Origin of the sequence: Actinomadura opuntiae (assembly GCF_030283205.1) — a bacterium.
Classification (GTDB): Bacteria; Actinomycetota; Actinomycetes; order Streptosporangiales; family Streptosporangiaceae; genus Spirillospora.
Map to the genome: position 1 here is coordinate 1 of NZ_JASNWF010000037.1, position 56871 is coordinate 56871.

Below are 56871 nucleotides of genomic sequence, written 5' to 3' on the forward strand. Positions count from 1 at the left end.
CACCCCGCCGGCCGGCCCGCGCGGCGCCCCCGCGCCCGCCGCGGCCGGCCCGGCCCAGACGGCCGGCCCCGCGCCGCGCGGCCGGCCGTCCGCACGAAAGGACACAGGATCATGAGCGTTGACGCGCTGAAGAGCGCCCTGCCGGGCTACGCCAAGGACACCAAGCTCAACCTCGGCTCGCTGACCTCCACCTCGCAGCTGTCCGAGCAGCAGCTGTGGGGGACGGTGCTGGCCTGCGCCCTCGCCACCCGGAGCGCGACCGTCATCCGCGAGCTGGCCGAGGAGGCCGGCGACTACCTGACCGCCGAGGCCTTCGAGGCGGCCAAGGGCGCCGCGTCGATCATGGCGATGAACAACGTGTACTACCGCGCCACGCACCTGATCGGTGACGAGACCTACGCGACGCTGCCCGCCAAGCTGCGGATGTCGATCATCGGCAAGCCGGGCGTGGACAAGGTCGACTTCGAGCTGTGGTGCCTCGCCGTGTCGGCGATCAACGGCTGCGGCCGGTGCCTGGAGTCGCACGAGAAGGTCGTCCGCGAGGCCGGCCTGTCGCGCGAGCTCGTCCAGGAGGCCCTGCGGATCGCCGCCGTCGTGAACGCGGCCGCCGCGACCCTGGACGCCGAGGCCGCCCTGGCGCCCGCGACCGTCTGACATCTCCGCGCGACGCGTGAGGCCCGGGTGCTGGAAAGCACCCGGGCCTCACGCTTCGCGCGGCGGGATCACTCCCACTCGATGGTGCCCGGCGGCTTGGACGTGATGTCGACGGCGACCCGGTTGACCTCGCGGACCTCGTTGGTGATCCGGGTCGAGATCTTCTGCAGCAGCTCGTACGGGAGCTTCGCCCAGTCGGCCGTCATGGCGTCCTCGCTGGTCACCGGGCGCAGCACGATCGGGTGGCCGTAGGTGCGGCTGTCGCCCTGGACCCCGACCGACCGGACGTCGGCCAGCAGCACCACCGGGAACTGCCAGATGTCGCGGTCGAGGCCGGCGCGGGTCAGCTCCTCGCGGGCGATCGCGTCGGCGTCGCGCAGGATGTCCAGGCGGTCGCGGGTGACCGCGCCGATGATCCGGATGCCGAGGCCCGGGCCCGGGAACGGCTGCCGCCAGACGATCTCCGACGGCAGGCCGAGCTGCTCGCCGAGCGCGCGGACCTCGTCCTTGAACAGCGTCCGCAGCGGCTCGACCAGCTTGAACTGCAGGTCCTCGGGGAGCCCGCCGACGTTGTGGTGCGACTTGATGTTGGCCGCGCCGGTGCCGCCGCCCGACTCCACGACGTCGGGGTAGAGCGTGCCCTGCACGAGGAACTCGACCGGCTCCGCGGCGTTCTCGCCGACGATCTCGCGGGCCGCCTCCTCGAACACCCGGATGAACTCGCGGCCGATGATCTTCCGCTTCTCCTCCGGGTCGCTGACGCCGTCGAGGGCGGCGAGGAAGCGGTCCTGCGCGTCCACGACGTGCAGGTTCACCCCGGTGGCGGCGACGAAGTCCTTCTCGACCTGCTCCGGCTCGCCCTTGCGCAGCAGCCCGTGGTCGACGAACACGCAGGTCAGCTGGTCGCCGATGGCGCGCTGGACGAGCGCCGCGGCGACCGCCGAGTCGACGCCGCCCGACAGCGCGCAGATCGCCCGCTTCCCGCCGACCCGCTCCCGGACGGCCTCGATCGACTCGTCCGCGATGTTCACCATCGTCCAGTTCGGCCGGCAGCCCGCGCCCTCGTAGAGGAACCGCCGCAGGATCTCCATGCCGTTCTCGGTGTGGAGCACCTCCGGGTGGAACTGCACGCCGAAGAAGCCGCGCGCCCGGTCCTCCATGCCGGCGACCGGGGTCACGTCCGTGCTCGCCGTCACCGTGAACCCGGCGGGCGCCTCGCGGACGAAGTCGCGGTGCGACATCCACACCGCCTGCTCGTGCGGCAGCCCGGCGAACAGCATCCCGGGCGAGGTGACGGCGACGGTCGCGCCGCCGTACTCGGCGACGTCGGAGTTCTCCACCGTCCCGCCGAGCGCCTGCGCCATCACCTGGTGGCCGTAGCAGATCCCGAGCGTCGGCACGCCCAGCTCGAACAGGCCCTCCGGCGCCGCCGGCGCCCCCTGCTCGTACACCGACGCCGGCCCGCCCGACAGGATGATCGCCTTCGGCCGCTTGGCGAGCATCTCCGCCGCCGGCATGGTGGACGGCACGATCTCGCTGAACACATGGCACTCGCGGACCCGCCGCGCGATCAGCTGCGCGTACTGCGCGCCGAAGTCGACGACGAGAACGGTGTCAAAGGACTGGTCTACGGCCACCAACACGCCTTTCGCACGGGCCCGGAAAGACCTCCAGTCTACGGGGCCCCATCCAGGGCCGATGCGCGCGCCCGGGTCACGCCGGTCACATTGGGCGACTGGCCGAAAACGGTCGGCATCCGTTTACCTTGATCACACGCGCAGCAGGACTTCTCTCTGATACGTCTTGATAACGCCCTGTGTCCAGTCGTTGTCCGTACGCATTCAGCGTCCTCCCCTAGGAGTGTCGTGAAGCTGCTCGCCGCCGCCGCCCTGCTCGCAGCCCTCGTCCCCGCCGTGCCGACCGGCGCGGGCGCCGCGGCCGGGCGAGCGCACCCCGACGACGGCCCCGACGGGCGCGCGATCACCGCAGGTCCCGCGGCGCGCTCCGCCAGCGCACGCTCCGCCGCCGCCTCCGGCAGCGCCGCGCGTGCCGCGGCCCGGCCCGTCGACCCGCACGCGTGCGCCACGCCGCTGGACCGGCTGCGCCGACCCGACGCGCACGTGCGGGAGCGCAACGCCCTGACGCCGGCGGAGTCCGCGAGCGTCGAGCAGCGCCTCGGCCGGGTCCTCAAGGGCCTCGGGCTCGGCGCCATGGACCGTCCCGACGACCAGTCCGCCCCCTCCGACCTGCGCGCCGCCGGCTCGATCAGCGTGCCGGTGTACTTCCACGTCCTGCACGACGGCTCCACCGGCAACGTCCCGACCTCGGTCGTGAAGCGGCAGATCAGCGTGCTGAACGCGTCCTACGGAGGCCGGTACGGCGGGGCGAACACGCGCGTGTCGTTCCACCTGGAGAAGATCGACCGCACCAACAGGGCGTCGTGGTTCGACGAGCCGGAGCGCTACGAGGGCACCTACAAGCCGAAGCTCCGCAAGGGCGGCAAGGGCACCCTGAACCTCTACAGCGCCCGCATCGGCGGCGACCTGCTCGGCTGGTCCACCTTCCCGTGGAAGTACAAGTCCGAGCCGAAGATGGACGGCGTCACCATCCACTACGGCAGCATGCCGGGCGGCCCGATCGACAACTTCAACCGGGGCTTCAGCGCCACCCACGAGGTCGGCCACTGGCTCGGGCTCTACCACACGTTCCAGGACGGATGCGGCGGCCAGGGCGACCGGGTGTCCGACACGCCGGCCGAGCGCGACCCCACCAACGGCTGCCCGTCCGGCAAGGACACCTGCCCCACCGCCGGCAACGACCCCGTCCACAACTTCATGGACTACAGCTACGACACCTGCATGACGTCGTTCACCGCCGGCCAGGGCGCCCGCATGCACAAGGTCTGGACCGCCTACCGCCGCTAACACCACCCCCTCCCAACAGAACAACCCAACTACGCGGCACGCCAACGCGGCACGCCAACGCGGCACGCCAACGCGGCACCTCAGCCCGGCACGCCAACGCGGCACCTCAGCCCGGCACGCCAACGCGGCACCTCAGCCCGGCACGCCAACGCGGCACCTCAGCCCGGCACGCCAGCGCGGCGCGTCAGCGTGCCTTGTAGGCGGCCAGGAGGCGGGTGGCGTCGTCGGTCGGCAGCCGGCGCACGGCCTCGCGGATCGTGACGCCGGAGACGTCGGCAATATGGTCCTGCACCCATGCCTCCACCCAGCCGGGGTCCTTCTTCGACAGCTCTCGCAGCACCCACCCCAATGCCTTGCGGATGAAGAACTCGTTCTCGCCTATGAGGGCGTCGCCGTACCTGGTGAGCCGGTCCAGATCCGGTGTTCCGGCCCGGACGCCCGGTAGGAGCGCCAGCAGCGACGTGCGCCGGATCCACAGGTAGGGGTCGCCCACCCACACGTCCAGCGCCTTCCCCAGCTCCGGGAAGCGGAGGACGAGCACGCCGACCACCTTCTCGGCGAGATGGTCCACCAGCGCCCAGCTCGCCGAGTCGCGGATGAGCCGCTCCGCCACGGCCAGGTCTCCCGGCTCCAGCAGCTCGACCCGCCTGGCCAGCACCTCCACGGCCGCCATGCGAGCCTCGTGCACGGGACGGCCCTCGTCCGCCGCCGTCCACAGCGCGTCCACGAGCCCGAGCAGCTCGTCCCGCGCCGGCTTCGCCCTGACCGCCGACAGCGCCACCTTCCGCAGCGCCGGGACGGGCACCCCGATGTGCGCGAGGTCGCTCTTCAGGTAGCGCTTCTCGCTGTCGGCACGCACCGGGTCGGCCTGGGCGCGCAGCTCGTCCAGGATCCCCGCGGCCTCGCCCTCGACGTCCATGCGACGAAGCTACGCCGTCCCTCCGACGATCCGGCGCTCACGCTACATCGCCGGTCCGACAATCCGGCGCTCGCGCTATGGCACCCGAGTCCCGGTTTTTCGTTGCTATTCGTCCAGGTTTGCCAAAGACGCGACTCATGTCGGCAATCACCCTTGTTCCAGCGATGACTCCGCTCCCCCCGCGCGCCGTCCCCCGGGCGCGCCGCCCCCAAGGAGTGCCATGAAACGCGCTGGAATCGCCACCGCCATAGGCATGCTCGCCGCATTCACCGCGTACGCCCCGGCCGCCGCTCCCGCCCTCTCCGCTCCCGTTCCGGGTGCGAAGTGCAGTTCCGAGCCGGCCGCCGCGCAGGCCCGCGTCCGTGCCGGCTCGCACGCCACCGAGCGCCACCAACCCGGCGCCGCCAAGGTGGCCGCTATGGAGAAGGACTTCCACAACCGGCTGGGACGGCTCGCCGTGTCCGGCAAGGTCAAGGCCGCTGCTGCGATGACCGTCCGGGTGCACTTCCAGGTCATCACCAGCGGCAGTACCGGCAGCCTGTCCGACGCCACCCTCAGCAAGCAGCTGCAGGTCCTCAACAGCGCCTATGCGCCGAGCGGCGTCTCCTTCACCCTCGCCTCCGTCAAACGGACGAACAACGCGGCGTGGTTCTCCGACCCTGAGGGCAACGAGACCGCGATGAAGAACGCGCTCCACACCGGCGGCGCCCAAGACCTCAACCTCTACACCGCCGACCTGGGCGACAGCCTCCTCGGCTGGGCCACGTTCCCGAGCGACTACCGTTCCCATCCCAAGATGGACGGCGTCGTCATCCACTACCAGAGCGTCCCCGGCGGCTCGCTGACCAACTACAACGAGGGCGACACCGCCACCCACGAGGTCGGCCACTGGATGGGGCTCTACCACACGTTCCAGGGCGGCTGCAGCGGCCAAGGCGACCGCGTCTCCGACACCCCCGCCGAACAGAGCCCCGCCTCAGGGTGCCCGACCGGTCGTGACACCTGCTCCTCGTCCGGCCTGGACCCCATCCACAACTTCATGGACTACAGCTACGACTCCTGCATGTACGAGTTCACGCCGGGCCAGACCCAGCGCATGCGCGACCAATGGGCCGCCTACCGCGCCTGACCCGGACGGTGGTCCCGGCGCCGGAGCGCCACCCCCTCCGGCGCCGGGCGCCCCTCGTCTCGCGACGTCAGACGCGTGTGAAAGTGTCGGCGTTGGTCATTGCCGCATGCGCCCACGGCAGTTTGAGCAGTTCGGGCGGCCGCCCCGGCGCGGGCGGCTTCACGGCCGAGTCGGACACCACATGCCACACCGTCTCCAGCCGCCCGTCACGCAGGAGTCCGGTGAAGGACGCGACGGAGTCGCCGTGCGGCCCCAAACGGCCGAACGCGAAGTGCACGCACTCGCCGACGTGCAACCCCGTGATCTCGGCATCCTCACCGGCGAACGCGCTGTCGCCGAGCGCGGTGCGGAACGTGCCCCGCAGCCGGCCGCCGGCGTCGTCGGTGACGACCAGCGTCGATCCGTACTGATTGCGCCACGTGCCGACCCAGCTCACAGTGTTGTCGTTGTGCATCCCTCCACGATCACCCGCACACCGCCGACGGTCCACACTCCGCCGGGCGGGCGTCCGGCAGTGCCTCCGGCGGCCGGGCCGGCCGAGGTTATCCACAGAATGACGTTCCACTTCCGCCGCCGTGGGCGGGGCGTGAGCATGGGACGCGGTGGGCCTGTCAGGAAGGGGCCGGCCGCGGCCCGGTTCGGAGGCGGGGACGGACCGGGCCGCGCGACCGGTCAGGTGATCTCGACGATCGGAAGGTGGAGCGCCGCTGGAGCATTCGCGGGAACGACGGGATTCTTCGGAAGGACGGGGGTGATTCTTCGATAGGTGCCGCCCGGCTCGGGGCGAGTGTCGGCCTCGCCCCGGTTGGGCCAGAAGGACATCGCGCGCTCGGCCTGCGCGGTGATCGTGAGGGACGGGTTGACGCCGAGGTTGGCGGAGACCGCCGAGCCGTCCACCACGTGCAGGCCCGGATGCCCGTACACCCGGTGGTAGGCGTCGATGACGCCGGATTCGGCGGAGTCGCCGATGGCGCAGCCGCCGAGGAAGTGCGCGGTCATCGGGACGTCGAACAGGTCGCCCCAGGTGCCGCCGGCGATCCCGCCGATCTCCTCGCCGATCAGGCGGGTCGCCCGGTGGCCCTCGGGGATCCAGGTGGGGTTCGGTTCGCCGTGCCCCGCGGACGCGCGAACGTCCCAGCCGAACGGCCCCCTCTTCGGGCGCAGGGTGATCGAGTTGTCCCGGGTCTGCATGACCAGCGCGATCACCGTGCGCTCGGACCAGTGCCGCACGTCGAACAGCTGGAGCAGGTCACGGGGGCGGCGCGCCGCCTCGCGCGCGAACTTCAGGAGGCGGGGGGTGTGCCGCTCGCCGGGCCGGTCCCCGTCGATCAGCAGGGTCTGCAGGCCGGCGAGCAGGTTGGACCCGCGGCCGTAGCGGACCGGTTCGATGTGGGTCTCGGGAGTCGGATGGAAGGAGGAGGTGATCGCGACGCCCTTGGAGAAGTCCGGGCCGGGCGTGCCGTTGCGGCGGCCGCCGCCGAGGATGGCCTCGGAGTTCGTGCGGGTCAGCGCGCCGAGCCGATCGGACAGCCGCGGCAGCAGGCCGGTGCTCTTCAGCTTGTGCAGGAGCTTCTGCGTGCCGTAGGTGCCGGCGGCGAACACCACCTGCTCGGCGGTGAGCGTCCTGCGGTTGCGCCCGAACGAGCCGGTCCGCACGATCTCGACCGCGTAGCCGCCGCCCGCCAGCGGCTTCACCGAGGTCACGCGGCTGAGCGGCATCACCCGGGCACCGGCCTTCTCGGCGAGGTACAGGTAGTTCTCGGTGAGCATGTTCTTCGCGCCGTGGCGGCAGCCCACCATGCACTCGCCGCATTCCAGGCAGCCGCGGCGGCGCGGGCCCGCGCCGCCGAAGAACGGGTCGGGGCTCTCGACGCCCGCGCCACCGCCGAAGTAGACGCCCACCGGGGTCTTGACGAAGGTGCCGGCCGCGCCCATCCGGTCGGCGACCTTCTTCATGACCTTGTCGGCCTCGGTCGTGGTCGGGTTCTCCACGACGCCGAGCATCCGCTTGGCCTGGTCGTAGTAGGGGGCCAGCTCGTCCTGCCAGTCGGTGATGTGCGCCCACTGCTTGTCCTGGAAGAACGGCGCGGGCGGCACGTACAGGGTGTTGGCGTAGTTCAGCGACCCGCCGCCGACGCCCGCGCCGGCCATCACCATGACCCGGCTGGACTTCTCCCCGCGGATGAGGTGCAACCGCTGGATCCCGGTGAGGCCCAGCGCGGGCGCCCACAGGTAGCGGGAGACGCGCCAGTTCGTCCGGGGCAGCGCGGGGTAGCGGGAGCCGGGGCCGGCGGACGGGGCGGTGTCGAACCGGCGGCCAGCCTCGATCACGCCGACCTTGTACCCCTTCTCGGTCAGCCGCAGCGCCGAGACGCTGCCGCCGAATCCCGACCCGACGACGAGCACGTCGTAGTCGTGCTTCACGGCCATCCTTACTTGATCCGCAGCTTCTTCATCAGCTTGATCCCGGTTGCCATGACGTCGGCGAACCTGTCGTAGCCGATGGAGCCGGGCGGCTCGAGGTCCATGAGGTGCTGGCTCGCGATGGTCTGCACCTCGGTGAACTTCAGCAGGCCCTCGGAGCCGTGCCGGCGGCCCACGCCGGACTGCTTCATCCCGCCCATCGGCGAGTCGTACGACGCGTACGCGGCGCCGTACCCGTCGTTGATGTTGACGGTGCCCGCCTTGATCCTGGCGGCGACCCGGCGCGCCCGCGCGGGGTTCTTCGTCCACACCGAGGCGTTCAGGCCGTAGGGGGTGTCGTTGGCGCGCGCGATGACCTCGTCCTCGTCCCGGTACTTGTAGACCGCGACGACCGGGCCGAACGTCTCGCTGGCGCACAGGTCCATGTCGCCGGTGACGTCGGCGAGGAGGGTCGGCTCGTAGAACAGCGGGCCGACGTCCGGGCGGGCCTTGCCGCCGGCGAGGACGGTCGCGCCCTCCTTGACGGCCTGGTCGACGTGCCGCGTCACCGCGTCCAGCTGGCGCTGGTAGGTCAGCGAGCCCATCTCGGCCTCGAAGTCGAGCCCGGTACCGAGCTTCATGCCCTTGACCAGCTCGACCAGGCGCGGGACGAACCGGTCGTAGATGTCCTCGTGGACGTACATCCGCTCGATCGAGATGCACAGCTGCCCGGCGTTGGTGAAGCACGCCCGGACGGCGCCGCGCGCGGTGCGCTCGACGTCGGCGTCGGGCATCACGATCATCGGGTTCTTCCCGCCGAGCTCCAGCGAGTACGACACGAGCCGCGGCGCGACCCGCTCGGCGATCGCCTTGCCGCCGCGGGTGGACCCGGTGAACGACACGTAGTCGGCGTTGTCGATCAGCATGTCGCCGATCTCCCCGGGGTCGCCGACGACGATCTGCCACAGGTCGCGCGGCAGCCCCAGGTCGACCAGCAGGTCCAGCACCCACAGGCTGGACAGGCACGTCTGGGTGTCCGGCTTGTGGATCACCGCGTTGCCCGCCATCAGCGCGGGCGCGATGTCGCTGGCGCCGAGCGCGAACGGGTAGTTCCACGGCGCGATCAGGGCGACGACGCCCTTGGGGTGCCGCAGCTCCCGCACACGGGTGAGACCCGGCATCATGCCCTGCCTGCGCTGCGGCTTCAGCAGCTTCCCGGCCCGCCGCGCGTAGTACAGCGAGCACAGCGCCACGTCGAGGAACTCCTCCATCGCGTGGCGGCGGGCCTTGCCGGTCTCCAGCTGGATGATGTCGAGGATCTCCTCGCGCCGCTCGACCAGCGCGTCCGAGAGCCTCAGGAACGGCTTGACCCGCTCGCTCACCGGCAGCGCGGCCCACACGCGCTGCGCCTCGCGGGCCCGCTCGTAGGCGGCGCCGACGTCGTCCGCGCCGGACAGCGGGACCGCCGCGAGCGGCTCGCCCGTGAACGGCGTGGGGATCGTGACCGTCTCGGCGCCGCCCGATGCGACATGGGAGGCCAGCCGGTCGATCAGGGACTGCGGGAGCTCGTGCTCTGCCACGCCTTTGGCAGGGACCGTCGGGGATGCCATGCAGGCAGCGTATGACCCCCTGGCCATTTTTGGCTACCCGCAGGTAACAGGGCACTTGCCGTGAAATGCCCCACCTTCGTGGGGTTTCTTCGTCCGGCAGTGACAACCATCCACGAACGGACCGTTCCAACCCGGGGAGAGTTGCGCAAGTCCGGGACTGACCGCGTCCGACCGGTGTATTCCGAGAACAGGAGGAGAATCCGGCGCCCATCCCGCCGCCCTCGGACGTCCGCTGCCGCGCGTCCGGGGGTGCCGTGGACGCGCGCCATGGCAGCGGAGGGAACAGCACATGAACGACGCCCACGGCGACCTACGGCCCGAGGGTGACCCGACGGACGCGAGCGACACCCGCTCCCCGCGCCCGCCCAGCGGCGGCAGCACCCCGTCCGCACCCCCCACCCACACGACCCCGATCACCCCCACCCCGCCGGAGGGCCCCACGACCACCAAAACCGATCCCACCCCGACCGGCCCCCCGGCGACCACCGCGACGCCTCCCGTCACCACCCCAACCCACACGACCACCCCCACCCCAACCCAGGCGACACCGCCGCGTGCCGCCACCACAGGCACCACGGCATCCCCCACCGGCACCACGACCCGGGCAAACACCCCCACCCCAAGCCAGGCCACGCCACCGGGCCGCACCAGCACCAGCACAGGCGCGGCGACGAACGCCGTCGGCACGCCAACGCCGGCGACCACGTCAGCCAGAGCTGCGACTCCGGCGAGCACCTCCGCGTCCGGTGCCCTCACCGCCCAGGACGGCCCGGCGAATGAGCCCGGCGATCCCGCAGGCCAGCACAGCCCACTCGCCGGGACCTCACCCAGCGCCAACACGAGCCCGGCCAATGGCGGCGGTGTGCTCGCCACGAAGACGCGTCCAGCCGAGACGAACGCTCTCACCGAGAGGTCAAGCGAGATCAGCAACGGAACCCCCGCGCGCGCCAACGTCCCTGCGGCCCGAGTGGGCGAATCCGAGGGCGGGAGCCGGGCGCCGGGCATGCCTGGCGGATCGCCGCCTCCCGGCTTCGGCGGCGGGTCCCTGGCCAAGGAGCCACGGACGTTCCAGCGGGGCAACGGCCACGACGGTCGGCAGCCCGCTCGCGGGACGGCGCGCGGGGGGCAGGCGAGCGCGCGGCAGGAGCGCAGGGAGCAGACGCGGACCGCGCTGCTGTCGGCGGCCGAACGCCTGTGGGCGGAACGCGGTATCCACGGCGCCTCGCTCGACGACATCGCTGCGGCGGCAGGCTTGACCAAGGGAGCGGTGTACTCCAACTTCGCCGGGAAGACTGATCTCCTGCTGGCCCTGCTCGAACGGTTCACCAGCGACCGGCTCGGCACCGACGTCTGCGACGAACTGCGGTCCGCCGACCAGTCGCGCGACGAGGAGGAGCGCACCGGACGCGGCGCCGCACGCGACGGCTCCGACGACCGCGCGCGCAGGCTAGCGCTCCTGCTGGTGGAGTTCTGGCTGTACGGCATGCGCGACTATGCGGCGGGCTGGCGGATCGCCGACTGGTACGCCGAGCGCCGCGCCCACATGGCCAGCGAACTGCGGGATGTGGACGGCATCGCCCCGTCCGAGCGCGCGGCCCTCGCCATGGCACTGGATTTCGGGCTCGCCTTCCAGCACCTGCTCGATCCCGACCGCGTGCCCGCCGACCTGTACTCGACGGGCATCGACCTGATGCTCGGCCGCGCCGCCTCCTGACCACCGCCCCACGAACCGCCGCACCCGACACTCACCCCACCGGACCTGGCCCCACCCCGCCAGGCCCGACATCCAACCTGCCGGCTTGGCGTCCATTGCACGGGAGCGGCCCTGCCAGGCCTGGTGCCCCCACCCATCAGGCCTGGCACCCGCCCACCAGGCCCTCGCACCGTCCACCGACCCACCGGCCCTCACGCCCACCCCGCCAGGCCGCACCACCCGCCGAGCCTTGGCACCCGCTCACCGGCTCCGGCTGCCCTTCGGCCTCGATGCCCAGCCCGCCGGGCTCGGTGGGGATGGTCCCTTTGGGCGTTTGGAGACCTTGCGCTGAAATGGAGGCTGGCACCCGCCGTCCTGCCACGCGACGGGATGTTTCGCCACCCCGTGCCACACGCGCGGGCCTTCCGCGATCACGGCTGCGGAGCACCGACCATGGAGCCGCGCGAGGCGCCCGAGCGGGGGACATCGTCGGCCCAGTCACCTGCCGGGCCCGGCGTCAGGCCTGCCGGGTCTGGTGCCCTTTCCGCCTGCCCTGGCGCCGTCCGCCCGGTGTGGTGCCCGGCCTGCAAGCACTGGCGCCCTGGCCAACGGCCCGGCGCGCATGAACGCGTCCACGTACCCCGACGCCGGCCACACCGCCGCCAGCAGGCCGATCACGGCGAACACCCCGGCGCCACCGCGGTTGCCCTGCAGCTGCGTGATCGCGTCGACCAGGACGTTCTTCACCGCGCCCGGCGCGATCCCGCTGAGGTGGCCGGTTGCCGGAGCCGACGGCCGGGCCCGGCTACCCGCCGAACCGCGGAACCATCGGCGATGCCCAGCGTCCTATCCAGCGGCCCTGGCCAGTTGCCAGACCCGATGCCAGACCCGATGGCCGGGCTTGGCTTCGTGGGGTGGGGCTAGGACGGGGTGGCGGTGGGGACGATGTCGGGGGCGCCTCGGCGGCTGGCGTCGGCTTCCTGGTCGTCGTCCTTGGCCTGGGAGGCGCGTTCGGCCTCGACGCGCTTGCGGTAGTACTCGATCTCGCGGTCGCGCTGCTTCTTGGACCAGCCGAGGACGGGGGCGAGGAGGTCGGCAGCCTCCTGGGCGACGTTGACGCCGCGGTCCCAGGTCTCGATGGAGATGCGGGTGCGGCGGGCGAGAACGTCGTTGACGTGGCGGGCGCCCTCGTGGGAGGCCGCGTAGACGACCTCGGCGCGCAGGTAGTCGTCGGCGCCCGCCAGCGGCTTGCCGAGGTCGGGCTTGTCGGAGATGAGCTCCAGCAGGTCGTCGGTGAGGGTGCCGTAGCGGCCCAGCAGGTGCTCGACGCGGGCGACGTGCACGCCGTAGCGGGCGGCGAGGCGGTGGCGGGCGTTCCACATGGCCTGGAAGCCGTCGCCGCCGACCAGCGGGATCCGGTCGGTGCAGGACTCGGGGATCTTGCCGTCGAGGCCGTGGGCGACGGCGTCGATGGCGTCCTTGGCCATGACGCGGTAGGTGGTGTACTTGCCGCCCGCGACCAGGACGAGGCCGGGGACGGGGTGGGCGACGACGTGCTCGCGGGACAGCTTGGACGTCTCGTCGGTCTCGCCGGTGAGCAGCGGCCGCAGGCCCGCGTACACGCCCTCGACGTCGTCGTGGGTGAGGGGTGTGGACAGGACTGTGTTGACGTGGTCGAGGACGTAGTCGATGTCGGCCTTGGACGCGGCGGGGTGGGCCTTGTCGAGGTCCCAGGCGGTGTCGGTGGTGCCGATGATCCAGTGCCGTCCCCACGGGATGACGAACAGCACGGACTTCTCGGTGCGCAGGATGATCCCGGTCGAGGAGTGGATGCGGTCCTTCGGGACGACGAGGTGGATGCCCTTGGACGCCTTGACGTGGATCTGGCCGCGACCGCCGACGAGCTCCTGGATGTCGTCGCTCCAGACCCCGGTGGCGTTGACGACCTGCTTCGCGCGGACCTCGGCGGTGGTGTTGGCCTCCAGGTCGCGGACGCGCAGCCCGGTCACGCGTTCACCCTCGCGCAGGAAGCCGAGCACCTGCGTGCGGGAGGCGATCTGCGCGCCGTACTCGGCGGCGGTCCGCAGCACGGTCATGACGAAGCGGGCATCGTCGACCTGCGCGTCCCAGTACTGGATGGCGCCGGTGAAAGCGTCCTTGCGCAGGGACGGCGCGAGCCGCAGCGCGCCGCGGCGTGACAGGTGCCGGTGGTGCGGGACACCCCGCGACATGCCCATCTGCAGCGACAGCAGGTCGTAGAGCGCGACGCCGGCGCCGAAGTACGCGCGCTCCCACACATGGTGGGTGGTCGGCAGCAGGAACGGCACGGGGCGCACCAGGTGCGGCGCGATCTGCTGGAGCAGCAGGCTGCGCTCGGTGAGCGCCTCGCGGACCAGGTCGAAGTTGTACTGCTCCAAGTAGCGCAGCCCGCCGTGGATCAGCTTGGACGACCGGGACGACGTGCCGGACGCGAAGTCCCTCGCCTCGACCACCGCGACCGTGAGGCCGCGCGTCGCCGCGTCCAGTGCGGCGCCGGCCCCGACGATCCCGCCGCCGACGACCACGACGTCGAACTCCTCGCGCGCCATCCGGTCGAGCGCGGCGGCACGTTCGGCGGGGCCGAGCCGTGAGCTGCCGAGGCCGGTCACAGGTGATCCCGTCATCGCGATTCCCCCCAGATCGGTTCGTGTTACGAGCAGTACCTACCCAACAGTAGGGACGGGTCCACCCGTGATGCGCCCGATTCGGCGTGGGGTCGCTCTCAGTCGGTGGACCGGCGCGGCGCCACCACGACCTGTACCCGCTGGAACTCCTTCAACTCCGTGTAGCCGGAGGTCGCCATCGCGCGGCGCAGCGCGCCGATCAGGTTCATCGAGCCGTCCGCGACGTGCGAGGGGCCGTGCAGGATCTGCTCCAGCGAGCCGATGGTGCCGAGGTGCAGGCGGGTGCCGCGCGGGACGTCGCCGTGGTGGGCCTCGCTGCCCCAGTGGTAGCCGCGGCCGGGCGCCTCGCTGGAGCGGGCGAACGGCGAGCCGACCATGACGGCGTCGGAGCCGCAGGCGAACGCCTTGGCGATGTCGCCGCTGTTGGTCATGCCGCCGTCGGCGATGACGTGCACGTACCGTCCGCCGGACTCGTCCATGTAGTCGCGGCGGGCGGCGGCGACGTCGGCGACGGCGGTGGCCATCGGGACGGCGACGCCGAGGACGGTCCGGGTGGTGTGCCCGGAGCCGCCGCCGAACCCGACGAGCACGCCGGCGGCGCCGGTGCGCATCAGGTGCAGCGCGGCGGTGTAGGTGGAGCAGCCGCCGACGATCACGGGGACGTCGAGGTCGTAGATGAACTGCTTGAGGTTCAGCGGCTCGTGGCGCCCGGACACGTGCTCGGCGGACACGGTGGTGCCGCGGATGACGAACAGGTCGACGCCCGCGTCGATGACGGCCTTGTGGAACTGGGCGGTGCGCTGCGGGGACAGCCGCGCCGCGACGGTGACGCCGGCGTCGCGGATCTCCTGGATCCGGCGGCCGATCAGCTCCTCCTTGATCGGCGCGGTGTAGATCTCCTGGAGCCGCCGGGTGGCGGCGGCGTCGTCCAGCCCGGTGATCTCGGCGAGCAGCGGCTCGGGGTCCTCGTAGCGGGTCCACAGGCCCTCGAGGTCGAGCACGGCGAGGCCGTCCATCCGGCCCATGGCGATCGCGACGGCCGGGCTGACCACGCTGTCCATCGGGGCGACGACCAGCGGCATCTCGAACCGGTAGGCGTCGATCTGCCAGGCGACGCTGACCTCCTCCGGGTCGCGCGTGCGGCGCGACGGGACGATGCCGATGTCGTCGAAGGCGTACGCCCGCCGGCCGCTCTTGCCCCGGCCGATCTCCACCTCAGCAGCCACTGCGCCCTTCCTCCACCTCGCGGACAAGCCGATGTTCCCGCCGGCGGCGGGAACAAGCCCCGCACGAGCTTACGGCAGGACGCGGCGCACCCCGCGACCAGGATGGATCCCGCCCGCCCACGACGACCCGCGCGGCGAGCACTGCGGACGGACCGAGCCTGCGGACGGACCGGACCTGCGGGCGGCGCGGCTCGGCGTGCGGCTCGGCACGCGGCCTGGCGTGCGGCCTGGCGTGCGCGCTGGCGTGCGAGCACGGCGCGGGGGCGGAGGAGGAGGGGTGGGGTCAGCGGCCCTGGTAGTTGGGGGCCTCGACGGTCATCTGGATGTCGTGCGGGTGGCTCTCGCGCAGGCCGGCGGGGCTGATGCGCATGAGCTGGCCGCGCTCCTGCAGCTCGGGGATCGTGCGGGTCCCGGCGTACCACATCGACTGGTGCAGGCCGCCGACGAGCTGGTGGGCGACGTTGGCGAGCGGGCCGCGGTAGGGCACCTGGCCCTCGACGCCCTCGGGGATCAGCTTCTCCTCGGCGGTGACGTCGGCCTGGGCGTAGCGGTCCTTGGAGTAGGAGGCGCCGCGCTCGCGGTTGCGCATCGCGCCGAGCGAGCCCATCCCCCGGTACGACTTGTACTGCTTGCCGTGCACGAAGATCAGCTCGCCGGGCGACTCCTCGACGCCGGCGAGCAGGCTGCCGAGCATCACCGTGTCGGCGCCCGCGACGATGGCCTTGGCGATGTCGCCGGAGTACTGCAGGCCGCCGTCGCCGATCACCGGCACGCCGGCCTCCTTGGCGGCGCGGGACGCCTCGAAGATCGCGGTGAGCTGCGGGACGCCGACGCCGGCGACGATCCGGGTGGTGCAGATCGAGCCGGGCCCGACCCCGACCTTGATCGCGTCCGCGCCCGCGTCGATCAGCAGCTTCGCCCCGGCGTAGGTGGCGACGTTCCCGCCGACGACCTGGACGGGCGCGCTCGACTTGATCGTGGCGATGGTGTCGGCGACGCCCTTGGAGTGGCCGTGCGCGGTGTCCACGACGATCACGTCGGTGCCGGCCTCGATGAGCGCCCGCGCGCGCTTGATCGCGTCCTCGCCGACGCCGACCGCGGCGGCGACCAGCAGCCGGCCGTCGGCGTCCTTGGTCGAGTCGGGGTACTGCTCGCTCTTGGTGAAGTCCTTGGTGGTGATCAGGCCCCTGAGCCGCCCGTCGCCGTCCACGAGCGGGAGCTTCTCCACCTTGTTGCCCGCCAGCAGCCGGAACGCCTCGTCGCGCGACACGTCCACCGGCGCCGTGACCAGCGGCATCTTGGTCATGACCTCGCGCACCGGACGGGAAAGGTCGGTCTCGAAGCGCATGTCGCGGTTCGTCACGATGCCGACCAGCACGCCGCGTACGTCCGTCACCGGGACGCCGGAGATCCGGTAGCGGGCGCAGAGCTCCTCGACGTCGGCGAGCGTCGCGTCCGGCAGGCAGGTCACCGGGTTGGTGATCATCCCCGCCTCGGACCGCTTGACCCGGTCGGCCTTGCCCGCCTGCTCCTCGATCGACATGTTGCGGTGCAGCACGCCGATGCCGCCCTGCCGCGCCATCGCGACCGCCGTGCGGGCCTCCGTCACCGTGTCCATCGCCGCCGACACCAGCGGGATCCGCAGCGAGATCTCCCGGGTCAGCCGGGTCGTGGTGTCGGCCTCCCCCGGCTGCAGGTCGGAGTAGCCCGGCAGCAGCAGCACGTCGTCGAAGGTCAGGCCCTGCGGGAGGAATTTGGCGGGCTCGGCGGCGGGGTTCATGGTTGCCTTCCGTAGTGGTGACGGTATCCGGCCAGGTCACGGCGACCCTGTTCCCATGGTAGGCCGTCGTCCCGCGCCGGGACGGGCTGTTGCGGACACCGGGCACGTGGCCTTGATGACACCCCGTAACGCGCGCCGCGCCCGCCCGCATTCCCCTTCCGGACGGGCCTTCACCGCACTCCGCGGCCCGCGCCGCGGACACGCAGAGTAGTTGTTCGCGCACAGAGGAGACCGGGGGGTGCACCTGGCGGGGCGGCGCGCAGTAGCGTGGACCCGTGCACGACGATGCCCCGCTCGACCCGTTCGCCGGAGACCCGGAGGATCCGGCGGCGTCGCTCGGCGACCCCGGCGAGGACGCCGCGCCGCTGAGCGTGGCCGAGCGCGAGGACGTGCTCGCCGACCTCGCCGACCTGGAGGTCTTCCGGGCGCTGCTGGAGCCGCTCGGCGTCCGCGGCCTCACCGTCGACTGCGCCGACTGCGGCAAGCTGCACTACATCGACTGGGACCTGCTGCACGGCAACCTGCGCCACCTGCTCGACCAGGGGCTGCCCCGGGTGCACGAGCCCGCCCTGTCGCCCGACCCCGTCGACTACGTGAGCTGGGAGTACGCCCGCGGCTACGTCGACGGCGTGATCGACAGCGAAGAGGGCCGCGAGGAGAACTGACCGGCGTCCGGAGCGGGAGCGCGGCACGACGGCCGGTCACCGTCGCCTCCGGAAGATAGCTCAGTCCCGGTCGGGGTTCTCGTACTGGTTCATGCGCTTCTCGGCGCGGCGGCGGATGTCGTCGATGGTGCGCCGGGCGTCGTCGTCGGGCGGCGCGGACGGGCGGATCATCGGGCTGACGTGCGGGGCCCGCGCGCGGTGGGGCGCGGTGCGGTGCGGGCGGCCGGGGGCGCGGAGGATGTGCTCCAGGTTGCGCTTGATGCGGTCGTAGTCCCGGTGGCCCGGGTCTTCGGCGGCGGTCGGTTCGGCGGCGGGACGCTCCGGAGCGGGCGCGGGCACCGCGGCGGTGGCGGGAGGCTGCGGCGTGCGCGGCGAGGTGTGGGTGCCCGCGTCGGTGTCCTTGGCGCGGGGCTCGGCGGGGCCCGACACCCCGGCGCCGGCGGGCGGGGACGCCGCGGCGCGGTCGGTGACGCCGCCGCCGGCGGCGGCCACGCCGGTGCTGGCCAGCACGGCGCCGGCGACGCCGAGCGCGACGATGGTGCGGGGCCCGCGGCGGCGCGGCCCGGGACCGGGGGTGGACGGCGGGGCGCCGGGACCCGGGTCGGGCGGGCCGGCGGCGTCGCGTCCGAGGTCCGGCTCGTCGACGTCGGCGATCAGCGCGCGCAGCAGCCGGACGGCCGGGTCGGCCGCGCCCTCGTCGTCGGGGCGGGCGCGCTCGGCGGCGGGACGGTCAGCCGCGGAACGGGGGGCGGAGCCGGCAGCGCGCCGCGCCGCCAGCGCGTCGATGACCGCGTCGGTACGGCGCACCGCGCCGAGGTCGGCGAGCAGGGTGACCGCCGGGGCCTGCGGCCGGCTCGCCGGCTCGCGGGTCCCGCCGCGGTTCGAAGGCCCGACCGGATCCGGGGCGCCAGGGCTCCGCTCCGTCAAGCGATCGACTCCTCTCTGGCCATCGCGCGGAGCCGGGCCAGGGCCCGGTGCTGCGCGACCCGTACCGCCCCCGCGGACATGCCCAGCACATTACCGGTCTCCTCCGCCGACAGGCCCGCCACCACGCGCAGCAGCACCAGCTCGCGCTGGTGGTCGGGGAGCCGCGTCAGCAGGTCGCGGGCGCGCTGCGCCTCGATGTAGCGGACCACCGTCTCCTCGGGGCCGGGACGGTCGTCGGGGCCGTCCGGCAGGTCCTCGGTGGGCACGGCCGCGCGGACCGCGCTGCGCAGCGCGTCGGCGATCTTGTGCGCGGCGATGCCGAAGACGAAGGACGCGAACGGGCGGCCCATGTCGCGGTAGCGGGGCAGCGCCGACAGCACCGCGATGCAGACCTCCTGGGCCACGTCGTCGGCGATGTGGTACTGCCCGGAGACCCGGCCGAGGCGGGCGCGGCAGTAGCGCACGATCATCGGGCGGACCTCGGCGATGAGCACCTCGATCGCGCCCGGGTCGCCCTGGACGGCGAGGTTGGCCAGCTCCCTGAGGTCGCCGTCGCCCTCGTTCGCGGCCCGCAGCACGCGCATGCGGCGGCCGGTGTCGTGGTGCGGCGGAGGGGCCGGTCCCTCCGAGGGGTCGGCAGCGCGCGCGGTCATGGTCCCGGCGTAGCTTCCCTCGGTCACGTCAAGCATGATGCCCAGCACCGCCGGGCGTGTCGCCACTGTCGTCGGCAACGGAATGGTCACAGTGCACGGACGACCCCGAAAATACCACGCATTGCGGTCAGTCGACCGCCCAGAGTGCCGAAATCGTCCGTCGAGCGCCGAAGAATCGGCGGGCCGGCGACGACCCCCGGCCCCCCGAAAACGGCGAAGGTCCCCGCCCGGAAGAGCGAAGGCCCCCGGCCCGGAAACGGCGAAGGCCCCCGCCCGGTGGGGGCGGGGGCCTTGTGGCGATCTTCGGGGCGGGCGAGCCGCTCGCCCGCCGTGCGGAAGATCAGTGGCCGTGACCGTGGCCGTGACCGTGGCCGCCGGCCGCCGGCTCCTCCTCCTCGGGCTTGTCCACGACGAGCGCCTCGGTGGTGAGCAGCATGCCCGCGATCGACGCGGCGTTGGTGACGGCCGAACGGGTCACCTTCACCGGGTCGATGACGCCCTGGGCGATCAGGTCGCCGTACTCGCCGGTGGCGGCGTTGTAGCCGTGGCCCGGCTGCAGCTCCTGCACCTTGGAGACGACGACGTAGCCCTCCTGGCCGGCGTTCTCGGAGATCCAGCGCAGCGGCTCGACCAGCGCGCGGCGGACCGCCTCGGCGCCGGTGGCCTCGTCGCCGGACAGGCCGAGGGTGTCGAAGCCCTCCTTGGCCACGTGCACCAGCGCGCTGCCGCCGCCGGACACGATGCCCTCCTCGATCGCCGCGCGGGTCGCCGAGATGGCGTCCTCGAGGCGGTGCTTCTTCTCCTTCAGCTCCACCTCGGTGGCGGCGCCGACGCGCAGCACGCAGACCCCGCCGGCCAGCTTGGCCAGCCGCTCCTGCAGCTTCTCGCGGTCCCAGTCGGAGTCGGAGTTCTCGATCTCGACCTTGATCTGGTTGACCCGCGCGGTGATGTCGTCCGCGGAGCCCTCACCGTCGACGATGGTGGTGGCGTCCTTGGTGACGGTGATGCGGCGGGCGCGGCCGAGGTCCTCCAGGCCGATGGAGTCGAGCTTGAGGCCGATGGCCTCGCTGACGACCTGGCCGCCGGTCAGGGTGGCCATGTCGCCCAGCATCGCCTTGCGGCGGTCGCCGAAGCCCGGCGCCTTGACGGCGACGGAGGTGAAGGTGCCGCGGATCTTGTTGGCGACGAGCAGCGCCAGGGCCTCGCCCTCGACGTCCTCGGCCACGACCAGCAGCGGCTTCTTGGTCTGGGCGACCTTCTCCGCCAGCGGCAGGAACTCCTGCACGTTGGAGATCTTGCCGTCCACGATCAGCACGTAGGCGTCCTCGAGGACGGCCTCCATGCGCTCGGGGTCGGTGACCATGTGCGGGGACAGGTAGCCCTTGTCGAACTGGAGGCCCTCGGTGAACTCCAGCTCGAGGCCCATGGTGTGGGCCTCCTCGACGGTGATGACGCCGTCCTTGCCGACCTTCTCGAACGCCTCGGCGATCAGCTCGCCGATCTGCGCGTCCTGCGCGGAGATCGTCGCGACGTGCGCGATCTCGCCCTTCTCCTCGACCTCGCGGGCCGACTTCAGCAGCTGGTCGGAGACGTACTGGGCGGCCGTGTCGATGCCGCGCTTGAGGCCGAGCGGCGAGGCGCCGGCGGCCACGTTGCGGATGCCCTCGCGGACCAGGGCCTGCGCCAGGACGGTCGCGGTGGTGGTGCCGTCGCCCGCGATGTCGTTGGTCTTGGTCGCCACTTCCTTGGCGAGCTGGGCCCCGAGGTTCTCGTAGGGGTCCTCCAGCTCCACCTCGCGGGCGATGGTGACGCCGTCGTTGGTGATGGTCGGCGCGCCGAACTTCTTGTCGATGACGACGTTGCGGCCGCGCGGGCCGATCGTCACCTTGACGGCGTCCGCGAGAGCGTTGACGCCGCGCTCAAGAGCCCGGCGAGCGTCCTCCTCGAACTCCAGGATCTTCGCCATGGGGATACTCCTATGTCACGCGGTCCGCCCCGGCCGCCCCGCCGGTGGGCGGCGCGGGCCGGGGCGGGCGCATCACGTCTCGGTGATTACTTCTCGATGACCGCGAGCACGTCGCGGGCCGAGAGGACGAGGTACTCCTCGTTGTTGTACTTGACCTCGGTGCCGCCGTACTTGCTGTAGAGCACGACCTCGCCGACCTTGACGTCGACAGGGACGCGCTCGCCCTTGTCGTCGACGCGGCCCGGGCCGACGGCGAGGACGGTGCCCTCCTGCGGCTTCTCCTTGGCGGTGTCCGGGATCACCAGCCCGGAGGCGGTGGTGGTCTCGGCCTCAAGCGGCTGGACGACGATGCGGTCCTCGAGCGGCTTGAGAGCAACCTTGGTGGCGGTCGTCACGATCTGACCTCCCCTTCGATTGGTCCTCGGCCGGCCATGGCTGACCGACCGGCACTGGTGACAGAAGAGGCGACCCTGGACCGGCCTGTCGTCGCGGGTGCCAGACCGAACCTTTGTCGCTGTGTTGGCACTCTCGCGTTGAGAGTGCCAGTCAGTGAGACTATGCCGTGCCCGTTTGCCCGTCAACACGGACACGGACGCACGCCCGCGGCGTTCCGGACCGTTCACCCGGGGATCATCCGCGGGTTCCGGCCGCTACCGTCCAGGACATGGACATCGCGTCGTTCCGGGAGCTGCTGACCCCCGCCGGCCAGGCACTTCTCGCGGAGGCGGGCGAAGCGGACGTGTCCGAGGCGGGGCTGCTGGGCACCGCGTCCCGGCTGCGCGCGCGGTACGGGGCGGACCTCGTGGCGGCGGCGCTGACCCAGGTGCGGCTCCGGCGGCGCGCGGAGGCCAAGTTCGGCGACGACGCCGGCCGCATGTACTTCACGCAGGCGGGGCTGGAGCAGTCGACGCGCGCGAACGTGGCGGCGCATCGGGCGCTGCGGTTCGCCGCCGTGTTGCCCACGGGCGCGCGCGTGCTGGAACTGGGGTGCGGCATTGGTGCCGACCTTACGGCGCGTTCGCGAGTGGGTCTTACAGGGGACGGCGTGGAACGCGATCCGCTTACGGCCGAGGTGGCGAAGGCCAATGTGACCGCTCTGGGGCTGGACGACCTCGCGCGCGTGCGCGTAGGCGATGCCGTGGAAGAGGCCCCAGACGGATATGCCGCCGTGTTCGCCGACCCAGGACGCCGGACGGCCCGTGGCCGCGTCTTCGACCCCCGCTCCTACGAACCGCCGCTGGACACCGTCCTGGATCTCGCGGGACGGGCGCCCGCCGCATGCGTCAAGGTCGCGCCCGGCATCCCGCACGAGGCGGTGCCCAAGGGCGCGGAGGCGGAGTGGGTGTCGGTCGCCGGCGACGTCAAGGAGGCCGCCCTGTGGCTCGGCGGGCTCGCCGGAGAGGTCGGGCGGCGCGCCACGCTCCTGCCGTCCGGCGGGGACGCGTGCACGCTGACCCCGGCCGGGCTGGGCGACCCGGACGTCCGCCCGTGGGGCCGCTACCTCTACGAACCGGACGGGGCCGTCATCCGGGCCCATCTCGTCGCAGAGGTCGCGGACCTGGTCGGCGGCGGGCTCGCCGATCCGCACATCGCCTACGTCACCTCCGACGAGCTGCGCCCGACGCCGTTCGCGTCCGCGTACGAGATCGAGGACGTGCTCCCGTTCTCGGTGAAGCGCCTCAAGGCCGAGCTGCGGCGCCGGGAGGCCGGCGTGCTGACGGTCAAGAAGCGCGGGTCGGCGGTCGACGTCGACCGGCTCCGCCGCGACCTCGGCTTCGGCGGGCGCCGCGGCGGGTACGGCGGCGCCGAGGCAACGGTGGTGGTGACGCGGGTCGGCCGGGACCCGGTCGCCCTGCTCGCCCGTCCCGTCCGGGCGGCCGACCCGCCCAGGGCGGGCCGCGCCCGCTAAACGGTCCAAAGATCTTCCGCGCGGCACCGCAACGCCAAGGACGTCCGCGCGACGCACCATGCCCGTGCAAATCATTCGCGCTTTCCGGCATTGCGTTCACCAGGGATTACGGGCGCCCGGCAAGGCGGCCGCGGCGGCCGTTGAAACGGCGCACCGAGATCAACGGGCGGGGAAACACCAAGGCAGGTTCAGAGATCGGGTTCCGGGCTCCCACGAATGCCGCCCGGAAATGGCGTTGCGGCCCGGTGGACGGCGCCGCGTCAGGCCGGCGCGGACCGGCGGGAGGGGCGGGAGGGCGGCACGGGAACTGCCGATGTTGGACGAGATGTACGGACAGACTCCCCGCCGCGGGCGGTCCGGAGGCGCCCGGCGCACCGTCCCGGCGGCGGAACCGATCCCCGCAATTGCCCAGAAGCCCTCGAATCACAGAAATCACCGTATGTTCGGTGAACACCGTCAATCCCCGCCAGTGGGATAACAGGCGCATTCCGCAGAACCCGCGACGTTCCCTGCTCCCCGTTATAGCGGCGCTTCACACGCACTACAGTGGCGACTTCACGATTCATTGCCGTACGCCATTTCGACGCGTCCGGCACACGAAGGAGCATCGGGTGGAAACGAATCACAACTTCCTGCAGACGGGGGGTCAACCGGTCTCGGATCGGATGCGGGAGTTGCTCGCCCGTGCGGCGCAGGACCACGTCTATGAACAGCGCTCACAGGGTCAGGTCCTGGACGAGATCCGCCAGCGGCTGGAAGGGATGGAGTGGCTGCTCCGCGAGGTCCGCGAGCGCGAGATCAGCGGGCTGACCGGGCAGCTCGACACCGTCCGCGGCCAGGTCGACGAGCTGGTCGGCAAGCCCCCGGAGTGGGCCGAGGGGCTGGCCGAGCACATCGACGGCCTCGGCGAGCGGGTCAAGCCGGTCGCCGAGCTGCCCGCGCTGTGGGCCGACGTCGGCGTCGTCGCCGAGAACGTCGACGAGGGCCTGACCCGCATCCAGGCCGTCCTGGACTCCGCGCAGCACATCACCGACGCCACCCAGCAGGCGTCGCAGCGCATGGAGGAGATGACCAAGCGGCTGGACAAGCTCCAGGGCAGCATGGAGGCCGCGTCCGTCCGCTTCAACCGGCTGGACAAGTCGCTGGCCGAGCTCGGGCACCGGTCCGAGCGGCTGGAGCACTCGATCAACGGCGTCACCGCCCGGGTCGACCAGGCGCTCGGCGAGATGGCCGAGCGGATGGAGCAGGGGCTCGAGGCGGTCAACGGCCGGGTCGAGGGCGTCGGCGGCCGGCTGGACGGGCTGGACGGCCGGCTGGACGGGGTCGACGGGCGCCTCGAGGGCCTGTCGGGCAAGCTGGAGGGCGTGGACGGCCGGTTCGAGAGCATCGAGGGCCGGATCGACGGCGTGGGCGAGCGGATCGGCCGGCTGCCGGCCACCCTGGAGATCGCCGAGCTGCACCGCATGGTGGGCGAGCTGGCCCGCCGTCCGATGATGGACCACAGCGACCGGTTCGACGCGCTGGAGAAGCACCTGGCCGACGCGGTCGACCCGCTGATCGAGGAGCTGCGCGCCCGGCCCGACCGCGACGAGGTCAAGGCCACGATGTCGCAGATCGCCGAGACGGCCTACAGCGACGTCGCCAAGCGCATGGACGAGTTCTCCCGCCGGTTCGAGGACGTGCACGAGGACGTGCGCAAGCGGATCGAGGGCATCCACGAGGAGGTCGCCAAGCGGGTCGACGTGGCCCTGGAGGAGTTCACCGCGCAGGTCGACCTCGTGTCCCGGCGGGTGGAGTCGGTGCACATCGACGTCACCAAGCAGGTCGAGTCCGTGCACCACGAGGTGGCGAGGCAGGTGAGCGGGGTGCACGACGACTTCGGCAAGCGGATCGGCGACATCCACGAGGACGTCACCCGGCAGGTCGGCAGCATCCACGACTCGGTCGCCAAGCAGGTCGCCGGAATGCAGGAGGACGTGGCCCGGCAGGTCGGCGGGGCGCAGGAGGAGTTCGGCCGGCGGGTGGACGGCGTGCAGGACGAGGTGACGCGGCGGGCGGAGTCGGTGCAGGCGGAGTTCGCCAAGCGCTTCTCGCACGTGCAGGACGAGGTGGGCCGCAAGGTCGACGGCGTCCACGACGACGTGTCCAAGCAGGTGAACGCGGTGCACGAGGACGTGCTGAAGCGGCTGTCCACGCTGGAGGAGACGATGCTCGCGCTGGCCGAGGCGCTGCTGCGCCCGCGCCGCGACGGCAAGGACTGACCGGCGCGGGTGGGGCCGCTCCCGCACGGCGGGCCCGGCCCCACCCGCCCCGCGTCCGCGGCCCCACCCGCCTCCGCGTCCGCGGTGGCGGACGGCCCCCGTCCCGGGTGTTCGGATCCCGCACGGAATCTGCGAGGTTTGTCCGGCAATCCGGTGAGACGACCGGAGGGCCTCCGGCACGCCACCGCGATGACGTGCATTTTGTTACGTTCCGTCTTCGCAAAATCACTCCCAATACCCTTCGGAATCCGTTTTCATGGATCTCGTGACTCGCACACCGGCTCCCTGCCTGCCGACCGGCGCCCCACCCGGCCACGCCACCCTGCGCTGGGTGGAGGGCTGCCTCGGCAAGGGCGCCGAGGTGCGGATGGTGCGGCCGCTGCCGGGCGGCACCGCGCACGCCAACCACGCGCTCGTGGTGGAGACGCCGTCCGGGACCGCGCACCGGCTGGTGCTGCGCCGCTGGACCGGCCGCGACACCGGCCTGGACGCCGGCCCCGGCCGCCGCTCCTACGGCGACACCGAGTTCTCCCCCGAGCGCGAGATCGCCGCGCTCGCGCTGCTGGCGGGCTGCGAGATCCCGACCCCCGGGCTCGTCGCCGCCGACCCGTCCGGCGCGCACTGCGACGTCCCCGCGCTGCTGATCAGCCGGCTGGTCGGCCATCCGCCCCGGCCGTCCCCCGACGACCTGCCCGAGTACCTCATCCAGCTCGCCGCCGCGCTGCTGCCGGTGCACGCGCTGCACGGCGCGTCCACGATGCCGCCGTACGTCCCCTACAACCGGCTCGACCAGCGCAACCCGCCCAAGCACGCGACGCGGCCGCGGCTGTGGGAGCGCGCCTTCGAGATCGCCGCCGGGCCCGCGCCGGACGCGCCCGCCCGCTTCCTCCACCGCGACTACCATCCCGACAACACGCTGTGGTCCTACGGCAAGCTGACCGGCGTCGTCGACTGGTCGGACGCCTCGTGCGGCCCCGTCGCGGTCGACGTCGCCCGGATGCGCCGCGCCCTCGCCCTGCGCTACGGCGTGCCCGTCGCCGACCGCTTCCTCGCCTCGTTCGACCAGGTCTCCGGCGGCCACCAGCACGACCCGTACTGGGACGTCCGCTGCCTGCTCGACCTGCTCCCCGAGGACGACGGCCGCATCATCGACGAGGCCAAGGTCCCCCTCTTCGAGGACTACCTCGACTCGTTGGCGGCCGCCCTCAGAGGGTGACCGACTCGACCGGGAGGCTGGAGTCGGCGGGGAGGTCCAGCTCGGACGGGTCGAGGCCGGAGGCGACGAGTTCGGAGCCGAGGGCGGCGACCATCGCGCCGTTGTCGGTGCACAGCTTCGGGCGCGGGACGCGCAGCCGGACGCCGGCGGCCTCGCAGCGCTCGGCGGCCAGGGCGCGCAGCCGCGAGTTGGCCGCGACGCCGCCGCCGATCAGCAGGTCGTGGACGCCGTTGTCCTTGCAGACCTTGAGCGCCTTCTGGGTGAGGACGTCCACGACGGCCTCCTGGAAGGACGCGGCGACGTCCGGGACGGGGACGGCCTCGCCCGCGCGCTCCTTGGCCTCCACCCAGCGCGCCACGGCCGTCTTCAGGCCGGAGAACGAGAAGTCGTAGGTGCCGTCGTTGTACTTGCCGCGCGGGAACGCGATCGCGGCGGGGTCGCCCTCGCGGGCCATCCGGTCGATCACCGGGCCGCCGGGGAAGCCCAGGCCGAGGACGCGCGCGACCTTGTCGAACGCCTCGCCCGCGGCGTCGTCGACGGTGCTGCCGAGCGAGCGGACGTCGCCCGCGACGTCCGGCACCAGCAGCAGCGAGGAGTGCCCGCCCGACACCAGCATCGCCACGCACGGCTTCGGCAGCGGACCGTGTTCGAGCTGGTCGACGCAGACGTGCGCGGCGAGGTGGTTGACGCCGTACAGCGGCTTGCCGAGCGACAGCGCGTACGCCTTGGCGGCGGCGACGCCGACCATCAGGGCGCCGGGCAGGCCGGGGCCGGCGGTGACGGCGAACGCGTCGATGTCGGTGAACGCCACGCCCGCCTCGTTCAGCGCCCGCTCGACGGTCGGGCCCATCGCCTCCAGGTGCGCGCGGGACGCGACCTCGGGCACCACGCCGCCGAAGCGGGCGTGCTGCTCGACGCTGGAGGCGATCGCGTCGGCCAGCAGCGTGCGGCCGCGGACGATCCCGACGCCCGTCTCGTCGCACGAGGTCTCGATGCCGAGGACCAGCGGTTCTTCGCGGATCATGTGCTCCCCCTGGTGAAGCCCACCGGACGGCGCTCCAAGCGGCGGCACATCACCACCGCGTCGACGTCGGCGGGCTGGTAGTAGCGCTTGCGGATCCCGACCTCGAAGAACCCGAACCGCTCGTAGAGCCGGCGCGCGGGCGGGTTGTCGGCGCGGACCTCCAGGAACACCGCCTCGGCGTTGCGGCGGGACGCCTCGTCCATCAGCTCGGTGAGCAGGGCGGCGCCGATCCCGGCGCCGCGGCGGTCGGCGCGCACCCCGATCGTCTGCACGTCGGCCTGCCCGCCCGCGGCGGCGAGGCCCGCGTAGCCGACGATCTCGCCGCCGGGCTCCTCGGCGACGACGTAGTGGCGGGTGGCGGGCTGGCCGGCCAGCTCCTCGGCGAGCATCTGCTCGCTCCACGCGTCGTCGGGGAACAGGACCTGCTCCAGCGCGTGGACGGCGGGCAGGTCGGCGCGGGTCATGCCGCGCAGCACGACGTCGGTCACCGCCCGGTCACCTTCTTGCGCGGGCCCGGCTCCTTCGCGTCGGGCCTGCGCAGGTACAGCGGCTCGGGCGGCAGCAGGTCGGGGCCCTTCTCGCCGGCCAGCCGCGCGACGGCCAGCTCCGCGACGGCGGACGCGGTGGGCAGCAGCGGCTCGTGCCCGCCGGCGCCGAGGACCTCCGGGTACAGGGCCGCGCCCTCGCCGATCACCGGAAGCCCCTCTGGGGCGCCGTCCAGGACGTCGGCGGCGGGGCCGACGGCGGGCTCGGTGGCGCGGGCGCGCGACGAGGCGTACCGCGCCCAGTAGACCTCCTTGCGGCGGGCGTCCGTGGCGACCGCGAACGGCTCGTCCCGTCCGGAGGCCCAGGCGATGGCGTCTAGCGTGCAGACACCGTGCACCGGGACGCCCAGCGACTCGCCCATCGCGCGCGCCGTGACCAGCCCGACGCGCAGGCCGGTGTACGGGCCGGGGCCCACGCCGACGGCGATCGCGCTGAGCGTGTCGGGCGCCGCGCCCGCCTCGGCCAGCACGGCCTTGATGGACGGGGTGAGCAGCTCGGTGTGCCTGCGCCGGTCGACGGCCTCGGCCTGGGCACGGCGCCGCGCGCCCTCGCCGGGGATCCACTCATGCAGCGCCACCGTGATCGCGGCGGTCGCGGTGTCGAAAGCCAAGACCAGCACGGGTTGTAAGCCTAGTCCAGCCGGTGGCCTGCACGGTGCCTCATCCGGGACGGCGGTACCGCGGCCCCGGGCCCGGCGGGGAGGTCAGGCCTTGTCGAGCGCCTGCAGGACGGTCTTGGCCACCTCGGTGGCGCCGTCGCCGGCGTCCTTGGACGACAGCGGGTCGCCGTCGTCGGATCCGGAGTAGTGGATCGTCACCAGCACGTTCGCGAGCCGCACGTTGGTGATCGCCTCGCCGGAGCCCTGCCCCTTGTCGACGCTGTAGACCAGGTAGCCCTCGTCGCCGACGCCCTTGACGTCGCTCTTCTCGGTCAGCTCCTGCCCCGCGAGCAGGGACTTGCCGGACTCGTCGGCGCTGCGCTCGGTGGCGATGGTGCTCTGCGCGACGGCGGTCGGGGTCTGCCCGGACGTCCCGGCGATCGCGCGCAGCTCGACGGTGAGCTGGCGCTTCTTGTCACCGGCGTAGGCGCCCCAGACGCAGCCGTTCTGCTGGTCGTTGTTCTGGTAGTTGTCGGCCGGGTTCTGCTCGGAGCCGGGGGCCAGCCGGTCGATCAGATCCTTGCCGAGGACCGAGCAGGAGTCGGGCACCGCCGAGCGCTCGCCGCTCGCCGTCGGGGAGCTGTCGGTGGCGCCGCTGCCGACGGCCTGGCCCGTGCCGTGCTCGGCGCCGCCGCCGACGCCATTCAGGATGAGGAACACCGCCAGCGCGCAGGCCGCCACGGCGCCGCCCGCTGCCAGCAGGATCGCGCCGCGCCGGCCGCCGCGGCGCTCGCGGGCGACCCGGTGGCTGCCGCTGGCCGTCCGGTATCCGCCGCTTCCGGCCCGGTGGCCGCCGCTCCCGGCGGCGTATCCGCCGCTGCCCGCGCGGTATCCGCCGCTCTCCGCCGCGTAGTCGCCGCTGCCGGACCGGTAGTCGCCGCTGCCCGAGTCGTAGCGGTCGCGCCGGGCGGAGTAGCCGCCGCTGTCGGCCGGGTAGTTGCCGCTGCCGGACCCGGTCTCGTAGCTGCCGCCCGTCGCGTAGTCGCCGATCGGGTAGCTGCCGCTCTCGGAGGGGTAGCCGCCCGTCGAGTACCGGCCGCCTTCGGACGGGTACGCGCCGCCGGCGGTCGAATACCTGCCGCTCTCGGCGGAGTACCGGTCGCCGCCGGCCGGGTAGCCGCCGCTCGTCGAGTAGCGGCCGCTCTCGGGGGGCTGGGCGCCGCCCTGGGCGGGGTACCCGCCGGTCGGGTACTCACCTGTGGGGTAGCCGCCGGTGCCGTAGCCGCCGCTCGCGGCCGGATAACCCCCGGTTCCTGACGAGGGGTAGCCGCCCGAGGACGAAGGGTAGCCGCCGGAGCCGACGGGCGGGGGCGGGGGCGGGTAAGCGCCGGAGCCGGGCACGGAGGGGTAGCCGCCGGTTCCGGGCGCGGACGGGTAGCCGCCGGTTCCGGGCGCGGACGGGTGGCCGCCGGAGCCGCTCTCGCGGTCCCCGGCGCCCGCCGGGTGGCCGCCCGTGCCCGAGGCACGGCGGCCGTCCTGCCCCGGGTACGGCCCGTACGCGCCGTCCCTCGTGCGGTCGTCGCCGCTGCGATGGCTGCCACTCACCGGATCCCACTCCTGCTTTGCGGAAATCTCTGATATGTCGCGTAGGTGAGGTTCGTTCCGGCAAAGAGTACGACATCTCACAGCAAAGTGGTCCGGCGGCACTTACGAAAATCGGAGAAGATCTCCGATCCTTCTCAGTCCAGGTCGCCGGGCAGGTCGCTCCAGCGATCACCGACGCCTTCGATCCTTACTTCGCGCGTCTCGCCCGGCCCGTCCCCGCGCGAAATGATCACTTCCAGCCGGTCGTCGGCGAGGCCCTCGGCGAGGCCTTCTCCCCATTCCACGATCGTCACCGATTCCGCCACCGAGGCGTCGAGATCGAGATCGTCGAGCTCCGCGAAACCGCCCAGCCGGTAGGCGTCCACGTGCACCAGCGGCGGGCCGCCCGCCAGCGACGGGTGCACCCGCGCGATGACGAACGTCGGCGAGGTGACCGGCCCGCGGACCTTGAGGCCCTCGCCGATCCCCTGCGTCAGCGTCGTCTTGCCCGCGCCGAGGTGGCCCGTCATCACCACCAGGTCCCCGGCCCGCAGCAGCCCGGCCAGCCGGACGCCGAACTCCCGCATGTCCCCGTCGCTCGGGACGGTGACGGTCATGCCGCTCATGCCGTGCGCTCCTCCTCCTCGCGGCCGGCCTCCAGGCAGCCCGGACGGACGCGCTCGACCAGCCGGCGCAGCCCGCCGGTGACCACGCCCGGATACTCCAGCGGCAGCACGTGCCCGGCCTCCTCCACCTCTACCAGCTCCGCGTCCGGCAGCGCCCAGGCGACGCGGCGGCCGTGCGCGGGCGGGGTCAGCCGGTCCTGCCCGCCGACCGCCACCAGCACGGGCACCCGGCCCAGCGCCTCCAGCGACCCGACCTTGTCGTGCACCATCAGCGCCGGGTAGAACTCCGCGATCACGTCGATCGGGGTCGCCCTGATCATCTGCTCCAGGAAGTCGACGACCGTGGGGCTGACCTGCTTGTCGGCGAACGCCATCTTCCGGGTGACGACGAACGCCAGGTCGGCGCCCAGCCCGCGCGCCCGGTCCACCAGGTCGGCGCGCCGGCCGAGGCCCCGCAGGGTGCGCGGCGCCAGCGGCCGGACGACCTTGGCCAGCAGCAGCGGCAGCCCGAGCGTCATCTCCGCCAGGTCCCCGCACGAGGTGTTGACCAGCGCGGCGCCGACGACCCGCGGCCCGAACAGCTCGGGATGCGCGTCCGCCAGCGCCATGATCGACATGCCGCCCATCGAGTGCCCGACCAGGACCACCGGCCCCTCGGGGGCCGCCGCGCGCAGCACCGCGGCCAGGTCCTCGCCGGTCTGCTCGATCGTCGCGTGCACCGGGTCGCCGCGCCCGGAGCGGCCGTGGCTGCGCTGGTCCCAGAACACCATCCGCAGCCGTCCCCGCAGGTCGCGGCGCTGGTAGTGCCAGGAGTCCTGGTTCAGGCAGTAGCCGTGGCAGAACACGACCGTGAGCTCGGCGTCGTCGGGGCCGTCGACCTCGACGTGCAGCTTCAGGCCGTCGGAGGCGCGGACGGACATCGTCCGGCCGCGCAGCTCGCCGAACGGCTCGCCGGCGTCCGGGTCGGGGCGCAGCCGCACCCGGCCCACGGCCAGCCGCCGCAGCCCCACCGCCGCGCCCACCCCGGCCGCGCCGACACCCGCGACGGCCCCGGCGATCCCGATCAGCCGCCTGTTCCTGACGTCCATCCTCACGCCCCCTGCCGCCCCCGATAGACCCTCGGCACCCGGGACCCGATCCGGGTGACGATCTCGTAGGAGATCGTGCCGAGCGCGTCCGCCCACTCCTGCGCGGTCGGCTCGCCCCGGTCGCCCGGCCCGAACAGCACGATCTCCTCCCCCGCCGCCATCTCGTCGTCCCCGAGATCGATGACGAACTGGTCCATGCAGACCCGTCCGGCGATCGTCCGGCGGCGACCGGCCGCGAGGACCTCCAGCACGTTCGACCCGTGCCGCGGGATGCCGTCGCCGTACCCGGCCGGCACCACCGCGAGGTTCGTCTCGCTCTTCGTGAAGTAGGTGTGCCCGTACGACACGCCGCTGCCCGCCGGAACCCGCTTGACCAGCGCCGCGTCCGCCACCAGCGTCATCGCCGGCCGCAACCCGAAGGTACCGAGCGACGGCACCGGTGTCAGCCCGTACGTCGCGATACCCGGCCGTACGAGGTCGAACCGCGCCTCCGGCAGGGTCAGCGCCGCCGCCGAATTCGCCAGATGCCGGACCTCGAGCCGCGCGCCCGCCTTCTCCGCGTGCTCCACCATCTCGGTGAACGCGCCGAGCTGCGTGCCGATGGACGGATGGCCGGGCTCGTCCGCGCACGCGAAGTGCGACATCGCCCCCACCACCCGCAGGTGCCCGGCCGCCTCCGCCGTCAGCGCCGCGTCCACCAGGTCGCGCCAGTCCTGCCCGCGCGCCCCGCCCCGCGTCATGCCGGTGTCGGCCTTCAGGTGCACCCGCGCCGGGCGCCCCGCCCGCTCGGCCGCCCGGACCAGCTCGTCCACCAGCCACAAGGCGCCCACGGTCAGGTCGACGTCGCGCGCCACGGCCTGCTCGAACGGCTCGCCGGGCACGCCCAGGCACACCAGCGTCCGGACGTCCACGCCCGCGTCCCGCAGCGCCAGCGCCTCCGCCAGCTTCGCCACGCCCAGCCACGTCGCGCCCCCGACGAGCGCCGCGCGCCCCGCCTCCACCAGGCCGTGCCCGTACGCCTCGGCCTTCACCATCGCCATCACCTCGGCGCCGCCCGCCTTCTCGCGCAGCAGCCCGATGTTCCCGGCAATGGCGTCCAGGTCGACGCGCGCCTCCGCAGGAACCCTCATGGTCACCCAGTCTGCCGTTCCCGAGCCCGTGCCCGGAGCACCCCCGCCCGGACCCGCCCCGGTGAGGCGCACCCCCGTGCGCCTTCTGCCCCCTATGACGCGTTTCCTCCGCCCACGGTTCGACATCAGCGGAGCGGACGCCTCAACCGTCACGCGAGCGCGCTACCTGACCGGTGGGGGCGAAGCCGAAGGCGAGCCCCCACCGGGAAGCTCGCGAAGCGAGGCCGCGCTCGCCAAATCACGGTCAGGGTGCGAGCCGCTAGGCGAGCGCCCTGGGCCGGGATTTTTAAACACTACGGAACGCGTCGGGGAGGGCGGTGATGACGTCGTGGGCGCTGATCGGGGACTCGGCGGCGTCGGGGTGGGGGGCGGAGGCCAGGCGGGCGGCGAGGCCGTGCAGGTAGGCGCCGGCGGCGGCCGCGTCGAGGGCGGGCATGCCACCGGCGAGCAGGGCGCCGACCAGGCCGGACAGGACGTCGCCGGTGCCGGCGGTGGCCAGCCGCGGGGTGCCGGTCGGGTTGACGCGGACGGGCCGGTCCTGTTCGGCGACCAGGGTCGTCGAGCCCTTGAGCAGGACGGTCGCGGACAGTTCGACGGCGGCGCGGCGGACGTGCTCCAGGCGGTGGGCCTCGATGTCCTCGCGGGTGGCGTCGATGAGGCGGGACAGCTCGCCGGCGTGCGGGGTGAGGACGGTCGGCGCGGGACGCAGCAGCAGGTCGCGGCGGCGGGCGAGGACGGTGAGGCCGTCGGCGTCGACCAGGACGGGCAGGTCGGTGGACAGGACGGCCTCCAGCAGCGACTCGGCGGCGTCGCCGGTGCCGAGGCCGGGGCCGGCGACCCACGCCTGGACGCGGCCGATGCGTTCGAGGACCTTCGCGTCGTGCGGGCCGGGCTCGATCACCGTGGTGACGACCTCGGGCCAGCGGTGCCGGACGAGTTCGACGGGGTGCGCGACGGAGGCGAAGCGCACCATGCCCGCGCCGCCGCGGACCGCGCCGCCGGTGCTGAGGACGGCGGCGCCGGTGTACTCGTCGCCGCCGGCGAGGATGCCGACGACGCCGCGCCGGTACTTGTCGGACTCGGGCCCGGGCTCGGGCGGGCGGACGTCGGCGGGGCGGGCGGCGACCACGTCGGGGTCGGGCAGGTCGTCGCCGAGGCCGATGTCGACGAGCTCGACGACGCCGCAGTGCGAGGCGCCGGGGTCGATCAGCAGGCCGGGCTTGTGGGTGCCGAAGGTGACGGTGATGTCGGCGTGCACGGCGTCGCCGGCGACGCTTCCGGTGCCGGCGTCGACGCCGCTCGGGACGTCGCAGGCGACGACGAGGCCGGGCGCCTCGGAGGCGAGCGCGGCGAGGCGGGCGTGCGGGTCGCGCAGGGCGCCGGTGCCGCCGATGCCGGTGAGGCCGTCGACGATGAGGTCGGCGCCGGCGACGGCGTCCGCGGGGTCGTCGCCGAGGAGGCGGCCGCCGGCGGCGCGCAGCGCGGCGAGTCCGCCCTCGTGGATCTTGGAGCCGGCCTGGACGGCCAGCACGCGGGCGCCGCGGCGGGCCAGCCGGGCGCCGGCGTAGAGGGCGTCGCCGCCGTTGTCGCCGCCGCCGACCAGCAGCACCACGCGGGACCCGTAGACGGCGGGCAGGACGCGGGCGCAGACCGCCGCCAGTCCCGCGGCGGCCCGCTGCATGAGCGCGCCTTCGGGGAGCCGCGCCATCAGCGCGCGCTCCGCCGCCCGCACCTTTCCGACCTCGTGCGCGTACCTCATCCGCCGCTCCCCTGGTGCGCCGTCCCGACGATCACATCACTTACCCTGCCACGCCGCCGCGCCGCGTAACCGGGCGGAGGGGAACGAGCGGGCGCGGCGCAATCGGCCCGGCAATGGCGGCCGTTCACCGGGTCCGGTTCATGGTGTGCTGCACGAAAGGTGAGTTAGCGTGTGATTTCGCGGAAGTTGCAGTGCGGCGCGGGTGAGGAAAAACCCGTAAAATGATCAGCCAACGTGCAGCGCAGGACGGTCCCGGTGCGGCACACTGCGACGGGGCCGCTCCCCGGACGGAAGGGGGTCGGAACGGTGATCGCGTCGCGGGGTGCGTCCGGTGACATGACCCCGTTCCGGGGTCCGACCGTCCGGCAGCGCCGGCTCGCCGCCGAACTCCGGCGGCTCAGGGAACAGAAGGGACTCACCGGAGACGATGTCGCCGAGCGGCTGGCCTGGTCGACCGCCAAGGTGAGCCGGCTGGAGAACGCGCGTACCGGCGCGAAGATCGACGACATCCTCGCGCTCATCGACCTTTACGACATCGCCGAATCCCACCGAACCGAGCTGATCGCCCTCGCACACGATGCCTCCGAGAAGGGCTGGTGGGAGGGTTACCGGGAACTCCCCGGCGGCTACTCCGCACTGATCGCACTGGAAGACGAAGCGAACAAGATCACGCAATGGGAGACCTACATCGTTCCGGGCCTCCTGCAAACCGAGGCGTACGCGCGTGCGACGATCTCCGGGCTGCATCTTTTCGACACCGTTCCGCCGCGGGAGATCGACCGCAGGGTCGAGGTGCGGATGCGTCGCCAGGGAATCCTGCACAGAGCAGAACCTGTCGAATACACCGTCCTGCTGGACGAGTCCGTGCTGCAGCGCCTCGTCGGCGATCCCGCGGTCATGCGAGCGCAGCTCGACCATCTCCGCACGGTCGCCGAACTGCCGAACGTGACTCTGCGCATCATGCGGCTGGGCGTCGCCCATCCACTCATGGAGGCGTCTTTCCAGCTGCTGGAGTTCGACCCGGTTCACGACGTCGTCTTTCCGGACATCGTTCACACGGAAAGTCTCACGGTCAGCCAGTTCATCGACGAGAAGATCACGCACATGTATCGCCTCGCCTTCGAAGGAATGGCACGGGTCGCACTCGGCAGCGCCGAGTCCGTCGAATTGATCGCGCGAGCGCGGGCCGTCTGGCGTTGACACCGCCCATGGCGGTGCATAAACCCAGGAAAGGCCAACGCGTGTCCTCGTTCGAAATGACGACCGAAACCACCGGGTCCACGGCCGGCGCGACCGGCTGGCGCAAGAGCGCGCGCTGCGCGGGCAACGGCGCCTGCGTCGAGATCGGGAGCCTGCACGGCGGCGCGGTCGCCGCTCGGGACGCCTACGACGGCGACGCCGGCCCCGTGCTGACGTTCTCCGCCGCGCAGTGGCGGGCGTTCACGGCCGCCGCGAAGGCCGGCCGGTTCGACCTGGCCGGCTGACCCGGGGTTCCGGGGAGGAAGTTCGAGGGCCCGCGTCGGCGCACGCCGGGGCGGGCCGCCTCCGTGCCGCGGCCGCCGTCAACGTTGATCATCGGCATTTCCGGCGAATCTTGTTACCTTGTTCTTGGCATCGGCAGCGCCGCCGTGAGCAGAATGCGTCTCCGATTCGGGAGCCAGGATGAGTTTCCATGCCACGCCGTCCCCCCGCTGGAGGAAGAGCACCCGCTGCGGGGCGAACGGCACGTGCGTCGAAGTGGCCGGGCAGGACGACGGAATCGTCTCCGTACGCGCCGGGGCGGCCGACGATTCGCGCCTGGACTTCGCCCCGCGGGAATGGCGCCGGTTCGTCGCGGCCGTCCGGCGGGGAGACTTCGACTTGCACTGAAACTTGCATTTACTGAGAATCTCAGAATCGAACGAGAATATCGCCGCGCGCACCCGTGCCCGGCGGGGCCGGGACGGCACGGAAAAGGGCGGAGAAGGCGTTCGCCCCCTCCGCCCCCGTGCCGGGCGCTACTCGACGGTGACCGACTTGGCGAGGTTGCGGGGCTGGTCCACGTCGTGCCCCTTGGCGGTGGCCAGCTCGCACGCGAACACCTGCAGCGGGACGGTCGTCACCAGCGGCTGCAGCAGCGTCGGGACGGCCGGGACGCTGATCAGCGTGTCCGCGTACGGCTGCACCGACGCGTCGCCCTCCTCGGCGATCACGATGGTGCGGGCGCCCCGCGCGCGGATCTCCTGGATATTGGAGACGATCTTGTCGTGCAGGACGTCGCGGGCCCGCGGCGGCACGACCACCACGACCGGCAGGCCCTGCTCGATCAGCGCGATCGGGCCGTGCTTCAGCTCGCCCGCCGCGAAGCCCTCGGCGTGCATGTACGCCAGCTCCTTGAGCTTCAGCGCGCCCTCCAGGGCCACCGGGAAGCCCACGTGCCGGCCGAGGAACAGCACGCACCGCTCGCCGGCCAGGGACCGGGCCAGCTCGCGGACCGGCTCCATCGTCTCCAGGACCTTGTCGACCTTCTCCGGCATCCGCTCCAGCAGCTGCACCATCGCGAACACCTCGTCGCCCCACTTGGTGCCGCGCACCTGCGCGATGTAGAGCGCGATCAGGTACACCGCGACGAGCTGGGTGAGGAACGCCTTGGTCGAGGCGACCGCGATCTCCGGGCCGGCGTGCGTGTAGAGCACGCCGTCGCACTCGCGCGGCAGCGTGGAGCCGTTGACGTTGCAGATGCCGAGCAGCTTGGCCTTCTGCTCGCGGGCGTGCCGGACCGCCATCAGCGCGTCCATCGTCTCCCCGGACTGGGAGATCGCGATGACCAGCGTCGTCGGCGACAGGATCGAGTCGCGGTAGCGGAACTCGCTGGCCAGCTCCACCTCGCAGGGCAGCCCCGCCCAGTGCTCGATCGCGTACTTGGCGATCAGCCCGGCGTGGTAGGACGTCCCGCACGCCACGATGATGATCTTGTCGACCTCGCGCAGCTCCCGGTCGGTGATGCGCATCTCGTCCAGGTGCAGCCGGCCGTCCGCGCCGATCCGGCCGAGCAGCGTGTCGGCGACCGCGCGCGGCTGCTCGGCGATCTCCTTGAGCATGAAGTAGTCGTAGCCGCCCTTCTCGGCGGCCGACACGTCCCAGTCGACGTGGTACTCGGTCACCTCGGCGGGCCGGCCCTCGAAGTCGGTGACCGTCACCCCGCCGGAGCGCAGCTCGACGACCTGGTCCTGGCCCAGCTCGATCGCGTCCCGGGTGTGCTCGATGAACGCCGCGACGTCGCTGGCCAGGAAGTTCTCCCCGTCGCCGACGCCGACCACCAGCGGCGAGTTGCGGCGCGCCCCGACCACCAGGTCGTCGTCGCCGGCGTGCACCGCGACCAGCGTGAACGCGCCCTCCAGCCGGCGGCACACCCGGCGCATCGCCTCGGCCAGGCCGTCGCGGGCGTTGCCGTCCACCGCGGCGAGCTCGTCCTCCAGCAGGTGCGCGACGGCCTCGGTGTCGGTGTCGGACCGCAGCTTGTGCCCGGCGTCCTCCAGCTCGGCGCGAAGCGCCGCGAAGTTCTCGATGATGCCGTTGTGGATCACCGCGACGGTGCCGGTGCAGTCGGTGTGCGGGTGCGCGTTGCGGTCGTTCGGCGGCCCGTGCGTCGCCCACCGCGTGTGCCCCATGCCGAGCGTCCCGGCGGGCGGCGGCTCCTCCGCCAGCGCCTCCTTCAGGTTCACGAGCTTGCCCGCGCGCTTCGCCGTCGCCAGCCGTCCGCCGGCCAGCACGGCCACCCCGGCCGAGTCGTAGCCGCGGTACTCCAGCCTCGCCAGCCCGTCGACCACGACGTCGAGCGCGGGCCGGCCGCCTACGTACCCCACGATTCCGCACATGGCGGCAACTCTATTCGGTGTCCCGGCCCGGACCTACCCGCAAGGGGCGTAGACGGGTGGCGCTAGGTTGGACGCCCGGTGAAAACCCGGAGACCCGCCTGAACCGGGGATTACCGTTCAGGCCATGACGAGCGGATGGGACAGCGTGCCGACCCCTTACGTGGAACTCTCCCGGGAGGCCTGGCGGTCCCTGCGCGAGAGCACCCCGCTGCCCCTCACCCCCGGTGAGCTGGACGCGCTGCGCGGCCTGCGCGACCCGATCGACATCACCGAGGTCGAGGAGGTCTACCTGCCGCTGTCGCGGCTGCTCAACCTGTTCTTCCAGTCCGACGGGCGGCTGCGCGACACCGTCAGCGGCTTCCTCGGCGGCGAGGTCGCCCCGACCCCGTTCATCATCGGCGTCGCCGGCAGCGTCGCGGTCGGCAAGTCCACCACGTCGCGGCTGCTGCGCACGCTGCTGGCCCGCTGGCCCGAGCACCCGAGCGTGGAACTCGTCACCACCGACAGTTTCCTGTATCCGAACGCGATCCTTAACGAGCGCGGGATCATGGAAAGGAAGGGTTTCCCCGAGTCCTACGACCGGCGGGCGCTCGTCCGGTTCGTCTCGTCGATCAAGGCGGGGGCGGCGCAGGCCGACATCCCGGTCTACTCCCACCTGGAGTACGACATCGTCCCGGACGCCAGGCAGACCGTCCGGCGGCCCGACATCCTGATCGTCGAGGGCCTGAACGTGCTGCAGGCCCCGCCGCCCGGCACCCTCGGCGTGTCCGACTTCTTCGACTTCTCCATCTACGTGGACGCGCGGGTCGAGGACATCATGCAGTGGTACATCGACCGCCTCTTCGCGCTGCGCCGCACCGCGTTCACCGATCCGCGGTCCTACTTCCACAAGTACGCCCACGAGCTGGACGAGGACGAGACCGCCGCGTTCGCCAAGCGCGTCTGGCGGGACGTCAACGAGATCAACCTCGTCTCCAACATCCTGCCGACCCGCGCCCGCGCCACCCTCGTCCTGCACAAGGACCGCGACCACGCCGTCCAGCGCGTCCGGCTACGCCGGATCTGAGCCCACGGGCTCCGGGGCCGCCGGCGCCGTGGCGGCCTGCGCGAGCCGCACCGCCTGCGCCTCCTGGAAGCGGGTGATCCGCCAGACGACCACCGAGGCCAGCGCGGCCGCCGCGATCCCGAAGGCCCAGTCGACCACGCACAGGGTGATCTCGCGGTGGATGTGCCCGACCGTCCCGGTGAGGTCCCCGTCGCCCAGCCGTCCGACCAGGATCCAGACGACGAACGCCGCCCACCAGGCGTTGACCGGCCAGGCCGACCTGAGCGGCGGCGCGCTGACACGCCACACCGACGCGACGACGTTGCGCGGGATCCAGAAGTTCAGCACGGGCACGAACCACCCGGCGATCACCCACGGCCGGCCCCAGCCCTCCGGCACCTCGATGACCTCCGCGGCCGTGCGCGCCTGCCACAGCCAGACGAGCACGGCGACCCCGGTGAGGACGAGATCACAAAACCGTGACGCCCTTCGCCGGGACGGCCCGCACGCTACTCGGCGCTGGCGATGGTCAGGGAGCGCAGGCGGAAGGCCGCCAGGAACGCGGCGCCCACCGTGACGATCACGAGCAGCGGGATCGCGACCCCGAGGTCGACCGACGAGGTGACCGGCGAGGCCGGGGTCAGCGCGTCGGTGACCGACAGGGCCCACTGCTGGATGGACGCCGACTTGGCGCCCGGCGCGAAGCTGCCCAGCAGCGACTCCCAGACCAGCGCGTACAGCAGCCCGATCGTCACCGCGTTGCGGCTCACCACCGCCAGGGCGACGAACACCGCGCTGTAGGCGACGCCGCCGACCAGCACCCCGACGGTGAAGGCGGGCGCGAGCTGCGCGGTCGTCCCGGTCAGCAGCAGCCCCGCCAGCAGGGTCGGGACGACCGAGAACGCCGCGACCAGCACGATCGCGACCGCCAGCTTCGTCAGCACGATCACCTGCCGCGGGATCGGCTTGGTCAGCACGTACATGATCTGCCCGTCGTCGATCTCGGGGCCGATCACCCCGGTGCCGGCGATCAGCGCGAGCAGCGGCAGCAGCGTCGCCAGCCCGAACTTCTGCAGCACGTTCGCCGAGACGTCCAGGTCGTTCTGGCCGGTCCAGCGCAGCACCGCGGCCAGCACCACCAGCAGCACCGGCAGCGCGAGCAGCAGCAGCGCGCGCCGCCGGCCGAGCATCGCCCGGAAGGTGATCATCGCAATGGTCGCGTTCATCGGAGCATCACCGGGCCACCAGGTAGGAGAAGACGCTTTCGAGGGACTCGTCGGCCGGGGAGACCTCCCACAGCCGCACGCCGGCGTCCCGCGAGACCTGCGGGAGCAGCCAGGTGAAGCGCTGGAAGTCGACCGCCTCGACGCGCAGGCCCTTGTCGGTCAGCTGGACGCTGCGGGCCGACCCGTCGGCGATGACGGCGGCGGCGAGGCCGCGGTCGTCGGACGAGCGGACGAGGAAGACGTGCGGCCGGTCGGTCATCAGCCGGCGGATCTTGCGGAAGTCACCGGACGCGGCGTGCCGCCCCGCCACGATCACCTCGATGTGCCCGGCGAGCCGCTCGACCTCCTCCAGGATGTGCGAGGAGAACAGGATGGTGCGGCCCTCGTTCGCCATCCGGATGATCAGGTCCATCAGCTGGAGGCGCTGGCGCGGGTCCATGCCGTTGAACGGCTCGTCCAGCAGCAGGACGGGCGGGTCGTGCACGAGCGCGGACGCCATCTTGATCCGCTGCTTCATGCCCTTGGAGTAGTTGCCGATCGTCCGGTTCGCCGCGTACGCCATCTCGACCCGGTCGATGGCCTGGCGGGTCGCGGCCTGGGGGTCGGGCAGCTTGTGCAGCTTCGCCATCGACAGCACGAACTGCTCGCCGGTGAGGAAGTCGTAGGCGCTCTCGCGTTCGGGGACGAGCCCGAGCCGCCGGTAGATGCCGGGGTTCTGCCAGATCGGCTCGCCGTCCAGGGTGATCGTCCCGGACGAGGGGGCGAGGAACCCGCCCATCATGTGGATGAGCGTCGACTTCCCGGCGCCGTTCGGGCCGAGCAGCCCGGTGACGCCCGGGCCGATCGTCATCGACACGCCGTTGACGGCGACCACGTTGCCGTACCAGCGGGAGACCTTCTCCAGCCTGATCTCGCTCAAGACAGCCCCGCCTTCCGGAAACGGCGGTAGACCACCGCGATCGAGCCGACGACGATGGCGGCGCACAGGGCGAGCGCGACGAAGCCGGCGAGCGTGCCGGACGGCACGTCCACCGCCGACCGCTGCTGGCCGAGCAGCCGCACCTGGACGATGTCGACCAGGTTGAACGGAGCGAGGACGCCGATCCACCCGGCCAGGGTGAAGTTGGTCTGGTGCTCGGCGATGCCCTGGATGATCAGCGTGAACGTGCTGGTGATCATGTAGACGGCGATGACCGCGGCGACGCCGAGCCCGCGGCGCGGGGTGAACGCGGCGACGAGCATCCCGATCGCGGCGAGCACGAGCGCGAACAGCACGCAGCCGGCGAGCCCCGCCAGGTAGTGCAGGAACTGGTGCCAGGAGCCGGGCACCTTGGTCACCAGCCCGCCGACGTACAGCACGGTGACGGGCACCGCCATCAGCGCGAACAGCGCGGTCGCCAGCGCGCCCAGCTTGGCCAGCACGAAGTCGAGATGGCCGACCGGGCGGGAGAAGTACAGCGGGACGACGTGGAAGCGGATCTCCCGGGACGCCAGCACCGGCGCCTGCGTGGCCAGGAAGATCGCGATGATGACCTGGAGCGTCACCGCGTAGGAGGAGTAGCGGATCAGCGCCTCGGGCCGCTTGGCGACCGCGACGACCGCGACCGACCCGGCGGCCGGCAGCAGCATGATCGCGGCGAGCAGGAACGGCATCACCTTGGCGCGGGCGGGCCGTCCGAGCCCGAACGCGGCGCGCAGGTTGTGCACGTACAGCGACCGCATCACGTAGGCGCGGCCGTTGCGGCGCCCCTCGTAGTGGCGGTAGCCGATGTCGTGGATGGTGCTGGTGCTCATCGCGGGCCTCCCTGCGGCGTACCGGGCGGCATCGGGACGGGCGGGGCACCCGGCGGCGCCGGCGGCGGCACCCCCGCTCCCGGCGGACCGGCCGCTCCCGGCGACCCCACCGGACCGGCCGCTCCGGGCGGCCCCGGCGGGACGGTCTCGGCGGGCGGGGTCTGGAAGACCTCCTCGATGTGGTGGCGGCGCTGCTCCATCCGGATCAGCCGCAGCCCGAGGTCGGCGACGCCGTCGCGGACGAGGTCGTAGGTCGCCTCCCCGGCGATGTCGACGACCAGGAACCGGCCCTCCGGGTGCACGGACACGCCCTGGTCGTACAGGTGCTGGCCGAGCCGGTCGCGGCCGTCGTCCACCTCGACGGTCAGCACCCCGCTCGCGGCGGTGTAGGCCTCGACGGCCTGGGAGCGCAGCAGCTTCCCGCCGTCGATGATGACCACGTGGTCGCAGACCCGTTCCAGCTCACCGAGCAGGTGCGAGGTGACCAGCACGCTGATGCCGAACTCGGCGCCGATGCGCCGGATCAGGTCGAGCATCTCGTCGCGCCCGGCCGGGTCGAGGCCGTTGGTCGGCTCGTCCAGGAAGACCAGCTTCGGATCGTGCACGAGGGCCTGCGCCAGCTTCACCCGCTGCCGCATGCCGGTCGAGTAGCCGCCGATGGGCCGGTAGCGCTCCTCGTACAGCCCGACGTGGCGCAGGGTGTCGGCGGCGCGCTCGCGCGCGGCGGTCGGCGGCAGCCCGCACATCCGCGCCATGTGCACGACGAACTCCGTCGCGGACACGTCCGGCGGCAGGCACTCGTACTCGGGCATGAACCCGACGCTCTCCCGGATCCGGACGCCCTCGCGGGCGATGTCCATGCCGAGCACCGTCGCGGTGCCGGCGGAGGGGGGCTGCAGGCCGAGCAGGATCTTGATCAGCGTGGACTTGCCGGCGCCGTTGGCGCCGACCAGCCCGACGACGCCGGGCTCGACGGCCACCGACAGGTCGTCCAGGGCGGTCACCCGGGGGAACCTCATCGTCAGGCCCTGGGTGGCGATAATCGGCATGTCCCCGAACCTAGCGGCTGGGCGGGGCCGCGACGTCACCCTTAGGTGGTAGGCGGCTGCGCCTTAGGTCGACCGTCTGGCCGCCGATCGGCCCCTCTGGCGGAGGACGGCGTTCCACACGGCCCGCTGGACGAACAGCGTCACCGTCCCGGCGATGATCATGCCGGCGAAGTTGACGCCGAGCTGCTCCAGCGACCCGGTGATCTCGGTGCCGTGCCGCAGCGCCAGCGCGACCGCGAGGTTGCCGGCCGCCGGCACGGTGGTGACGGAGATGAAGACCCCGACCAGCGCCGAGGACTTGCCGGCCGTCAGCGACAGCACCCCGGCGGCGCCGGCCAGCAGCGCGACGATGAACGACCAGCGGTCCGGGCTGTAGATGAACGCGGTGAGCGGCCGGTTCTCCGGCAGCCGGTCGCTCTCGATGACGCCGATCCACTTGCTGACCAGCGCGCACACGTAGGTGATGACGATCGCCGCGGCGAACCCGACGATCAGCGCCTTCACCGCCTGCCAGATCCGCCACGGCTGCCGCCGGAAGATCCCGTAGCAGATCGCCGCGACCGCGGCGAACTCCGGGCCGAGCACCATCGCGCCGACCACCAGCACGGGCGAGTCGATCAGCGCGGCGATCGCGGCCAGCTGCGTGGCCAGCGCGAGGAACGCGATGAACGACCAGGTCAGGATCGTCCCCTCGGTGACCTGCCGGTCGAACTCGTCCCAGACGACCGCGTCGTCGCCGTGGCCCGGCGCCCGCCGCTCGGCCCGGTCGGCGACCCTCGACATGGACAGGTCGATCTTCTCCATCGCGATGGAGCCGCCCTTGTCGATGCCGAGCCGGCGCAGCGCGGCGAGGACCTCGTTGGCGGACTCGCGCGCGACGTCGCTCTGGACGAGGTCGCCGCGCGGCGAGCGCGCGGCGCCGGGCAGGACGACGACGTTCGTGGCGCCGGCGCACTCCGACAGGGCCGCGCACACGGCCTCCGTACGGTCCGGCGGGACGATCGCTCTCAGGTGCAGCACCCGCCACATGCTGCCGTAAAAGCCGGGTGAACGTGGCGCCGGCGCGAGTCCGTACGATTTGATCGTTTATTTACCCGCTTCTGGGTGAAAGACGACCAAAAACCTCCAGGTGGTGACGGCATGACGCGACGGGAACGGGTTCGGCGGGATCGGGGCCGCACGGCCCTCGCCGCGGCGGCGCTCGCACTCGCGCTCCCGCTGCTGGCCTCCGGCTGCAAGACGGACGCGGGCGCGACGGGATCGGGCGGATCGTCCGGCGGGTCCGGGTCCGGGCCCGCGGCGAACGACGGGCACTCGGTCAGCCCGCTCGACAACCCCGACGGCACCAAACCGGGCCTCGCCGCGATCACCTCCTCCGGCGACCGCGCCAAGGCCCGCGCGCTCATCGGGAAGGTCGACACCAAGGGACGCGGTCCCAAGACCGGCTACGAGCGCGACGAGTTCGGCTACGCCTGGATGGACAACGCGCCCGACGTCCCGTTCGCCCGCAACGGCTGCGACACCCGCAACGACCTGCTGAAGCGGGACGGCCAGGACATCGACTACCGGTCCGGGTCCAACTGCGTGATCATGTCGCTCACGCTGGCCGACCCGTACTCCGGCAAGACGATCCACTGGAAGAAGTCGCACGCGACCGCCATCCAGATCGACCACGTGATGCCGCTGTCCTACGACTGGCAGATGGGCGCGTCGCGCTGGTCCAAGGACAAGCGCGAGTCCATCGCCAACGACCCGCTGAACCTCATCCCGGTGGACGGCCCGCTCAACGGCGCCAAGAGCGACTCCGGCCCCGCGTCCTGGCTGCCGCCGAACAAGCGCGTCCGCTGCTCCTACAGCGTCCGCTTCGCGCAGGTGTCGCTGAAGTACCACCTGCCCGTGACCACCGCCGACAAGAAGATGATGCTCAGCCTGTGCGGCGCCTGACGGCGGACCGCGCCCATATGCTCGTCCAATGAGCAACGAACCCGACCACAGGCCCGACGACGACGGCGCCGACGGCGCCGAGCGGCCCCGCGTCCGCACCGAGCGCGGGATCGGCGCCCGCGCCACCGGCGCCGAGGTGACCGGCGCGTCCGCGACCGGCCTCACCCTGCGCCTCGGCAACGGCCTCGGCTCCCTCGCCGTCGGCTCCATGGCGCTCGGCGCGATCGCCATCGGCGCCGTCGCGATCGGCAAGCTCGTGGTGAAGCGGGCGGTCATCGCCCACCTGGAGGCCGGCACCGTCGAGATCGGGCACCTCAAGGTCGGGCGCCTGGAGATCGACGAGACCTGACCCCCCGGCGCCCGCCCGGCTAGCCGAGGAGGTCGCGGACGACCCCGGCCAGGCGCTCGGCGACGGCCTGCGCCTGGTCGTGCGACGCCGCCTCCACCATCACCCGCACCATCGGCTCGGTGCCGCTCGGCCGGATCAGCACCCGGCCCGTCTCGCCCAGCTCCGCCTCCGCCTCCGCGACCGCCGCCGCCAGCCCCTCGTCGGTCTTCGCGCGCGCCTTGTCGACGTCCCGGACGTTGATCAGCACCTGCGGCAGCCGCGTCATCGCCTTCGCCAGCTCGTCCAGCGGACGGCCGCTGCGCACCATCGCCGCCAGCAGGTGCAGGCCGGTCAGCACCCCGTCCCCGGTCGTCGCGTGGTCCAGCATGATCACGTGGCCGGACTGCTCGCCGCCGAAGACGAACCCGCGCTCCTTCATCGCCTCCAGCACGTACCGGTCGCCGACCGCGGTCTCCACCACCGCGATCCCGGCCTCCCGCATCGCCAGCTTGAAGCCCAGGTTCGACATCACCGTCGCGACCACGGTGTCGGACGCCAGCGCGCCCGCCTCCCGCAGGTCCAGCGCCAGGATCGCCATGATCTGGTCGCCGTCCACCACCTCGCCCGACGCGGTCACCGCCAGGCACCGGTCGGCGTCCCCGTCGTTGGCGATGCCCGCGTCCGCGCCGTGCTCGCGGACCGCCGCGCACAGCGCCTCCAGATGCGTCGACCCGCAGCCGGCGTTGATGTTCAGCCCGTCCGGCGCCGTCCCGATGGTGATCACCTCGGCGCCCGCGCGGCGCAGCGCCTCCGGCGCCACCTCGCTGGACGCGCCGTTCGCGCAGTCCACCACCACGCGCAGCCCGTCCAGCGACACCGGCACCGTCCCCAGCAGGTGCGCGACGTACTGCTCGACCGCGCCGTGCGCCTCCCGGACCCGGCCGACGCCCGCGCCCGTCGGCGGCTCCCACGCCTCGCCGATCCGCGCCTCGATCCGGTCCTCGAGCTCGTCCGGCAGCTTGTAGCCGCTGCGGTCGAAGAACTTGATCCCGTTGTCGGGCGCCGGGTTGTGCGACGCCGACAGCATCACCCCGACGTCGGCGGCCAGCTCGTGCGTCAGATGCGCGACCGCCGGCGTCGGCAGCACCCCGAGCCGCAGCACGTCCACGCCGGAACTCGCCAGCCCGGCCACCACCGCCGCCTCCAGGAACTCGCCCGAGGCCCGCGGGTCGCGCCCGACCACCGCCAGCGGCCGGTGCCCCCGGAACGCGCCCTGCTCGCCGAGGACCCGCGCCGCCGCGACGGACAGGTCCATGGCCAGCGGGGCGGTCAGGTCGCGGTTGGCGAGCCCTCGCACGCCGTCGGTCCCGAACAGACGAGCCACAGTTCAACTCCCGGAAAGACGAAAAGACCGCACGGGCGCCGGGGAGCGGGTGCGCGCCCCCTGCGCCCATGCGGTCAAATCTAGTGGGCCGGGCCCCCCGAACATGGGCGAGCCGCCGCACCCGGTGCGCCGCCCGTGCGGGGCGGCCGCGAAACAGACCACGGGGTGCGGCGGCTCGTGCCGCCGATCAGCGCTTGCTGTACTGCGGAGCCTTGCGGGCCTTCTTGAGACCGGCCTTCTTGCGCTCCGGCACCCGCGCGTCGCGGGTGAGGAACCCGGCCTTCTTCAGCGCCGGGCGGTGCTCGATGTTCGCGAACTGCAGCGCCCGCGAGATCCCGAGGCGCAGCGCGCCGGCCTGGCCGGTGGTGCCGCCGCCGTTGACGCGCGCCAGCACGTCGAACTGGCCCTCCAGGCTCAGCAGCACGAACGGCTCGTTCACGATCTGCTGGTGGACCTTGTTCGGGAAGTACTCGTCCAGCGTGTGGCCGTTGATCTTCCACTGGCCGGTGCCCGGGACGATCCGGACCCGCGCGATGGCCTGCTTGCGGCGGCCGGTGCCCGCGGCCGGGCCGGTGGCGACCGGCTGGCCCAGGAAGCTCTCGCCGGCGGCCTCGGGGGTCTCGGTGCTGTACTCCGACGGGGCGTCCTCGTAGGAGTCGAGGTCGGCGCCCTCGGCGGGCGTCTCGGTGGACTCGGTCACGCTTCTCCTCAGGTGTTCTGGCCAGGGCGGCGGGCCCGGTGATCGGGTGCCCCGGCGGCCTCCGCGGGCGCGCGTCGTCGCGCGTCCGCGTTACTTCGCGGTCTGGCTGATCTGGGTGATCTCGAACGGGACGGGCTTCTGCGCCTGGTGCGGGTGCTCCGGACCGGCGTAGACCTTCACCTTCCCGAACATCTTCCGGCCGAGGGAGGTCTTGGGCAGCATGCCCTTGATCGCCTTCTCGACCGCCCGCTCGGGGTGCTTGGCCAGCAGGTCGGCGTAGGACACCGAGCGCAGACCGCCCGGGTAGCCCGAGTGCCGGTAGGCCTTCTTCTGCTCCAGCTTGTTGCCCGACAGCGCCACCTTGTCGGCGTTCACGATGACGACGAAGTCACCGGTGTCGAGGTGCGGGGCGTAGATGGGCTTGTGCTTACCCCGAAGCAGCTGCGCGACCTGACTGGCGAGACGGCCCAGCACGACATCGGTCGCGTCGATGACGTACCACTGACGCTGTACGTCAGCGGGCTTAGGGGTGTACGTGCGCACGGTCGTCAGCCTTCGTTTCTCGTCGACTTCACAGCGGATATCCTGCTCGCGCCGATCAGGACTGTTGGATCTCCGACCTGGCGCTCCGGGAGGCCGGGGCCCGTAGGGCGCGCACCCGTCGCCTGGACGGACGCACATGGGGCACACCGACACGTCGTTGCGATTCGTCTCCCGCCCGGACAGGCGTCGACGCATACAACAAACCCGCAGGATACCCGCGCTCACGCGCACGGGTCAAAACGCGGATGTGGCAGTCTCCCAGCCACTACCAGTATGCAGCATCTTCCCAGGGGGGCGACCCCCTGGAACCCCCGTCACGACCGACAGGCTGTTTCGCACTCCGCTGGCGCTCCGCGCGAAACAGCCTGTCGGTCGGCGGGCGGGCCCGCTCCGCTCGCTGCACTCGCTCCACGTGCCCGCCCGTGACCGTGGCCGAGCTTCAAGCTGGGGGCGTACCGCCCACGCGCGTGGCGAGGTCCGGGGCGGGGGTGGGTTTTCGGGCGATCTTGGGGTCCTTTGTGGCGTATGGGGATAAGGTGCCGCCGACCGGTCCACGCCGGCACCGCCGGCCCGCACCCGGGAGCCCCCGCTGCCCACTGCCCGCAGATCCGGCCGACCGGCCGGACGCCATCAGGCCCGGCCCTCCGGCGCCGGGCGCCGTGCCGCCGCCCGCCGCGGACGCGGGGGACGGCCCGGCGGCCGGCCGCTCATCGCGATCGCGGCGACCGTCGGCGCGTCGGTCCTCGCCATCGGCACGGGCATCGCGCTCGACCGGCTCGTCCTCCCCCAGCTGCGTTCGGAGCCGATCGCCGCGTCCGACCACGCGGGCAGGCCGTCCGCCTCCGGCCCGTCGGGCGGCCTGGACGAGCCCGCCGCCACGCCGGGCACCGACAACGACGGCGGTGCGCGCGAGGCGCCCGCCGGCGGCAGCGGCGGCACCGGCGACGAGGCGCCGCCGCTGGACACGGTGAGCGCCTCGCCGTCCCCCGAACCGGCGAAGACCAAGACGCCCACCGTCAAGGACGCCCCCAGGCGGCCCGGTGCGACCGCGGCCCCCGGTTCGTCCGGCCCGGAGAACGCCGTCGTCGCCCTCACCAACGCCGAGCGGGCCAAGGCGGGCTGCGACGCGCTCCGCGTCGACCGGCGGCTCGTCGCCGCGGCCCGCGCGCACTCCGCCGACATGGCCGCGCACGACTACTTCGACCACGACTCCCCGAACGGCGACAGCCCGTGGGCGCGCATGCGGGAGGCCGGCTACGCGGGTCCCGGCGCGGAGAACATCGCCCGGGGCTACGCGACCGCCGCCGCGGTCGTCGAGGGCTGGATGACCAGCCCCGGTCATCGCGCGAACATCCTGAACTGCGGGTTGCGCGCCATCGGCGTCGGCATGGCCGCCGGCCCGGACGGCCCGCTGTGGACCCAGGACTTCGGCTGGACGTGACGGGACGGGCCCGCACGGTGACCTTCCGCAAAGCAGCGGCGCCCGGTTCGCCCCCATGTCATGGTGGGTGTTCCGAAGGTCCAGACCGCTGAAAGAGGAACGGTAAGGTCCAGAGCCATGGGTTATCCGGGCGATCAAGGCAAGCCCGGCGGCCGGCCGTCCGGGCCGTCGCCGCAGGCGCCGTACGGCTCCGGAGCCGAGGCGCCACCGTACGGCAACGACAACGACGACCCCTTCGGCCCCGGGCCGCTGGAGGCGGAGCCGTTCGGGCCGCCGCCGGGCGGACCGCCCGGCGCGACGGCCGTCTGGGGCGAGCCGCCCTCGTCGGCGGGCCAGGACACGTCCCCGCCGGGCGGCTTCGGGCACGAGCAGTTCGGCCAGGAGCAGTTCGGTCAGGAGCAGTTCGGTCAGGAGCAGTTCGGGCACGGCGGCCAGGAGCCGGGGCACCAGGGCTTCGAGCAGGGCGGGTTCGGGCAGGAGGACGCCCCCTACGGCGCCCCCTCGCCCGGCGGCTACCCGCAGGGCGAGCTCGACGGCCCGCCCCCTGGCGAGGACGCCCCGTCCGGGCGGCGCCGCAACCTCCCGCTGATCATCGGCGGTGCGGTCGTGGCCGGTCTCGTGCTCATCGGCGGCGGCGTCGGGGTGGCGTCGATGATGAAGGACGACCCCAAGCCCGCGAAGAAGGGCCCGCCGGCCGCCGCGTCGACCAAGCCGGCGGCGCCGCCGTCCCCGACCGTCCCGCCGCTGCAGCCGGTGAAGCTGCAGAGCCGCGCCACCGACCCGGTGAAGCTGACGCTGCCGGAGGTGTTCGGCAAGTCGTCGTTCAAGGCGGGCGGCCGCAAGTACGTGCGGACCGCGACCAGCTCCACGAAGACGTGCGCCGCCGTGGTCGGCGGCGTGAAGCTGGAGAAGGCTCTGAAGAAGGGCGGCTGCAACCAGGCGCTGCGCGCCACCTACGCGCTCAGCACCGGCTCGCTCATCGGCACCATCGGCGTGCTGAACCTGAAGTCGGAGGCCGACGCCAAGGCGGCCGTGAAGGCGGCGGCCGACAAGGACGCGTTCCTGCAGGCCCTGCCCGGCAAGGGCGTCACCAAGCACGCCGGCAAGGGCCTGGCGTTCGGCACCTCGCAGGCGCGCGGCCACTACGTCGTGATGACCTGGGTGCAGCGCCCGGACGGCAAGGCGATCGCCGCCAAGTACCATAAGGCGGTCAGCGTGTTCGGCGCCGAGCTGTACAAGAGCAGCGACCTCGCCTTCGCCCTGCACTACAGGGAAACAGAAGGCAAACCCCTCAAGAAATGACCGGTTTGAATACCCTGTCTGCTTATGTCTGGACCTAGAGACACCCGGGAGACCGCCGAGACGGCGGGGACGGCCGCCGCCCCCGCCGCTCCGGCGCCCCCCAGCTTCGGTGCGGTCCCTCCGGCTGGAGGCACGGCCGGCACCGAGGCGGCTCCCGCCAGCCGGGCCCCGTTCGAGGAGGCCGCCGCGGCCTCCGCCGACGAGGCCGCGCCCTCCTCGCTCCGGCTGCCCGCGTTCGGCCTGCAGGCCCCCTGGTGGGCCGCCGAGCCCGCCGCCGAACCGACCGGCGGCGACCCGGCCGGCCCCGCGGCCGCCGGTTCCGGAGCGCCCGTCGGGACGGCCCCGCCCGGCACGCTCGTCGCCGGGGCCGGCGTCCCGAACGTCGACTCCCGCCGCGCCGTCCCGTCCGAACCGATCGTCGACCGGCCCCTCGCCTTCGGCGACACCGATCCGGACGGGTTCGCCGCCGTCCGCCCCGACGAGGACCCCGCCCCCACCGGCACCGAGGCGCCGAACCCGACCACGACGACCGGGCCGATGGGGATCGCGCCGCCCGTCCCGGCGAAGGCCGCCCCGGCCGCCGAGACACAGCCCACCCTGAAGACACAGCCCGCAGAGAAGGCGCAGCCGGCCGCCGTGCCGGAGTCCGCGCCCCCGCAGCCCGCCGCCACGGACGCGTCGGCGGCGTTCGAGGAGGCCATGGTGGCCGAACAGACCCCCGCGCCGATCCTCGTCCCGGACGCGATCCTGCCGCCCGGCGTGCTGCCGCCCACCGGCAGCGGACCGTTCCCGCACAGCGGCGGTGACGACGCGGCCACGGCCGCCACGGCCGAGCAGCCGGCGATGGCCGCCGTGATCACCCCCGTGTACCACGCCGAAGGCGGCGTCCCGCTCGACGCGCCCGGCCCGGCAGACCCCGGCGGCCCCGCCGGACCCGCGGCGCCCGGCCAGCCGCGCCCCGGAGCAGGCAGGCGCCGCCTCGTGCTGGTCGGCGGCGGCGCGGCCGTCGTCCTCGCGGCGCTCGTCGCGCTGTTCGCCGTCGGCGGGACCGGGTCGAAGGGCGACGGTGCCACCCGCAAGGACGCCGGGCCCTCCCACGTTGCGGCACCGCCCCCGGCGGCGAACACGCCGCCCAAGCCGAAGCCCGTCGACATCAACGACGAGCGGACCGACCCGAAGGACCTGTCCTTCACCGAGGCGTTCCCCGACCCCAGCGTCGACCTCGGCGAACGCACCTTCGACCGCGACCGCTGGTCCATCAACAAGGACCTGGCGTACGCGGCGCGGGGCACCATGCTCAAGGCCCTCCAGCAGGAGAAGTGCCGCAAGGTCGTCCGCGCCACCTTCATCAACCAGATGAAGACGTGGGCCGTCACCACCGGGATCGCGGTCATGCCGAACCGGGCCGCGGCGCTGCGGGCGAGCCGCGCCGGCGACCCGGGCAAGTACGAGTGGTTCCGCGGGATGTCCGGCGAGCAGGCCAAGGACATCGACCGGGCCGGCGGGTACGCCGCCGCCACCGTCCGCGGCCGGTACGTCATCTACGCCTACGTCCAGGACCCGAGCGGCAAGCAGGTCAAGCCCGGGAACGTCCAGGCCAAGCAGATCGCCCAGCAGTTCCTCGGCTACAGCGCCCGGCCGATCGAGGCCCGCGCGCACGGCTGACCCCCCGCACCCGGCGGGCACGCGCGGCGGCCGAGGGCAACGCCCCCGGCCGCCGTCACGTTTCCAGGGCTAGGACGCGGCGCCGGGCTGGTCGGCGTTCGCCGCGTTCGCCGCGTGCTCCGCTGCCGCCGCGACGGCGTTCAGCGTCCGGACGCGCCGGGTCTCCTGCGCCCGCCTGGCGAGGCTGTCGTCGCCGGGATAGCGGATCTCCTCCAGCGACAGGCCGTGCGCCGGCGCCACGTTCACGCCCGAGTCGCGGACCCGCGCCGCCAGCACCTCGGCGGGCCACTCCACCTCGCGGCGCCCGTCCCCCACCATCAGCAGCGCACCGACCAGCGCGCGGACCATCGAGTGGCAGAACGCGTCCGCCTCCACCGTCGCGAGCGCCAGATGGGGGTCGCGGTCGTCGCGCGCCCACTCGTAGCGGAGCAGCTCGCGGATCGTCGTCGCGCCCTCCCGCTTGCGGCAGTACGCGGCGAAGTCGTTCTCGCCCACCAGCAGCCGCGCGGCCTCGTTCATCCGGGACAGGTTCAGCGGGCGCGGATGCCACAGGACGTCGTGGCGGCGCAGCGGCTCCACGCCCACCGGGTTGTCGCACACCCGGTACACGTACCGGCGCGACAGCGCCGAGAACCGCGCGTCGAACCCCTCGGGCGCCACCGACACCCGCCACACCCGCACGTCCGGCGGGAGCAGGCCGGCGAGCCGGCGCGGCATCGTCCCGTTGATCGCCGAATACGCCGCGACCGGCACCACCAGGTGCGCGACCTGCGCGCGGGCGTGCACGCCCGCGTCCGTGCGTCCGGCGACGGTCAGCATCGGCGGCGGATCCAACCGCAGCATCCGCGCCAGGGCGTCCTCGATCACCCCCTGGACGGTGCGCTGGTTCGGCTGCCGGGCCCAGCCCGCGAAATCCGTCCCGTCGTATCCGATGTCGAGGCGGAGTCGTACCAGTGCGGTCATGTCAGGTGGACTGTCCTTCGCCACTGCTGCCCGTCCGTTCCGCCCGATGAGCCCGTGGTTTCATCGGGTCTTCCATCGACACGCTCCCCCGCCGTCCGCAGCCGCCTGACCTGACCATGCCCTCAAGTCTGGCAAAGATCAGGCCCACCGTCGCGCTCCCGACGGTGGGCCTGTTCATGTCTTGCGACCTGCGGTATTGCGCGTTACTTTTCGTCGCCCTCGGCCTTGGCCTCGGTGGACTCCGCGGTCTCGGCCGTGGCCGGGGCCTCGGTCTCCTCGGCCGCGGTGTCCGCCGGCTTCCCGGCCGGCTTCTCCTCGGTCGCCGGGGCGGCCTGCGCGGTCGCCGGGGCGGCCGACAGCTGCTCCTGCACCAGCTCGATCACGGCCATCGGGGCGTTGTCGCCCTTGCGCGGCCCGATCTTGGTGATGCGGGTGTAGCCGCCGGGACGGTTCTCGAAGCGCGGCGCGATCTCGGTGAAGAGCGTGTGCAGGACGCCCTTGTCGCGGATCGTCCGGGCCACCAGGCGACGGTTGTGCAGGTCGCCCTTCCGGGCCTTGGTGATCAGCTTCTCCGCCAGCGGACGCACCCGCCGGGCCTTGGCCTCGGTGGTGGTGATGCGTCCGTGCTCGAACAGCGACGTCGCCAGGTTCGCCAGGATCAGCTTCTGGTGCGCGGCGCTGCCGCCGAGGCGGGCACCCTTGGTGGGCTGCGGCATGGTTCTTCCTTCCTGCACCGGCCGTACGAGGTACCGGTGTCAGCTGGTTCCGCGGCGGCCGGGGGACGCGCCCCCGGCCGCCGGGAATCGGGTTTCTAGTACTGCTCGGTCTCGGCGTAGCCGGCGTCGTCGTCGCCGTAGTTGTCGGCCGCCGCGCTCGGGTCGAACCCGGGCGGGGAGTCCTTCAGCGACAGGCCCATGTCGTTGAGCTTCTGCTTGACCTCTTCGATCGACTTGGCGCCGAAGTTGCGGATGTCGAGCAGGTCCTGCTCGCTGCGGGCGACGAGCTCGCCCACCGAGTGGATGCCCTCGCGCTTGAGGCAGTTGTAGGAGCGGACCGTCAGGTTCAGCTCCTCGATCGGCAGGGCCAGGTCCGCGGCGAGCGCGGCGTCCGTCGGGGACGGGCCCATGTCGATGCCCTCGGCCTCGACGTTGAGCTCCCGGGCCAGCCCGAACAGCTCGACGAGGGTCTTGCCCGCGGAGGCGACCGCGTCGCGCGGCAGCATGCAGGCCTTGGTCTCCACGTCCAGGATCAGGCGGTCGAAGTCGGTGCGCTGCTCGACCCGGGTCGCCTCGACCTTGTAGGTGACCTTGAGCACGGGCGAGTAGATGGAGTCGATCGGGATCCGGCCGATCTCCTGGCCCGGCTGCTTGTTCTGCGCGGCCGAGACGTAGCCGCGGCCGCGCTCGACCGTCAGCTCCATCTCCAGCTTGGCCTTGTTGTTCAGCGTGGCGATGTGCAGGTCCGGGTTGTGGACCTCGACGCCCGCCGGCGGCGCGATGTCGGCCGCGGTCACCTCGCCCGGGCCCTGCTTGCGCAGGTACATCACGACGGGCTCGTCGTGCTCGGAGGAGACGACGAGCTCCTTGAGGTTCAGGATGATGTCGGTGACGTCCTCCTTGACCCCGGGCACGGTGGAGAACTCGTGCAGCACGCCCTCGATGCGGATGCTGGTGACGGCCGCACCGGGGATCGAGGAGAGCAGGGTACGACGCAGCGAGTTGCCGATCGTGTAGCCGAAGCCCGGCTCCAGCGGCTCGATGGTGAACCGCGACCGGTACTCGTCGACCTGCTCTTCGGTGAGAGTGGGACGCTGAGCGATGAGCATGGTGGTGCCTTCTTCCCGCGGTGCCCGCTATTTGACGACCGCGTTTCGGATTGTTCCCCGTCCCACCAGGATGCCACGCGGAGCGCGGCATCCCGGCGGAACGCGTTGAGCCCCTACTTGGAGTAGAGCTCGACGATCAGCTGCTCCTGGACGGGAGCGTCGATCTGCTGCCGGACCGGCAGCGCGTGCACGAGGATCCGCATCTTCTCGCCGTCGATCCCGAGCCACGCCGGAACCTGGCCCTCGCCGACCTCGGCCTTGGCCACCTGGAACGGCGTCATCTCGAGCGACTTGCTCTTGACGTCGACGATGTCGGCCTCGCTCACCAGGAAGGACGGGATGTTGACCTTCTTGCCGTTGACCCGGATGTGGCCGTGGCGGATGAGCTGGCGGGCCATGTCGCGGGACTTGGCGAAGCCCGCGCGGTAGACCACGTTGTCGAGCCGGCGCTCGAGCAGGCGCAGCAGGTTCTCACCCGTCTTGCCGCCCTGGCGGTTCGCCTCGACGTAGTAGTTGCTGAACTGGCGCTCGAGCACGCCGTAGATGCGCTTGGCCTTCTGCTTCTCGCGCAGCTGGAGCAGGTACTCGGTCTCCTTGGGGCGACCGCGCCCGTGCTCGCCCGGCGGGTAGGGCCGGATCTCGATCGGGCACTTGGGGCCCATGCACTTGCTGCCCTTGAGGAACAGCTTCATCTTCTCGCGGCGGCAGAGCTTGCAGTCCGCACCGGTGTAACGAGCCATTGTTCTAGATCTCCCCTGCCTCAGACACGCCGACGCTTCGGCGGGCGGCAGCCGTTGTGCGGAACGGGCGTGACGTCCTGGATGGAGCCCACCTCCAGGCCGGTGGCCTGGA

Annotated in this window: 52 protein-coding genes and 1 pseudogene (1 of these 53 only partly in view); 17 read left to right on the forward strand and 36 right to left on the reverse strand. The window is 72.6% G+C overall.

The genetic code is table 11. From position 1 onward, the window contains the following. Nucleotides 1-111 precede the first annotated feature (111 nt). On the forward strand, nt 112-654 hold the full coding sequence (gene ahpD / locus QP089_RS45710) for an alkylhydroperoxidase, AhpD family (protein WP_285920866.1): 543 nt from the start codon (nt 112-114) through the stop codon (nt 652-654). Between the two features lie 68 nt (nt 655-722). Here ahpD and guaA read toward each other — a convergent pair whose 3' ends face one another. After that, complete coding sequence (gene guaA / locus QP089_RS45715; RefSeq protein ID WP_285920867.1) at nt 723-2297, reverse strand: glutamine-hydrolyzing GMP synthase; 1575 nt, start codon at nt 2295-2297, stop codon at nt 723-725. A gap of 222 nt (nt 2298-2519) precedes the next feature. Between guaA and QP089_RS45720 the strand changes: the two genes are divergently transcribed. After that, nucleotides 2520-3578 carry a zinc metalloprotease gene (locus QP089_RS45720; RefSeq protein WP_285920868.1) on the forward strand — a complete coding sequence of 353 codons (1059 nt, stop codon included), beginning with the start codon at nt 2520-2522 and terminating at the stop codon, nt 3576-3578. A 184-nt stretch (nt 3579-3762) separates the two neighbouring features. Here QP089_RS45720 and QP089_RS45725 read toward each other — a convergent pair whose 3' ends face one another. Further along, on the reverse strand, nt 3763-4497 hold the full coding sequence (locus QP089_RS45725) for a DNA alkylation repair protein (protein WP_285920869.1): 735 nt from the start codon (nt 4495-4497) through the stop codon (nt 3763-3765). 220 nt (nt 4498-4717) lie between these two features. Here QP089_RS45725 and QP089_RS45730 point away from each other — a divergent pair, with 220 nt between their 5' ends. Then, on the forward strand, nt 4718-5626 hold the full coding sequence (locus tag QP089_RS45730; protein WP_285920870.1) for a zinc metalloprotease: 909 nt from the start codon (nt 4718-4720) through the stop codon (nt 5624-5626). A gap of 67 nt (nt 5627-5693) precedes the next feature. Here QP089_RS45730 and QP089_RS45735 read toward each other — a convergent pair whose 3' ends face one another. The 3 genes from QP089_RS45735 to QP089_RS45745 all read right to left on the reverse strand — a co-directional run bounded on the left by QP089_RS45735 (nt 5694) and on the right by QP089_RS45745 (nt 9639). Then, the gene (locus tag QP089_RS45735) at nt 5694-6080 is read right to left on the reverse strand and encodes an avidin/streptavidin family protein (protein ID WP_285920871.1); all 387 of its coding nucleotides are present in this window, start codon (nt 6078-6080) and stop codon (nt 5694-5696) included. Between the two features lie 218 nt (nt 6081-6298). Beyond that, nucleotides 6299-8050, reverse strand: coding sequence for a GMC oxidoreductase (locus QP089_RS45740; RefSeq protein WP_446474149.1), 1752 nt, complete (start codon nt 8048-8050; stop codon nt 6299-6301). 8 nt (nt 8051-8058) lie between these two features. After that, nucleotides 8059-9639 (reverse strand): succinic semialdehyde dehydrogenase, encoded by a 1581-nt coding sequence (locus QP089_RS45745; RefSeq protein WP_285920873.1) that lies wholly within the window; start codon nt 9637-9639, stop codon nt 8059-8061. Nucleotides 9640-10642: 1003 nt separating this feature from the next. Here QP089_RS45745 and QP089_RS45750 point away from each other — a divergent pair. After that, entirely contained in the window at nt 10643-11353 is a 711-nt protein-coding gene (locus QP089_RS45750) for a TetR/AcrR family transcriptional regulator (protein ID WP_285920874.1), read from the forward strand. A gap of 899 nt (nt 11354-12252) precedes the next feature. Here the strand turns inward: QP089_RS45750 and glpD are convergent. From glpD to guaB, 3 genes are all read right to left on the reverse strand, one after another. Beyond that, nucleotides 12253-13995: a glycerol-3-phosphate dehydrogenase gene (glpD, locus tag QP089_RS45755; protein ID WP_285920875.1), complete on the reverse strand. Its 1743-nt coding sequence runs from the start codon at nt 13993-13995 to the stop codon at nt 12253-12255. A gap of 98 nt (nt 13996-14093) precedes the next feature. Beyond that, on the reverse strand, nt 14094-15209 hold the full coding sequence (locus tag QP089_RS45760; protein WP_285920927.1) for a GuaB3 family IMP dehydrogenase-related protein: 1116 nt from the start codon (nt 15207-15209) through the stop codon (nt 14094-14096). Between the two features lie 295 nt (nt 15210-15504). Continuing rightward, nucleotides 15505-17001 (reverse strand): IMP dehydrogenase, encoded by a 1497-nt coding sequence (gene guaB / locus QP089_RS45765; protein WP_285920876.1) that lies wholly within the window; start codon nt 16999-17001, stop codon nt 15505-15507. Nucleotides 17002-17276: 275 nt separating this feature from the next. Here guaB and QP089_RS45770 point away from each other — a divergent pair, with 275 nt between their 5' ends. Beyond that, complete coding sequence (locus QP089_RS45770; RefSeq protein ID WP_285920877.1) at nt 17277-17666, forward strand: DUF5319 domain-containing protein; 390 nt, start codon at nt 17277-17279, stop codon at nt 17664-17666. 60 nt (nt 17667-17726) lie between these two features. Here QP089_RS45770 and QP089_RS45775 read toward each other — a convergent pair whose 3' ends face one another. The 4 genes from QP089_RS45775 to groES form a co-directional block, all read right to left on the reverse strand. Next, the gene (locus QP089_RS45775; RefSeq protein ID WP_285920878.1) at nt 17727-18593 is read right to left on the reverse strand and encodes a hypothetical protein; all 867 of its coding nucleotides are present in this window, start codon (nt 18591-18593) and stop codon (nt 17727-17729) included. After that, nucleotides 18590-19177 (reverse strand): sigma-70 family RNA polymerase sigma factor, encoded by a 588-nt coding sequence (locus QP089_RS45780; protein WP_285920928.1) that lies wholly within the window; start codon nt 19175-19177, stop codon nt 18590-18592. The genes QP089_RS45775 and QP089_RS45780 overlap by 4 nt, the downstream gene beginning before the upstream one ends. Nucleotides 19178-19586: 409 nt before the next feature. Continuing rightward, nucleotides 19587-21212, reverse strand: a complete 1626-nt coding sequence (groL, locus tag QP089_RS45785; RefSeq protein WP_285920879.1) for a chaperonin GroEL — start codon at nt 21210-21212, stop codon at nt 19587-19589. 86 nt (nt 21213-21298) lie between these two features. Continuing rightward, entirely contained in the window at nt 21299-21607 is a 309-nt protein-coding gene (gene groES, locus QP089_RS45790; RefSeq protein ID WP_446474150.1) for a co-chaperone GroES, read from the reverse strand. Nucleotides 21608-21876: 269 nt separating this feature from the next. Between groES and QP089_RS45795 the strand changes: the two genes are divergently transcribed. From QP089_RS45795 to QP089_RS45805, 3 genes are all read left to right on the forward strand, one after another. Beyond that, nucleotides 21877-23121 carry a class I SAM-dependent methyltransferase gene (locus tag QP089_RS45795; protein WP_285920880.1) on the forward strand — a complete coding sequence of 415 codons (1245 nt, stop codon included), beginning with the start codon at nt 21877-21879 and terminating at the stop codon, nt 23119-23121. A gap of 611 nt (nt 23122-23732) precedes the next feature. Continuing rightward, on the forward strand, nt 23733-25382 hold the full coding sequence (locus QP089_RS45800; RefSeq protein WP_285920881.1) for a hypothetical protein: 1650 nt from the start codon (nt 23733-23735) through the stop codon (nt 25380-25382). A 256-nt stretch (nt 25383-25638) separates the two neighbouring features. Further along, entirely contained in the window at nt 25639-26598 is a 960-nt protein-coding gene (locus QP089_RS45805) for a phosphotransferase family protein (protein ID WP_285920882.1), read from the forward strand. Here the strand turns inward: QP089_RS45805 and tsaD are convergent. The 8 genes from tsaD to QP089_RS45845 all read right to left on the reverse strand — a co-directional run bounded on the left by tsaD (nt 26588) and on the right by QP089_RS45845 (nt 34953). Beyond that, nucleotides 26588-27622, reverse strand: a complete 1035-nt coding sequence (tsaD, locus tag QP089_RS45810; protein WP_285920883.1) for a tRNA (adenosine(37)-N6)-threonylcarbamoyltransferase complex transferase subunit TsaD — start codon at nt 27620-27622, stop codon at nt 26588-26590. The two genes, QP089_RS45805 and tsaD, sit on opposite strands and share 11 nt — an antisense overlap. After that, the gene (gene rimI, locus QP089_RS45815; RefSeq protein ID WP_285920884.1) at nt 27619-28110 is read right to left on the reverse strand and encodes a ribosomal protein S18-alanine N-acetyltransferase; all 492 of its coding nucleotides are present in this window, start codon (nt 28108-28110) and stop codon (nt 27619-27621) included. The genes tsaD and rimI overlap by 4 nt, the downstream gene beginning before the upstream one ends. Further along, the gene (gene tsaB / locus QP089_RS45820) at nt 28107-28787 is read right to left on the reverse strand and encodes a tRNA (adenosine(37)-N6)-threonylcarbamoyltransferase complex dimerization subunit type 1 TsaB (protein WP_285920885.1); all 681 of its coding nucleotides are present in this window, start codon (nt 28785-28787) and stop codon (nt 28107-28109) included. Before tsaB ends, rimI begins: the two co-directional genes overlap by 4 nt. 84 nt (nt 28788-28871) lie before the next feature. Next, nucleotides 28872-30371: a hypothetical protein gene (locus tag QP089_RS45825; protein WP_285920886.1), complete on the reverse strand. Its 1500-nt coding sequence runs from the start codon at nt 30369-30371 to the stop codon at nt 28872-28874. Nucleotides 30372-30505: 134 nt separating this feature from the next. Next, a complete protein-coding gene (gene tsaE / locus QP089_RS45830) occupies nt 30506-30967 on the reverse strand; it encodes a tRNA (adenosine(37)-N6)-threonylcarbamoyltransferase complex ATPase subunit type 1 TsaE (protein WP_285920930.1) in 462 nt (153 codons plus the stop codon). Between the two features lie 5 nt (nt 30968-30972). Next, nucleotides 30973-32064: an alpha/beta fold hydrolase gene (locus QP089_RS45835; protein ID WP_285920887.1), complete on the reverse strand. Its 1092-nt coding sequence runs from the start codon at nt 32062-32064 to the stop codon at nt 30973-30975. Between the two features lie 2 nt (nt 32065-32066). Then, entirely contained in the window at nt 32067-33194 is a 1128-nt protein-coding gene (gene alr / locus QP089_RS45840; RefSeq protein ID WP_285920888.1) for an alanine racemase, read from the reverse strand. A gap of 286 nt (nt 33195-33480) precedes the next feature. Next, entirely contained in the window at nt 33481-34953 is a 1473-nt protein-coding gene (locus QP089_RS45845) for an NAD(P)H-hydrate dehydratase (RefSeq protein ID WP_285920889.1), read from the reverse strand. A 336-nt stretch (nt 34954-35289) separates the two neighbouring features. On the opposite strand from QP089_RS45845, the gene QP089_RS45850 reads away from it, so the two are divergent. From QP089_RS45850 to QP089_RS45860, 3 genes are all read left to right on the forward strand, one after another. Further along, entirely contained in the window at nt 35290-36153 is an 864-nt protein-coding gene (locus QP089_RS45850; protein WP_285920890.1) for a helix-turn-helix domain-containing protein, read from the forward strand. 56 nt (nt 36154-36209) lie between these two features. After that, nucleotides 36210-36437: a DUF397 domain-containing protein gene (locus QP089_RS45855; RefSeq protein WP_285920891.1), complete on the forward strand. Its 228-nt coding sequence runs from the start codon at nt 36210-36212 to the stop codon at nt 36435-36437. A 178-nt stretch (nt 36438-36615) separates the two neighbouring features. Next, on the forward strand, nt 36616-36822 hold the full coding sequence (locus QP089_RS45860) for a DUF397 domain-containing protein (RefSeq protein ID WP_285920892.1): 207 nt from the start codon (nt 36616-36618) through the stop codon (nt 36820-36822). A 128-nt stretch (nt 36823-36950) separates the two neighbouring features. Here the strand turns inward: QP089_RS45860 and glmS are convergent, their stop codons facing one another. Next, on the reverse strand, nt 36951-38810 hold the full coding sequence (gene glmS, locus QP089_RS45865) for a glutamine--fructose-6-phosphate transaminase (isomerizing) (RefSeq protein ID WP_285920893.1): 1860 nt from the start codon (nt 38808-38810) through the stop codon (nt 36951-36953). Nucleotides 38811-38934: 124 nt separating this feature from the next. Between glmS and coaA the strand changes: the two genes are divergently transcribed. Further along, entirely contained in the window at nt 38935-39876 is a 942-nt protein-coding gene (gene coaA, locus QP089_RS45870) for a type I pantothenate kinase (RefSeq protein ID WP_285920894.1), read from the forward strand. On the opposite strand, the pseudogene QP089_RS45875 reads toward coaA, so the two are convergent. The 6 genes and pseudogenes from QP089_RS45875 to QP089_RS45900 form a co-directional block, all read right to left on the reverse strand. Then, nucleotides 39862-40311: pseudogene (locus QP089_RS45875) on the reverse strand (DUF4328 domain-containing protein); the annotation flags it as partial. The gene coaA and the pseudogene QP089_RS45875 sit on opposite strands and share 15 nt — an antisense overlap. Before the next feature lie 53 nt (nt 40312-40364). Beyond that, nucleotides 40365-41081: an ABC transporter permease gene (locus QP089_RS45880; RefSeq protein ID WP_285920895.1), complete on the reverse strand. Its 717-nt coding sequence runs from the start codon at nt 41079-41081 to the stop codon at nt 40365-40367. Nucleotides 41082-41088: 7 nt separating this feature from the next. Next, complete coding sequence (locus QP089_RS45885) at nt 41089-42000, reverse strand: ABC transporter ATP-binding protein (RefSeq protein ID WP_285920896.1); 912 nt, start codon at nt 41998-42000, stop codon at nt 41089-41091. Continuing rightward, nucleotides 41997-42875 (reverse strand): ABC transporter permease, encoded by an 879-nt coding sequence (locus QP089_RS45890; protein ID WP_285920897.1) that lies wholly within the window; start codon nt 42873-42875, stop codon nt 41997-41999. The genes QP089_RS45885 and QP089_RS45890 overlap by 4 nt, the downstream gene beginning before the upstream one ends. Next, nucleotides 42872-43924 (reverse strand): ABC transporter ATP-binding protein, encoded by a 1053-nt coding sequence (locus tag QP089_RS45895; protein ID WP_285920898.1) that lies wholly within the window; start codon nt 43922-43924, stop codon nt 42872-42874. Before QP089_RS45895 ends, QP089_RS45890 begins: the two co-directional genes overlap by 4 nt. Nucleotides 43925-43987: 63 nt before the next feature. After that, complete coding sequence (locus QP089_RS45900; protein ID WP_285920899.1) at nt 43988-44944, reverse strand: DUF389 domain-containing protein; 957 nt, start codon at nt 44942-44944, stop codon at nt 43988-43990. A gap of 120 nt (nt 44945-45064) precedes the next feature. On the opposite strand from QP089_RS45900, the gene QP089_RS45905 reads away from it, so the two are divergent. Both QP089_RS45905 and QP089_RS45910 read left to right on the forward strand, forming a co-directional pair. Continuing rightward, nucleotides 45065-45868 (forward strand): HNH endonuclease family protein, encoded by an 804-nt coding sequence (locus QP089_RS45905; RefSeq protein ID WP_285920900.1) that lies wholly within the window; start codon nt 45065-45067, stop codon nt 45866-45868. A gap of 28 nt (nt 45869-45896) precedes the next feature. After that, a complete protein-coding gene (locus QP089_RS45910; RefSeq protein ID WP_285920901.1) occupies nt 45897-46217 on the forward strand; it encodes a hypothetical protein in 321 nt (106 codons plus the stop codon). Nucleotides 46218-46236: 19 nt separating this feature from the next. Here the strand turns inward: QP089_RS45910 and glmM are convergent, their stop codons facing one another. The 4 genes from glmM to QP089_RS45930 form a co-directional block, all read right to left on the reverse strand. Next, on the reverse strand, nt 46237-47580 hold the full coding sequence (gene glmM / locus QP089_RS45915; protein ID WP_285920902.1) for a phosphoglucosamine mutase: 1344 nt from the start codon (nt 47578-47580) through the stop codon (nt 46237-46239). A gap of 187 nt (nt 47581-47767) precedes the next feature. Beyond that, the gene (gene rpsI, locus QP089_RS45920; RefSeq protein WP_285920903.1) at nt 47768-48280 is read right to left on the reverse strand and encodes a 30S ribosomal protein S9; all 513 of its coding nucleotides are present in this window, start codon (nt 48278-48280) and stop codon (nt 47768-47770) included. Nucleotides 48281-48370: 90 nt separating this feature from the next. Beyond that, entirely contained in the window at nt 48371-48823 is a 453-nt protein-coding gene (gene rplM, locus QP089_RS45925; protein ID WP_285920904.1) for a 50S ribosomal protein L13, read from the reverse strand. A 630-nt stretch (nt 48824-49453) separates the two neighbouring features. Continuing rightward, the gene (locus tag QP089_RS45930) at nt 49454-49789 is read right to left on the reverse strand and encodes a hypothetical protein (RefSeq protein WP_285920905.1); all 336 of its coding nucleotides are present in this window, start codon (nt 49787-49789) and stop codon (nt 49454-49456) included. A 1-nt stretch (nt 49790) separates the two neighbouring features. Between QP089_RS45930 and QP089_RS45935 the strand changes: the two genes are divergently transcribed. The 3 genes from QP089_RS45935 to QP089_RS45945 all read left to right on the forward strand — a co-directional run bounded on the left by QP089_RS45935 (nt 49791) and on the right by QP089_RS45945 (nt 53231). Next, nucleotides 49791-50264 carry a CAP domain-containing protein gene (locus tag QP089_RS45935; protein ID WP_285920906.1) on the forward strand — a complete coding sequence of 158 codons (474 nt, stop codon included), beginning with the start codon at nt 49791-49793 and terminating at the stop codon, nt 50262-50264. A gap of 117 nt (nt 50265-50381) precedes the next feature. Next, nucleotides 50382-51566 (forward strand): chromosomal replication initiator protein DnaA, encoded by a 1185-nt coding sequence (locus tag QP089_RS45940; RefSeq protein WP_285920907.1) that lies wholly within the window; start codon nt 50382-50384, stop codon nt 51564-51566. A 24-nt stretch (nt 51567-51590) separates the two neighbouring features. After that, a complete protein-coding gene (locus QP089_RS45945) occupies nt 51591-53231 on the forward strand; it encodes a hypothetical protein (protein ID WP_285920908.1) in 1641 nt (546 codons plus the stop codon). A 69-nt stretch (nt 53232-53300) separates the two neighbouring features. Here the strand turns inward: QP089_RS45945 and truA are convergent, their stop codons facing one another. The 5 genes from truA to rpsK all read right to left on the reverse strand — a co-directional run. Continuing rightward, nucleotides 53301-54194: a tRNA pseudouridine(38-40) synthase TruA gene (gene truA, locus QP089_RS45950; protein WP_285920909.1), complete on the reverse strand. Its 894-nt coding sequence runs from the start codon at nt 54192-54194 to the stop codon at nt 53301-53303. Nucleotides 54195-54397: 203 nt separating this feature from the next. Then, the gene (gene rplQ, locus QP089_RS45955; protein ID WP_285920910.1) at nt 54398-54910 is read right to left on the reverse strand and encodes a 50S ribosomal protein L17; all 513 of its coding nucleotides are present in this window, start codon (nt 54908-54910) and stop codon (nt 54398-54400) included. A 95-nt stretch (nt 54911-55005) separates the two neighbouring features. Further along, nucleotides 55006-56019, reverse strand: coding sequence for a DNA-directed RNA polymerase subunit alpha (locus tag QP089_RS45960; RefSeq protein WP_285920911.1), 1014 nt, complete (start codon nt 56017-56019; stop codon nt 55006-55008). Nucleotides 56020-56132: 113 nt separating this feature from the next. Next, nucleotides 56133-56759: a 30S ribosomal protein S4 gene (gene rpsD / locus QP089_RS45965; RefSeq protein ID WP_285920912.1), complete on the reverse strand. Its 627-nt coding sequence runs from the start codon at nt 56757-56759 to the stop codon at nt 56133-56135. Between the two features lie 20 nt (nt 56760-56779). Beyond that, nucleotides 56780-56871: the 3' portion of a 30S ribosomal protein S11 gene (gene rpsK, locus QP089_RS45970; RefSeq protein WP_021596710.1), read on the reverse strand. Its footprint extends 310 nt past the window's final position; only the last 92 of its 402 coding nucleotides appear in the window; its start codon lies beyond the right edge, outside the window; it ends in the stop codon at nt 56780-56782.

Bases quoted from the DNA above. Each gene is read 5' to 3' on its own strand.
- ahpD (WP_285920866.1), top strand. From the start codon at position 112: ATGAGCGTTGACGCGCTGAAGAGCGCCCTGCCGGGCTACGCCAAGGAC.
- QP089_RS45725 (WP_285920869.1), bottom strand. From the start codon at position 4,497: ATGGACGTCGAGGGCGAGGCCGCGGGGATCCTGGACGAGCTGCGCGCC.
- QP089_RS45730 (WP_285920870.1), top strand. From the start codon at position 4,718: ATGAAACGCGCTGGAATCGCCACCGCCATAGGCATGCTCGCCGCATTC.
- QP089_RS45735 (WP_285920871.1), bottom strand. From the start codon at position 6,080: ATGCACAACGACAACACTGTGAGCTGGGTCGGCACGTGGCGCAATCAG.
- QP089_RS45745 (WP_285920873.1), bottom strand. From the start codon at position 9,639: ATGGCATCCCCGACGGTCCCTGCCAAAGGCGTGGCAGAGCACGAGCTC.
- QP089_RS45750 (WP_285920874.1), top strand. From the start codon at position 10,643: ATGCCTGGCGGATCGCCGCCTCCCGGCTTCGGCGGCGGGTCCCTGGCC.
- glpD (WP_285920875.1), bottom strand. From the start codon at position 13,995: ATGACGGGATCACCTGTGACCGGCCTCGGCAGCTCACGGCTCGGCCCC.
- guaB (WP_285920876.1), bottom strand. From the start codon at position 17,001: ATGAACCCCGCCGCCGAGCCCGCCAAATTCCTCCCGCAGGGCCTGACC.
- QP089_RS45780 (WP_285920928.1), bottom strand. From the start codon at position 19,177: ATGCGCGTGCTGCGGGCCGCGAACGAGGGCGACGGCGACCTCAGGGAG.
- groL (WP_285920879.1), bottom strand. From the start codon at position 21,212: ATGGCGAAGATCCTGGAGTTCGAGGAGGACGCTCGCCGGGCTCTTGAG.
- QP089_RS45795 (WP_285920880.1), top strand. From the start codon at position 21,877: ATGGACATCGCGTCGTTCCGGGAGCTGCTGACCCCCGCCGGCCAGGCA.
- QP089_RS45805 (WP_285920882.1), top strand. From the start codon at position 25,639: ATGGATCTCGTGACTCGCACACCGGCTCCCTGCCTGCCGACCGGCGCC.
- tsaD (WP_285920883.1), bottom strand. From the start codon at position 27,622: ATGATCCGCGAAGAACCGCTGGTCCTCGGCATCGAGACCTCGTGCGAC.
- tsaE (WP_285920930.1), bottom strand. From the start codon at position 30,967: ATGACCGTCACCGTCCCGAGCGACGGGGACATGCGGGAGTTCGGCGTC.
- QP089_RS45835 (WP_285920887.1), bottom strand. From the start codon at position 32,064: ATGGACGTCAGGAACAGGCGGCTGATCGGGATCGCCGGGGCCGTCGCG.
- alr (WP_285920888.1), bottom strand. From the start codon at position 33,194: ATGAGGGTTCCTGCGGAGGCGCGCGTCGACCTGGACGCCATTGCCGGG.
- QP089_RS45845 (WP_285920889.1), bottom strand. From the start codon at position 34,953: ATGAGGTACGCGCACGAGGTCGGAAAGGTGCGGGCGGCGGAGCGCGCG.
- QP089_RS45850 (WP_285920890.1), top strand. From the start codon at position 35,290: ATGACCCCGTTCCGGGGTCCGACCGTCCGGCAGCGCCGGCTCGCCGCC.
- QP089_RS45855 (WP_285920891.1), top strand. From the start codon at position 36,210: ATGACGACCGAAACCACCGGGTCCACGGCCGGCGCGACCGGCTGGCGC.
- QP089_RS45860 (WP_285920892.1), top strand. From the start codon at position 36,616: ATGAGTTTCCATGCCACGCCGTCCCCCCGCTGGAGGAAGAGCACCCGC.
- glmS (WP_285920893.1), bottom strand. From the start codon at position 38,810: ATGTGCGGAATCGTGGGGTACGTAGGCGGCCGGCCCGCGCTCGACGTC.
- coaA (WP_285920894.1), top strand. From the start codon at position 38,935: ATGACGAGCGGATGGGACAGCGTGCCGACCCCTTACGTGGAACTCTCC.
- QP089_RS45880 (WP_285920895.1), bottom strand. From the start codon at position 41,081: ATGAACGCGACCATTGCGATGATCACCTTCCGGGCGATGCTCGGCCGG.
- QP089_RS45890 (WP_285920897.1), bottom strand. From the start codon at position 42,875: ATGAGCACCAGCACCATCCACGACATCGGCTACCGCCACTACGAGGGG.
- QP089_RS45895 (WP_285920898.1), bottom strand. From the start codon at position 43,924: ATGCCGATTATCGCCACCCAGGGCCTGACGATGAGGTTCCCCCGGGTG.
- QP089_RS45905 (WP_285920900.1), top strand. From the start codon at position 45,065: ATGACGCGACGGGAACGGGTTCGGCGGGATCGGGGCCGCACGGCCCTC.
- QP089_RS45910 (WP_285920901.1), top strand. From the start codon at position 45,897: ATGAGCAACGAACCCGACCACAGGCCCGACGACGACGGCGCCGACGGC.
- QP089_RS45940 (WP_285920907.1), top strand. From the start codon at position 50,382: ATGGGTTATCCGGGCGATCAAGGCAAGCCCGGCGGCCGGCCGTCCGGG.
- QP089_RS45945 (WP_285920908.1), top strand. From the start codon at position 51,591: ATGTCTGGACCTAGAGACACCCGGGAGACCGCCGAGACGGCGGGGACG.
- truA (WP_285920909.1), bottom strand. From the start codon at position 54,194: ATGACCGCACTGGTACGACTCCGCCTCGACATCGGATACGACGGGACG.
- rplQ (WP_285920910.1), bottom strand. From the start codon at position 54,910: ATGCCGCAGCCCACCAAGGGTGCCCGCCTCGGCGGCAGCGCCGCGCAC.
- QP089_RS45960 (WP_285920911.1), bottom strand. From the start codon at position 56,019: ATGCTCATCGCTCAGCGTCCCACTCTCACCGAAGAGCAGGTCGACGAG.
- rpsD (WP_285920912.1), bottom strand. From the start codon at position 56,759: ATGGCTCGTTACACCGGTGCGGACTGCAAGCTCTGCCGCCGCGAGAAG.